The sequence below is a fragment of the Lysobacter sp. CA196 genome (assembly GCF_052078695.1).
Lineage (GTDB): Bacteria > Pseudomonadota > Gammaproteobacteria > Xanthomonadales > Xanthomonadaceae > Lysobacter.
In genome coordinates, this window is record NZ_JBQJIN010000018.1 from 57,672 (window position 1) to 100,634 (window position 42,963).

Genomic DNA, 42,963 nt, shown 5'->3' on the forward strand with positions numbered 1-42,963 from the left:
ACCGCGCCGAGGGCCACCACCAGACCGAGCAGCGCCGCCAGGTCTTCGCCGAAGATCACCACCAGTTCGGCCTGGCGGCTCTCGCGGAACCACTGCCACAACGAGCGTTGGCCGCGGGCCTTGGCGACTTCCTGCAGACAGGCGCGCATCGACACTGCTTCGGCGACGATGCCGAAGGTCAGCACGCCGGCCGCCCACCACCACTGCTTGAGCGGTTCGGGGTGCTGAAGTTTGTGGATGCCCTCGTACAGCGAGAACATGCCGCCGACGGTGAACAACATCACCGCGACCAGGAACGACCAGAAATAGATGGCCTTGCCGTAGCCGAGCGGATAGTCCGGCGACGGCGGCCGCTTGGACTGCTTCAAGCCCAGGATCAACAGCCCCTGGTTGCCGCAGTCGGCCAGGGAGTGCACGGTTTCGGCCAGCATCGCGCTGGAACCGGTGAAGTACGCCGCCACGCCCTTGGATACCGCGATGGCGAAATTGGCACCAAGTGCGAACAGAATTGCGCGGGTCGAATCGCCACCACCGGCCATGACAACGTTGCTCCTTGAGGTTTAGCGGCGAAGTCTAACATTGCCGATGCTGGCCGTTGACAGGCCTCAAGCGCCTGAATTCCGGCGCTTTTCCTGCAGGAGCGGCGCGCGCCGCCCATGCCGGGGCCGGCCTCAGAACCGGTAGATCACCGTGCCGGCGACGTTGCGGCCGTTGCCGGTGAAGCAGTCGCCGAACGCACGACAGGGCGCGTAGTACTGCTTGTCGGCCAGGTTGGTCAGGTTGAGCGTGAACGACCACTGCGGCAGCTCGAACGACACCAGCGCATCGGCCAGGGTGTAGCCCGGCGTGCGCAGGCTGCCGTTGCCGCCGGTCGACAAGGTCGAGCCGACATGGCGCACGCCGGCACCGAGGCGGATGCGGCCGCTGTCGCCCCAATCGAACTGCTTCACGCCCCACACCGAGGCGAGCTCCTTCGGCACGTCGGCGAGCTGGCGGTCGACCTCCGGGGCGAAATTGCTGCGCGTCACTTCGGCTTGGTTATAGCTGTAGCTCGCGGTGACGTAGAAATCGTTGGTCAGGGTATGGGTGGCCTCGAGCTCGATGCCCTTGGAGGCGACCTCGCCGGTCTGCACCGAATTGAGCACGTTCTCCGGGTCGTTGGTCTGGCGGTTCTTTTCGCGGATGTCGTACACCGCCAAGGTCACCAGGGTCTGCTCGCGCGGCTGCCATTTCAGGCCCAACTCGTACTGGCGCCCTTGCTGCGGCTTGAACGGCTGGCTGAAGAAATCCAGGCTGCCGATCGGCAGGAACGACTCGCTATAGCTCAGGTACGGCGAGAAGCCGCGGCCGGCATCGACGATCACGCCGGCGCGGTAGCTGGTGGCGTAGTCCTCGATGCGCGGCTGCTCGCCGACCTGGGTGCGGGCGCGATCGCGGCGCGCGCCGAGCACGGCGGTGACGCGTTCGCCCCAGCGGATCTGGTCCTGCACGTAGGCGCCGAGCTGGGTCTGGGCCTGGCGCGGCTGCGGGGCGAGTTCGGGCAGCACGTAGTCGCCGTAGACCGGTGCATAGGCGTCGATCGGCGTGGTCGCACCGAAGCCGGTCATCGCGGTCTGGCGGAAGCGCAGGTAGTCGACGCCGGCAAGCACGGTGTGACGCAACGCGCCGGTGGCGAAATCGACCTGGACGTTGTTATCGACGGTCAGCGTGTCGATGCGCGGGTTGCTGATGTAGGCCGAGCGCGGCAGCACCCGCCCTGCCGCATCGAGGAAGGGGTGGTCCGGATTGGAGTACACGTCCGGGTAGATCTCGGTGAAGTCGGTGCGCGACTTGGCGTAGCGCAGGTTGCTGTTGAAGCGCAGCGCATCGGAGAAGGCGTGCTCGAACAACACGGTGGCGCTGGCCTGGCGGCTGTGGAGGCGGTCGGCGTCGGGCTCGCCGAGCAGGCGATGGTTCGGCAGGCGTCGGCCCGGCGGCGCGCGCAGGGTCGCGACCACCGGCAGGAACTGTTGGCTCGACCCGCTCTCGTCCTGCTGCAGCAGGCCGAGGAAAGTCAGCTGGGTCGCGTCGGAAATACGCCAGGTCAGCGACGGCGCGAGCACCAGGCGGTCGTCGGGCATGCGGTCGGTCTGCTGCTGCGCGTCGCGCGCCACACCGACGATGCGGCCGGCGACGGTGCCGGCCTCGTTGAGCGGGCCGGTCAGGTCGAACTGCAGTTGCCTGCGCTGGTGGGTGCCGTAGCTCAGGCCGATTTCGCCGGCGCTGCGGAACTGCGGGCGCTTGCTGACCAGATTGAATACGCCGCCGGAACCGCCGGCGCCGTACAGCATCGACGAGGGGCCGCGCAGCAGCTCGGCGCGTTCCATCGTATAGACCTCCGGGCGCGGCACCAGGCTGGAACCGATCTGCCGGGTCATGCCATCGAGGAAGGACACCGGCGAGAAGCCGCGCACCAGCGAGCCGTCGCTGCGCGTGTCCAGGCCATAGGCCTCGCTGTAGGCACCGGCCGAATAGCGCAGGGTCTCCTGCAGGTTCTGCACGCCGCGGTCGGCGGCCTGCTCGGCGGTGATCACGCTGATCGCCTGCGGGGTTTCGATCAGACGGGTATCGGTCTTGGTCGCGGTGGTGGCGCGGTCGGCGACCACGACCACCGCGTCCAGGCGCTTGGCCTCGCGCTCGGCGTCGTCGGCGAGGGCCGCGCCAGCGGTCGTTGCGGTCAGCGCGGCCAGCAGGCCGCGGGCGAAACGATGCGGACGAGACGGAAGCGGGCGCGGCGAATGCGAAAACGTCATCAGGGTATTCCGAAGCTGGGCGAAGGGATCGGCGGCACCCCGGCCACCTGCGCATAGGCGCGACGCGGCAGCGGACACGGGCGAGGCATCGTCCGGTCGGGGCGGCGGCAGGAGGGCATCTGGCTGAGCCCGGCGGCGTGGAACGGCGCGGGCGTCTGGCTGGCCTCAGGGGCGGTTGTCAGGCCGGCGAGTCGGCGGCATGATGCGAGCAATTCTCATTTCATGCATGGACTGCGTCAAGAAAAAGTAACCTCAGGCACATTGTCGCGAGGGCCCCGCCTTTCGCCTCTCGACCGTGGAATTGCGGGCCAGGGCATGCCGCCGGTCGGACCGGCGTCAACCGAGCCTAAAGATGAAGGGCGAAGTCCGTCACAATGTGCCAATATCCGACCATGGCCACGCGTGAACGTTTGCCGCCCTGGCATGAACGCCAGCGTCTTCCTAACGGACGCGAAGTATTGATACGTCCGGTGCGTCCGGAAGACGCCGAGCCCTTGCGAGCGGGCTTCACTCTGCTGCAACCCGATGAGGTGCGGCAGCGATTCCTCTACGCGCTGAAAGAACTCACCCCGGAAATGGCCGAGCGCTTCACTCGGATCGATCCGCGCACCGAGTTCGCTTTGGTCGCGGCCGAACCCTTGCCGCCGGGCGAAGCCCTGGTCGGCGCGGTCGCCCGCGTCGCCATCGACGAGCGCAGCCACGACGCCGAGTTCGCGATCCTGGTCAGCCGCTACATCGCCAACATGGGCCTGGGCCGCTATCTGATGACGCGCCTGGTCAAGTGGGCGCGCGGCAAGAAGGTGCACCGCCTGTACGGCGAAGTGTTCGAGCACAACACCCCCATGCTGTCGCTGGCGCAGTCGCTCGGCTTCGAACGCGAGTTCCAGCAGGATTCGCCGGGCCTGATCCGGGTGGTGCTGGATCTGCGCTCGAAGGCCGCACGCGCGGCCGAGCAACAGGCCGACGTACGCAAGATCGGCGACAACCCCACCGACGACAGCAACGAACCCTGAGCGGCCCTCGCGGCCGCCAGCGCACATTGCCGAAGCACACGCCGGTTGCCGTGCGCCGGCGCCCCCCCTCGTCGTCCAGCGATCGTCCGCGCGCTATCCCTTTTCCGTTCGGCGCCCTGATCGCAGGACCGGCTGAGCCAACGACCCAAAACGGCACAGCGCGCGCCCGCCGCGGCGACGCCTGCGGCTGATGTATTCGATCGCGTGGTCGTCCGACTCATGATCGGGCTCATCGTCGGGGCCAGGCAGACGCAGCGACGCCGATCGCGCAAACGACAAGCTCGTACAGATCGCCGGCGCAAAGCGCGCAACCGCCCGCCCGGCAGCCGCGGCCGATCCACTAAACTAGCCGACTCCATGAAATCATCTCCCTCTCCCGTGTCCCTGCTGCCCAAGATCGGCCAGCAGCGCGCCTGGTGGCGTGCGCCGGCCTCGCCTTCCGCCCTGGCCTGGGCGATCGCCCGCGCCGCCGCCGAACACGACGGCCCCCTGCTTGCGATCGCGCGCGACAACCACGGCGCGCACCAACTCGAATCCGATCTGCGCACCCTGCTCGGCCGCGACGGCGCCAGCGACGGCGCGATGCCGGTGCTGCCGTTCCCGGACTGGGAAACCCTGCCCTACGATCTGTTCAGTCCGCACCCGGACATCGTGTCGCAGCGTCTGGCGGCCTTGCATCGCCTGCCGACGCTCAAGCGCGGCATCGTCGTGGTGCCGGTGCAGACGCTGTTGCAGCGGCTGGCGCCGCTGCGCCACGTGGTCGGCGGCAGCTTCGACGTCGCGGTCGGCCAACGCCTCGACCTGGACGCGGAAAAACGCCGGCTCGAATCGGCCGGTTACCGACACGTGCCACAGGTGCTGGACCCGGGCGACTTCGCCGTGCGCGGCGGCCTGCTCGACGTGTATCCGATGGGCGCCGACTCGCCGTTCCGGGTCGAACTGCTCGACGACGAGATCGAGACCATCCGCGCCTTCGATCCCGAGTCGCAGCGCTCGCTGGACAAGATCGATGCGGTGCGGCTGTTGCCGGGCCGCGAAGTGCCGCTCGACGATGCCTCGCTCAAGCGCGCGCTCGATGCGCTGCGCGAACGTTTCGACCTCGACACCCGGCGCAGCGCGCTGTACCAGGACCTCAAGTCGGGCATCGCGCCGTCGGGCATCGAGTACTATCTGCCGCTGTTCTTCGAGCAGACCGCGACTCTGTTCGACTACCTCGACGAACGCGTGCTGCCGGTGATCGCCGACGGCGCGCTCGACGCCGCCGACGCGTTCTGGGCCCAGACCGGCGAACGCTACGAGCAGCGCCGGCACGATCTCGAACGCCCCCTGCTGCCGCCCGACACGCTGTACCTGACCCCGGTCGGGCTGCGTGAAAAGCTTAACGAAGGCGCGCGCGTCGAGTTGTGCGGCGAACAGCATCCGCAACGCGCCAAGGCGCTCGCGCTCGGCGACCAGCCGGCGCCGACCCTGCCGGTCGCGGCGCGCGACGCCGCCCCGGCCGAAGCGCTGAAGTCGTTCCTGGGCAGTTATCCCGGCCGCGTGTTGATCGCCTCCGACACCGCCGGCCGCCGCGAAGCCCTGCTCGAAGTGTTGCAGGCCGCAGGCCTGAAGCCGGACGTGGTCGCCGACTGGAACGCCTTCGCCGACGGCGCCGCGCCGAGCCGCTTCGCCATCGCGGTGGCGCCGTTCGACGATGGCTTCGCCGTGGTCGACCCACCGCTCGCGATCCTGACCGAACGCCAACTGTTTCCCGAGCGTGCCGCGCAGCCGCGCCGGCGCAAGCGGGTCGGCCGCGAACCCGAAGCGATCATCCGCGACCTGGGCGAGTTGTCCGAAGGCGCACCGATCGTGCACGAGGACCACGGTGTCGGCCGTTATCGCGGCCTGATCGTGCTCGAAGCCGGCGGCCAGCCCGGCGAATACCTCGAAATCGAATACGCCAAGGGCGACCGCCTGTACGTACCGGTCGCGCAACTGCACCTGATCAGCCGTTACTCCGGCGCCTCGGTCGAAACCGCGCCGCTGCACTCGCTCGGCGGCGAGCAATGGACCAAGGCCAAGCGCAAGGCCGCCGAGAAAGTCCGCGACGTCGCCGCCGAACTGCTGGAGATCCAGGCCAAGCGCCAGGCCCGCGCCGGCCTCGCGCTCGATGTCGACCGCTCGATGTACGAACCGTTCGCGGCCGGCTTCCCGTTCGAGGAAACGCCCGACCAGCATTCGGCGATCGAAGCGGTGATCCGCGACCTCAGCAGCAGCCAGCCGATGGACCGCGTGGTCTGCGGCGACGTCGGTTTCGGCAAGACCGAGGTCGCGGTGCGCGCGGCCTTCGTCGCCGCCACCGCGGGCAAGCAGGTCGCGGTGCTGGTGCCGACCACCCTGCTCGCCGAACAGCACTACCGCACGATGCGCGACCGCTTCGCCGACTGGCCGTTGAGGGTCGAGGTGCTGTCGCGCTTCAAGAGCACCAAGGAAATCAAGGCCGAACTGGAGAAAGTCAGCGAGGGCAAGATCGACGTCGTGGTCGGCACCCATCGCCTGCTGCAGCCCGACGTGCGTTTCAAGGACCTCGGCGTGGTCATCGTCGACGAAGAGCAGCGTTTCGGCGTGCGCCAGAAGGAAGCATTGAAGGCGCTGCGCGCCAACGTGCATCTGCTGACCCTGACCGCCACGCCGATCCCGCGCACCCTCAACATGGCCATGGCCGGGCTGCGCGACCTCAGCATCATCGCGACCCCGCCGGCGCATCGCCTGGCAGTGCAGACCTTCGTCGTGCCCTGGGACGACATGCAGTTGCGCGAGGCCTTCCAGCGCGAACTCGCGCGCGGCGGCCAGGTGTATTTCCTGCACAACGACGTCGAGAGCATCGGCCGCATGAAGCGCCAGCTCGAAGAACTGGTGCCGGAAGCGCGCATCGGCGTCGCCCACGGCCAGATGGCCGAGCGCGAACTCGAAAGCGTGATGCTCGACTTCCACAAGCAGCGCTTCAATGTCCTGCTGTGCACGACCATCATCGAGTCGGGCATCGACATCCCGAACGCCAATACCATCATCATGAACCGCGCCGACAAGTTCGGCCTGGCCCAGTTGCACCAGTTGCGCGGCCGGGTCGGCCGCTCGCATCACCGCGCCTATGCCTATCTGGTGATTCCGGACAAGCGCTCGATCACCCCGGATGCGCAGAAGCGCCTGGAAGCGATCGCCTCGATGGACGAACTCGGCGCCGGCTTCACCCTGGCCACCCACGACCTGGAAATCCGCGGCGCCGGCGAATTGCTCGGCGAGGACCAGAGCGGGCAGATGGCCGAGATCGGCTTCAGCCTGTACACCGAGCTGCTGGAACGCGCGGTGCGTTCGATCCGCCAGGGCAAGCTGCCCGACGTCGACTCGACCGACGCGCGCGGCGCCGAAGTCGAGTTGCACATCCCGGCCTTGATCCCGGACGACTACCTGCCCGACGTGCACACCCGCCTGACCCTGTACAAGCGCGTCAGCGGCGCGCGCAGCGACGAGGAACTGCGCGAATTGCAGGTCGAGATGATCGACCGCTTCGGCCTGCTGCCGGAGGCGGCCAAGCATTTGTTCGCGGTCGCCGAACTCAAGCTGATCGCGACCGAGCTCGGCATCCGCAAACTCGACCTCGGCGAAAAGGGCGGCCGCGTGCAGTTCGTCGAGCGCCCGAACGTCGACCCGATGTCGATCATCAAGCTGATCCAGGGCCAGCCGAAGCTGTACCAGATGGACGGCCCGGACAAACTCAAACTCAAGCTGGATCTGCCGGATGCGCCGGCGCGGCTGGCGGCAGCGAAGGGCTTGTTGATGTTGCTCGACAAGAAGCATTGAGCCGGCAAGCGGCTCTCAGGCGTTGAGAGCTGCGCTGCTGCGGGTGCGTTGCTGGCCAGAGCAAATCCCCCCTGCCCCCCTCTTCAAAGGGGGGTGTTTTGTGGGGACGGGAACAGGCATCGGTTTTCTGGGCACGACGTTGTTCGCAGCCGCCAAATTGGGCGACCTCCCTACCCGCCCCCATGATCTCCTCATCTAGTCCCCCTTTGAAGAGGGGGGTAGGGGGGATTTGCTTCTGTTTCTGCTTCTGTTTCTGCTTCGGCTTCTGCTTCGGCTTTGCGGTTGCCCCGCCCCACTCACGCCAGTACAAACGACACTCCCGCGCTCCCCGCGCAGCTCCTAGGCTGCGTCTATCGTCCCGCCCGAGCGCCTCATGTCCCGTCTACCGCATTTGCTCGCCCCACTCCTGCTCGCTTTTGCCACCTCGGCCACTGCGGCGCCGCCGTTGAAGAGCCAACTGTCGCAGCGCACCGTGCTCAATCTCGCCGCTGCCGAGCGCATCGCCGCGACGGCCACTGCCAAGGCGCGGGCCGACGGCCACAGCGTGGCCATCGCGATCGTCGACGAAGCCGGCCGCCTGCTGCATTTCCAGCGCATGGACGGCTCCCCGAACTCCAGCGTCGAGGTCGCCATCGGCAAGGCCGTGCACGCGGCGAACTATCGCCGCGACACCGCGTTCCATCAGAAACTGCTCGGCGACGGCAACGCAGTCGTGCTCGGCCTGCCCGGCATCACCCCGATCGAAGGCGGAGTACGCTTGCGGCTCGGCGAACAGGTGATCGGCGGCATCGGCGTGTCCGGTGCGCAAGCGGTGCAGGACGGCGCGATCGCCCAGGCCGGCGCCGATCTGCTCAACGAGTGAACCCCAGAGAGGACCTGCCATGCGTTCGACAGCCTGCACCGCCGCCCTCGTCCTGAGTCTTGCGCTCGGCGGCTGCGCCACCCGTCCGGCCGAGCCGCAAGCGCCGCTCACCTACGTGATCGTGCGCCACGCCGAAAAGAGCACCGACGACCCGCGCGACCCCTCGCTCAGCGACGCCGGACAGGCACGCGCCGAACGTTTCGCGGCTTCGCTGGCTACGGCACCGGTGCGCGCGGTCTATGCCACCGAATACCGCCGCACCCAGCAGACTGGCGCACCGACCGCGCAGGCGCACGGGCTGACCGTCGTGCGCTACGAGGCCAAGCAAGCCGCGGCCGAGTTCGCCGCGACCCTGCGCCGCGATCATCGCGACGGCACGGTGCTGGTGGTCGGCCACAGCAACACCGCGCCCGCCATCGCCGCCGCCTTGTGCGCCTGCGAGGTCGCGCCGATGCCGGAAACCGAATTCGACCGCCGCATGCTCGTGCGCATCGATCCGCAAGGACAGGCGAGCTTCGAGCAAACCCGCGATCGGTGACGCCGCTCGCTTGGGCGCGCGCCGGCGGCGGCCTAGACTGGCTTGACCGCGGTTCCGCCGGACCGCCTGTGATTCAACGGAGTCGCCGATGCGCCCCTTGCTCCCCGCCCCAATCGCCGCTGCGCTGTTGAGCGGCGTGCTCGCCCTGACCGCCTGTGCCCACGCCGACCAGAACGCCGCTGCGTCGAAGACCGCGACGCCGGGCCAGGCCTTCAGCCTGGCGCGCGGCGAGTCGGCCAGCCTGCCCGACCGTTCGCAGCTGCGTTTCGTCGCGATCAGCGCCGATTCGCGCTGCCCGCCGAAGGTCCAATGCATCTGGGCCGGCGACGCCGTGCTCGAATTCGAATGGACCGGCGCCGACGGCGCGAAGTCGACGCTGAGCTTCAACACCGTCAGCGACGCGCGTAAAAGCGCCGGCGGTTGGCGCATCGAAGTGCAGGGCCTGGACTTCGCCTCGTCGCCCAATGCGACGCTCAAGGTCGACCCGGAATAGGCGCCAGACGCGTCAAGACGAGCGCATTTCCCAGCCTGTTTGCTGCAACACCGAGTTTCAGTACCGTGCGCGCCGTTGTATTGAAGACATGCGAACCTGCCGGCTTAGACCTGCAGGAGTCCGTGCCATGACCAAGATCGTTGCCCCGCGCGTCCACGACCTGGGCGGGTTCGAAGTCCGCCGCGCCGTGCCGAGCATCCAGGCACGGTCGGTCGGCCCCTTCGTGTTCGTCGACCACATCGGCCCGGCGGTGTTCGAGCCCGGCCAGGGCATCGACGTGCGCCCGCATCCGCATATCGGCCTGGCCACGGTGACCTTCCTGTGGGCCGGCTCGATCGGCCATCGCGACACCCTCGGCAGCGTCCAGGACATCCACCCCGGCGACGTCAACTGGATGACCGCCGGCCGCGGTATCGCCCACTCCGAGCGCACCCCGCAGGGGCCGCGCGCCAGCGGCCATCCGCTGCACGGCATGCAGACCTGGGTGGCGCTGCCGCGCTCGTTCGAGGAGACCGCCCCAGCCTTCCATCACCATCCCGCCGCGACCCTGCCGCAGCAGCGTCGCGACGGTGCCTGGCTGCGCGTCGTCGCCGGGCGCGGCTTCGGCGAGGAGTCGCCGGTGCGGGTGTTCGCCGACACCTTGTACGTCGCCATCGACCTCGACCCCGGCGCCGAGCTCGATATCGAGGACAGCCATGCCGAGCGCGCGCTGTACCTGCTCGAAGGCGAGGCCCAGCTCGACGGGGCCGACCTGCCGGCGCGGCACCTGGTCGTGCTAGACCCGGGCACCCGCCCGCGCCTGCGCGCCAAGACCCCGCTCAAGGCCATGCTGCTGGGCGGCGAACCGCTGGATGGGCCGCGCCACCTGTGGTGGAACTTCGTCTCAAGCTCGCGCGAGCGGATCGAGCAGGCCAAGCTGGACTGGGCCGAGGGACGATTCGGCGAGATCGCCGGCGAGCACGAATTTATTCCCCTACCTGAACAATGACGTAACGTTTGTCAACGCCTCCGAAGTGGACTATGGTCACAGGGCTGAAAGGCTCCAGCACCGTTTTGACCTAATCGGGTTCCAGGGGGACGATCGTGAAGTCAAGGGTAAAGAGCCAGCACGCATTGCCGTGGCTGGCGTTGGTGTTCGTCGTGTGTGCGTCTGCGCAAGAACCCGCCGCTCCAGGCGCGTGTCCTTTTCTACCGGCCGATTCGGGTCTGCACTGGGAACACCGTGCCGGCGCCGATTCCGACTTCTGTCGCGCACTGCGCGCCGACCAGTCGGAAGCCTTCGGCCTCTATATAGCCTCCAAGTCGCCGTTCGAGCCCAAGCGCAGCGATCGCGCCGAAGCCAGCACGATCGACGGCAAGGCCATGCATTGGTACCGCGGCGAACTCGCCGGCAAGCCCAACATCCAGGTGCGCGAAACCTTGCTCGATATCGGCAACGGCAAGCATGCGCATATCTGGATGCAGGCGACGTCGCCCGAGCAACTGCGGGAGGTCATCGGCCAGACCGAGGGCCTGCGATTTCCCTCGACGCGACTGAGCAGCAAGTAACACGTCGCGGGGTCTCCGAGCCGATTTGACTGCGGTCGCGGTTTGCTGGCCCTGCGGCTGTTTTGTGACGGGTTGCGCATTTTTGAGTTGTCAGCCAGCATGAGAATCGGCCTGGCTGAATGGGGTCGTGACGTATCGTTCCCTGGCTGAACAGGGCGTTCGTCCGACCCTGGGCCGTATGCAAGCCCATAACTCAAAAGGAAGACGATCATGATCAAGCGACTCGGTGCGGAGTTCATCGGTACGTTCTGGCTGGTGCTCGGCGGTTGCGGCAGCGCCGTGCTCGCAGCGAATTTCGGCGGCGACGGCAATCCGCTCGGCATCGGCCTGCTCGGCGTCTCGCTGGCGTTCGGCCTGACGGTGCTGACCGGCGCCTACGCCCTCGGCCATATTTCCGGCGGTCACTTCAATCCGGCGGTGAGCTTCGGCCTGTGGGCCGGCGGCCGTTTCGCGGCCAAGGACCTGATCCCCTACATCGTCGCGCAGGTGCTCGGCGGCCTGCTCGCCGGCTTCATCCTGTGGCAGATCGCCAGCGGCAGCCCCCACTTCGTCCACGACCCCAACGCGGCCGGCACCTTCGCCAGCAACGGCTTCGACCTGATGTCGCCGGGCGGTTACTCGATGCATGCGGCCCTGCTGACCGAAGTGATCATGACCGCGATGTTCCTGATCATCATCCTCGGCGCCACCCACAAGAACGCGCCGGCCGGCTTCGCCCCGATCGCGATCGGCCTGGGCCTGACCCTGATCCACTTGATCAGCATCCCGGTCACCAACACCTCGGTGAACCCGGCGCGTTCGACCGGCGTGGCCTTGTTCGCCGGCAGCGCCGCGATCAGCCAGTTGTGGCTGTTCTGGGTCGCGCCGATCGTCGGCGGCCTGCTCGGCGGCGCGGTGTATCGCTGGCTCGGCAAAGACTGACTCGCCCGCTCATGCTCGACGAAAAGCCGCGTCTTCGGACGCGGCTTTTCTATGCGCAAACAGATTCGCCGCAGCGCTCAGCGTGCGGCCTTCTGGTTCACCGCCTGCTCGGCGACATCGATCGCGAGCTGCTGCAGCTGCGCGGCCAGGCGCGTGTTGCCGACGCCATCGGCGGCTTCGAGCATCTGGTAGACCGCCTGCAACTGCTTGATGCCGCGCGGCGGCACCTTCTTGAGTTTTCCGCCGACGATGACGAAGCCGCCCGCGCCGGCGGCGACGCCGGCGGATACGAAGGTGGCGACGATGGTGAACTGCTTGGGATCGATTCTGGTGGCCATGACTGAGCTCCTTGTCGGAACGCGTGCCGCGGCTTGCGCAGCGACGCACGTGTCTTCGCCCGTCGCCGCGGGCTTGCAGCGATGATGCGTTTCGTTGACAGACAACGCGCGCAACGTCGCGTTGCGGCCAGATCGTTCGCGATACATCGCGCGGAGCCCGGTCGCTAAAACGAAAGGCCGCGCTCGCGCGCGGCCTTTCGTTGCGATACGGCGACCGCTCCTGGTCAGAACTTGCCTTCCTGGAAATCGACGAAGGCCTGCATCACTTCCTGCTTGGTATTCATCACGAACGGGCCGTAGCGCGCGACCGGCTCGCGCAGCGGACGCCCGGCCACGACGATCAGGCGGCTGCCGCGGCCGCCGTCGCGCAGCTTGAGCCGGTTGCCGCCGGACAGCACCGCCAATTCCTGCGCATCGATCGCGCGCGCCTCATCGCCGTCGCCGACGGCGATGCCGCCTTCGTAGACATAGGCGAAGGCGTTATGGCCTTCGGGCAGTTCGTACTCCCACTGCGCACCGGCTTGCAGCGCGATGTCGAGATACACCGGATCGGTCGCCGGCTGCACGATCGGACCGCTGGCCTCGCCGACGCGGCCGGCGATCAGCTTGACCTCGACGCCGTCGGCCGGATGCAGCCGCACGATGCGGTCCGGGGCGAATTCCTGATACTTCGGCTCGGTCATCTTTTCGCGCGCCGGCAGGTTCACCCACAACTGGAACCCGCGCATGCGCCCGGCCTCCTGCTCCGGCATTTCCGAATGCACCAGGCCGCGACCGGCGGTCATCCACTGCACGCTGCCGGGCACGAGCACGCCTTCGTTGCCGTGGTTGTCGCGGTGGCGCATGCGTCCGTCGAGCATGTAGGTGACGGTCTCGAAGCCGCGGTGCGGATGCTCGGGGAAGCCGGCGAGGTAATCCTCGGGGCGGTCGGTGCCGAATTCGTCGAGCAACAGAAACGGATCCAGATCGGGGAGCTGCGGGCCGCCTATGACCCGGGTCAGACGCACGCCGGCGCCGTCGGACGTCGCCTGGCCGCGCAATGTGCGGCCGACGCGGGCATAAGCGGTAAGGGTGGCGGTGGCCATGGGTATCTCCTGACGGGGGACGCCGTATTGGCGATGGGCGCCAGGATGGCACCACAAACATGGAACAATACTTACTTAATTGCAAATATTAGTTACATTAATAGAACGATATCGAACCGAGCCCAGAGTAGGAGCGGCGCAAGCCGCGACCACGGAACGCGCAGAGATAACGAAGCCGTCGCCGTTCGTCGAAGCGGTGTGTTCTCGCAGGGTAGGAGCGGCGCAAGCCGCGACATCGCTGTGACGGTCTTGCGGCGGATCGCTCAAGCAAGACCAGGATCTAGATCAAACGCCAACAGCTTCCGCCACTAAAGCGGCGGGTTACTTTCTTTTGTCTAAAGCAACAAAAGAAAACTAACCAAAGAAGTTGCTTTGTTTTGAATCACAGGCCCGCATGAGCGATGCCGACGCAGGGATCTACATACGGGACATCCCTGTCCCGATGAAAAACGGCGTGCATCCCTGCGGGCCGCCCTTCGGGTCTTCTGTTGCCTTCGCTAGTGCGAAGCGATGCGCAGCTATAGGCATAGGCAGAGCAAAAGCTTTCGATCGAGGCGCGACTTGGAAAGATGGTCGCCGCCGGGATTCGCGGTCGCGGCTTGCGCCGCTCCTACCCAAGAGCGGCCGCGAACCGGCCGTTGCCGTTGCCGTTGCCGTTGCCGTTGCCGTTGCCGTTGCCGTGATTTTGATTTGCTTTGCCGCTTTGCCGGTCAATTGAAGACCCGTAGGGCGGCCCGCAAGGATGCGGGCCGTGCGCAAGCAGGCCATGGATGGCCTGTCTGGAGCATCCCTGCGTCGGCAGCGATCGCGCGGGCTTGTGCCCTTGCAAGGAAGGCCTTTTCTTTGGTTAGCTTTCTTTTGGGCCAGCAAAAGAAAGTAACCCGGCCGCGTCAGCGGACGGAAGCTTTAGATCTTGATGTTGTTTCAACGCTCTGCGGTAAGAAGCGCCGCAGCCGGACACAGCGCGGTCGCGGCTTGCGCCGCTCCTACCCTCGAGTCCGCGGCTCAGCGGCGGACGCGCGAATACACGAACACCGTCGCCGGCGGCACGTTGCGCAGCACGAAGTCGCCGCGGCGCACCTGCAGGGACAGTGCGCGGGCCACCGCATCGGCAACCGGGGCCGCCGGGCCGTAGGTGAACTGCACGAAGACGCCGCCTTCCTTCAAGCACGCGAACGCGGCCTTGAGGATGTCGCGCTGCAACGGGTGCGGCATGGTCAACAGGCCGAGCCCGGACACGATCGCATCGGCCGGTCCCTGATCCAGGTAACCGTGCCCGCGCGCGAGCTGCGGCAGCTCGCGCGCATCGCCCAACAGCACCGGCACGCGCGGGAAGCGCAGATGCAAATGCGCGTGCAGCTCTTCGTTGAGCTCCAGCACCAGCAGGTCTTCGTCGCGGATGCCGGCCTCGAGCAAGGCGCGGGTGATCGCGCCGGTGCCGCCGCCGAGCTCGATCACGCGAGCGACGTCGTCGGGCAGCTCGGCGATCATCGCCGCCGCGAGCTCGGCGCTGGACGGCGCCACCGCGGCGACGCGCAGCGGGTTCTTGAGCCACTGGCGGAAAAACGTCCAGGCTCCGACTTTGCGATGCGGCTTCATGGCTGGAACTCCACAGCGGAGCGTCCGCCTGTTGCGATCAGGACCACCGACAACCGCATCAACGCGGCTCCACTCGCCAGCAGCGATGAATCCGCGCATCGCGGGCGAAATCGGGCGGGATGGTCTCGGCGCTGATTTCTTCGCACTGCGCGAACTGCGCCACGGCCTCGGTGTCGAGGCGGAAGCGGCGGAAGTTGTTGGAAAAATACAGCACGCCGTTGTCGGCCAGGCGCGCGACCGCGGCGCGCAGCAGGCGCACGTGCTCGCGCTGGATATCGAAATCGTCGGCGCGCGCGGAATTGGAGAAGGTCGGCGGGTCGCAGAAGATCAGGTCGAAACGGCTGCGGTCGGCTTCCAGCCAGGCCAGCGCATCGGCCTGCACCAGGCGATGCTGAGCGCCGCCCATGCCGTTCTCGCGCAGGTTATCGGCGCACCACTGCAGATAGGTCGCCGACAGGTCGACCGTGGTGGTCTCGTTGGCGCCGCCGACCGCGGCCTGCACGGTGGCCGCGCCGGTGTAGCCGAACAGATTGAGGAAACGGCGGCCGCGGGCCTCGGCGGCGATGCGCAGGCGCATCGGACGGTGATCGAGGAACAGGCCGGTGTCGAGGTAATCGAACGGGTTCACGCGCAGGCGCGCGGCGCCTTCGCGCACGACCAGCACTTCGCCGCGCTGGTCGAGCTGACCGTATTTGCTGCCGCCCTTGCCGCGGCTGCGGGTCTTGAGGGCGACGCGCTCGCGCGGCACCGCAAACACTTCGCGCGCAGCCGCAAACAGCTCATTGCGACGGCGACGCTGGTCGGCCTCGGGGATGTCGGCGGGCGCGGCGTACTCCTGGATGTGCAGATAGGTGCGCGGTTCGGCCTCATCGCTGACGTAAACGTCGATCGCCGCCGAATACTCGGGCAGGTCGGCGTCGTAGGCGCGGAAGCAGCTGATCTGTTCGCGCTCGCGCCAGGACTTGAGCTTGCGCAGATTCTTGCGCAGCCGGTTGGCCACCATCTGCGCGCCTTCCGACAACGGCTGCGGCGCCGCGTCTTCGGCCTGGGCGCGCTGTTCGGCGTGGCCGACGCGGGCGATCGGGTCGCAGACGATCAGCGCGCATTCGATCGCGCCGTTGAAGATCTGGTACTTCTTGCCGGCACGCAGGCCGGTGGCCTGGGCCAGCGCGGCATCGCCGCACAGCAGGCTCGCGCGCCAGCTCGGCACCAGCCGCTTGAGCGCGTCGCCGAGCGCGCGATACAGCGCGGGATCGGCGGCCAGGCGCGCGTCGTAAGGCGGATTGCAGACGACCAGACCGCCAACTGGGGTAGCCGAGTTCGCAACCGCCGCGCCTGTTTCAGCGGAGTCCTGCTCCTGCCCGGCCCCGCTTTTCTCGATCCCGGAAGTCTCGTCGCGATGCAGCCCTGGATCCCCGCCTGCGCGGGGATGACGGTCGGAGAACTCCGCTGCCGCTTGCGCCAAGGGCAGCGACTGCAGGGATTCGACCGCGGACACGTTCCAGGCGATCACCCCGGCGAGTTCGGCCATGACCTCGTTGTCGCGCGCCGAACGGATCGCATGCGGGTCGACGTCGCTGCCTGCGAAGGCCGGACGCAGCGCGGCGCGGCCGGCGGCTTCGCGCGTACGCGCTTGGTCGCAGAGCGCGCGCCAGCCGGCGAAATCGAAACCGCGCCAGCGCGTCGGCGGCAAAGCGCCATGGCGCAGCAGACCCGGCGCGACGTCGGCGGCCATCAGCGCGCCTTCGATCAGCAAGGTGCCACTGCCGCACATCGGGTCGAACAGACTCCCGCCTTGGGCGTAGACCTTCGGCCAACTGCCGCGCAGCAACACCGCCGCGGCGAGATTTTCCTTGAGCGGCGCCTCGCCCTGCTTCTGGCGCCAACCGCGCCGATGCAATGAACCGCCGCCGAGATCGATCGAGAGAATGCCGCGGCCCTTGCGCAGGACGAAGTTCAGGCGCAGGTCGGGTGCGTCGGTGTCGACGTCGGGGCGCGCGCCGGTTTGCGCACGCATCACATCGACCACCGCGTCCTTGATCCGCTGCGCGGCGTAGCGCGCATGGGTGATGGCTTCGCCGGAGACGTGCGCATCGACCGCGAGCGTGTGCACGCTCTCCATGTGCTCCGGCCACGGCAAGGCGGCGACGCCGGCGTACAGCGCGTGTTCGTCGGGGCAATCGAATTCGGCGATCGGCCACAGCACCCGGCTGGCCAGGCGCGACCACAGCACCGCGCGCTGCGCATCGGCCAGCTCGCCTTCGACGTTGACGCCCGCGGTCGCGGCGGTCGCGCGCTGGCAGCCCAGCGCGATCAATTCGTCGGCGAGCAGGTATTCCAGGCCCTTGCCGCAGCTTGCGTAAAACTTACTCATGGTGGTGCTTACTCAGATTCGTTCGAGCAGACGCGCGAAGGCTTCCGCACTGCCTTCGACATGCGCCGAAAGCCGGTGGCTGTCGTCGACCAGCAGCAGGCGCGCACGGCGCGGCTGGGCCCAGGCGACGACGTCGGCGGCGGGGATCAATTCGTCGTCCCAGCCGTGGATGATGCTGATCGGTACGTCGGCGGCCTGCATCGGTTCGGCGTGTCCCATGCGGATCGGCGGCGCCATCAGGAACAGGCCGGCCGGCTTCACCTGCAGCGACACCCATCCGGAGATGTAGGCGCCGAGGCTGGAGCCGGCCAGCAGCACCGGGCCGCGCGCGGCCGCGGCGCGGGCCAGGGCGAGCAGGCGCTGCATGCGCGCCGGCACGTCGCCGAGTTCGCTGACCTCGCGGTTGGCGTCGAGGTCGGTGTAGTCCGGCCGTTCGTGGCTCCAGCCGTAGCGTGCGGCGACTTCGGCCAGGGCGGTGACCTTGGTCGCGTCGGGGCCGCTTTCGAAGCCATGGGAAAGGATGCAGTGTCCGGAAGTCGCCATGCGCTCAGATCGGGTGGTGAAAATCAAACCGCGTCGCCGTCGGCCGCGGACGCCGGCGCTGCGGCATCGACCAGCGCGATCAGCGCATCGCCGCGCCGGATCGTGCCGCCTTCGAGAATGCGCGCGCACAGGCCGCCGTGGCCGCGCATCGCATTGAAACCGCCGGCGCCGAGCGCGGCTTCCATCATCGAGCACGGATCGCAGGACTCGGTGCCTTCGAGCAAGACCCCACCGAGGCGGAAACGCCGGCCTTTGAGTGCGATCAAGGGCAGGCCGGAAACCACGATGTTGCGGCGCAGGCGCGCCGGTTCGACCGCGTCCAGCCCGGCCAGGGCCGCGATCACCGGCAGGTGCTCGGCCTGGATCAGGGTGATGCCGCGCTCGCCGCTGCTGCCTTTGTAGCGATCGCCGGCCAGACCGGCGCCCGCCTGGGCATGCACTTCGTCGAGCGCCTGCATCGCGGTGCCGCGCGCGGGACGGATCCCGATCCATTCCACGCGGCCCGGACGCGGCAGCGTAGCCATGAGTTTTCCTAGCGCGGAATCGGCGGGCGGCAGGGTCATGGGGGCTCCGTGTGAGGGCGAATGGTAGCATCCGGCCTCATGCCGCCCCTGAATCTCGCCCTCGCCCCCCTGCCCTACGAAGCGCGGTTGCAGGCGCGCGACCCGGCGACGATCGACCTGGTGGTGATCCACTGCACCGAGCTGCCCGACCTGGCCACCGCGCGCGAATACGGCGAGCGCGTGCTCTATCCGCAATCCGGCACCGGCAACAGCGGCCACTACTACGTCGACCGCGACGGCAGCGTCTCGCGCTACGTTGCGCCGGAGCGCATCGCCCACCACACCCGCGGCTACAACGAGCGTTCGATCGGCATCGAACTGGTCAACACCGGGCGTTATCCGAACTGGCTGGATTCGCGCCACCAGGCCATGGACGAGGCTTATACGCCGCAGCAGATCGACGCCTTGCAGGCCCTGCTGGCGGCATTGCGCGCGCAACTGCCGTCGCTGCGCCTGATCGCCGGCCACGAAGACCTGGACACGACCGAGGTCGAGGCCAGCGACGACCCGACGCGCCAGGTGCGCCGCAAACTCGACCCCGGCCCGCGCTTTCCGTGGCTGCGAGTGCTCGACGCCTGCGGGCTGCAGCGCCTGCCTTGAGCGCCTGAGCGCAGGCGGCATCGCAGCGTCGCCGCCGCCGATCCGACACGGGGCCCGACAGCGGCCGGCTGATCGTCGGCGTGGTTGACCCGGGGGACAGCCCCTGGCTTGCCCGCCCAAGCCGGCGCCGGCCCTCCGCTATACTGCCGGCTTCGTTTTTAGCAGGTCCGGCCGCATGAGTTCCCCCGTTTCCGAACTGATCGAACTGCTGTCGCTGGAACGGCTGGAAGACAATCTGTTCCGCGGCCAGAGCCGCGATATCGGCACCAAATACGTATTCGGCGGACAGGTGCTCGGCCAGGCCCTGTCGGCCGCGCAGGCGACCCTCGACAGCGCCCGCGATGCGCATTCGCTGCACGCCTATTTCCTCAAGGCCGGCGACATCGAAGCGCCGATCGTCTACCAGGCCGACCGTACCCGCGACGGCGGCAGTTTCTCGGTGCGGCGGGTCACCGCGATCCAGCACGGCCAGCCGATCTTCTTCCTCGCCGCTTCGTTCCAGGAAGCGCAGGAAGGCGGCGAGCACCAGCTGTCGATGCCGGAAGTGCCCAAGCCCGAAGACATCGACCCGGCACCGGCGGTGCCGGCCGAGGTCATGGCGACCTTGCCGACCAAGATCCAGCGCTGGCTGTCGCGGCAGGGGCCGTTCGAGTTCCGCCACGTCTATCCGCGCGACGAGCTCAACCCACCCAAACGCCCGCCGTACCAGCAGGTCTGGTTCCGCCTGAGCGAGCCGGTCGGCGATGCGCCGGAGCTGCATCGCGCCCTGCTCGCCTATGCCTCGGATTTCCACCTGCTCGGCACCGCCACCTTTCCGCACGGCATCAGCTATTACCAGCCGAACGTGCAGATGGCCTCGCTCGATCATGCGTTGTGGTTCCACCGCCCGTTCCGCGCAGACGACTGGCTGTTGTATTCGATCGACAGCCCCAGCGCGCAGGGTGCGCGCGGCCTGGCGCGCGGCCAGATCTTCGACCGCCACGGCCGCCTGGTCGCGAGCAGCGCGCAGGAAGGCCTGATCCGCGTGGTAGCGGATCAGAACAAGGATGCACGCGTGGTAGCGGATCAGAACAAGGATGCGCGCGTGGTAGCGGATCAAAACAAGGACGCACGCGTGATAGCGGATCAGAACAAAGATGCCAGCGCGGTGGGCGACGCCGCCGCGGCCCGTCACGTACCGGCGAAGGACTGACATGAGGCAGGTTTTCAGCAGTCCGCGTCTGGAAAACGTCGAGGGCGTGGCGCAATTGTTGCGCGACGCCGGCATCGAAGTGCGCGTCACCAACGACCGTTCGTACAAGGGCAATCGCCGCTCCAGCTTCAAGTACAGCGAACCGGGCGCCGAACGCCCCGCGGTGTGGGTGGTGCGCTCCAGCGACCAACTGCGCGCGCGCGACCTGCTGCGCGAAGCCGGGCTGATCGACAGCACCCGCGCCGAAGAGCCCAGCCACGCGCCGTTCCGGTTCCAGTCGCGCATCGACCAGACCCGCACGCCCGGGCAGAAGCGCGCCTTCCGCATCAAGATCGGCCTGCTGCTGTGCATCGCCATCGTGTTGGGCCTGGCGATGATCCATAACCTGCGCAACCGCCCGGCCGCCGCGCCGCCGGTGGATGCCGCCGAAGTCGCGCTGCAGAAACACAAGTTCGACGGCAGCGTCGCCACGGTGCCCGATGCGCTGGCCGCCGCGGTGTTCGCCCAGCAATTGGCCGAGGCCGACCAGCCGACCCAATGCCTGCGTATCGACCGCCGCGATGCCCCGCGCAAGCTGCTGACCGCCCTCGCCCGTCCCGGCCTGCGCCTGCTGCCGATGAGCCAATGCGTCGAAATCGCCGACGAGGACCAGGGCAGCCGCGCCCGCGACGGCCAGCCGGCCGAGTTGATCCAGGTCCATGCCTTCCGGCCCAAGACCCTCGACAGCGGCACCATCGAATACACCGCTTATCACCATCGTCAGGCGGCGGTCTACAAGACCCTGGAGGTCAAGCGGGTCGCCGGTAAGTGGACGGTGGTGCGGGTGATCAAGACCGTCCGCGCGATGGGCTGAGGCCGCTCCGGCCAGCCGCCCGGCCGCACCGCCCGAGACCGAATCACCGGGCCGTCGCTGGGCCCTGCGGGCGGCCGCTCGTGGATCTGCGACCGCTGCGGTCACATTTCCGCCGGCGCACCGTCATGGGGGACAGGCATCGCGCGATGCCGCTGCCCGGAGACCCCTCATGTTGGCCCGCCCGATGCCCGCCCCTCGCCCGCCGCACGCCCTGCGGGTGTCGTCCAGGGCGCCGACCTGTCCGTCTCCGCCCCGGAGCGCCGTATGAACGCCGAAGTCCTGTATTCGATCATCGACCACGACCTGCCGGCCGCGGCCGGCGGCGACCGCGCTGCCTACTCGCGCATCGTCTCGGCCTGCCAGAACTCGGTCACCTCGATCGCCCTGGCGATGGTGCGCGACGTGCACGCCAGCGAGGACATCGCCCAGGAGGCCTTCCTCAGCGCCTGGCAGAACATCCGCAAGCTGCAGAACCCGTCGAGCTTCCTGCCCTGGTTGCGCCAGATCACCCGCAACCTGGCCAACGATCATTTGCGCTCGCGCCAGCGCCTGCCGCGCGGTGTCGACGACGTCGAAGCGGCGATCGCCGCCGCGGCCGATCCCGAACCGAGCACGGTCGAACGGCTGATCGAAGCCGAGCGCACCGAAGTCGCCGCCGAACTGATCTCGGCCCTGCCCGACGAAAGCCGCGAAGTGCTGTTGCTGTATTACCGCGAAGGCCAGAGTTCGCAACAGGTCGCAGCCCTGCTGGGCCTCAGCGACGCCGCCGTGCGCAAGCGCCTGTCGCGCGCGCGCAGCACGGTGCGCAGCGAGCTGCTCGACCGTTTCGCCGTGTTCGCCCGCGCCAGCGCGCCCTCGGTCGGTTTCACCACCATGGTCGCCAGCGCGCTCGGCGTGATCGCGCCGGCCGGCACCACCACCGCGGTGGTCGCGGCCAGCTCGATCGGTTCGGGCCTGGCCGGCAAGTTCGGCGCCGGCGGTCTGGGCACCGCCAGCGCTTCCGGTGGCGTGGTCGGCAGCCTGACGATGTTCGTCGTCGAACGGGTGTTGTCTCCGGTGTCGGAAGTCGTGACCGGTGCGCCGCTCGATACGGCATCGATTTCGGCGGCGATCTCGGCCGGAGCCGGTCATTCGCTCGGTGCGTTGATCGGCGGCTTCATCGGCGGCACGGCAGCGACGGCGTTGATGGCCCGCTATCTGCTTTCGTTCGCTGCGACCGCCGAAGAGCGGCGCGGCATCGCCCGCTTGGTGCGTTTGATCTCTATCACCTGCGTCGCGCTCTCCATCCCCTTGCTGATCTCGCTGGAATTCGGCAGCGGCTGGATGCTGCCGATCGCATTGACAGCGCTCATGATCGCGGTATCGCTGTGGCAACTCCTGATCACGATGCCACGCGCGTTGGCACCGAGCTTTGAGCGCATCCGTCGCGAAACCGGTCGCGATCCGCGCCACAGTGCGATGTATCGCTGGGTACTGGGCCCGCCTGCGATCGCCTGGAGCTCCTTGTTGGCGGTGGCGGGAGTCGTGATCGTCTTGCTGGCCGGCGGGCGCTTCGGCTAAACCAACTCCGACCGGAACCGCTGATAAAACGAAAGGGCGCACCGAAGTGCGCCCTTTATTTCTGCGTCCCGCCCGAACCGAGCCGTCCGCTACGTTCAGCGATGCGGCATCGGCTTGAGATCGGCCTTGCTCAGGAAGCCGTCGCGGTCCTCGTCGAGAAAGGCGAAGTTGCGCGCCAGGCGCGGCATCTTCTCTTCGACTTCGAGCTTGCTGAGCTTGCCGTCGCGGTTGAGGTCGGCGGCGGCGAAGTGCTCGTCGAAACGCTTGGCGCGCTCGGCTTCGCGCTTCGGGCGCTCGCTCTCGTGGTAGGCGCGCAATTCGCTGCGCACCAGATAACCGTCGCGGTTGCGGTCGATCTTGGCGAAGGACTCGCCGATGCGCGGCGACTTCGCCGCTTCGGCCGCGCTGATGCGGCCGTCGCCGTCGCTGTCGAGCCCGGCGATGCCGCCGTGGCCGCCATGACCGCCGCCGTGCTCGCGGCCGCCGCGACGCTGCGGGCGTTCGCTGGCGTCGAGCTTGCCGTCGCGGTTCTTGTCGAGACTGTCGAACTTTTCGGCCAGGCGCGGGTGCTTGGCCGCTTCCTCACGCGTGATCACACCGTCCTGATTGGCGTCGATCTTGAGGTGCGCGCGCGGCGTCGCCGTGCCGTCCGGGGGCGAAGCCACGGCCGTACCGGCCAACGCGACCGCGGCGAACAAGGCGGCGTAAAGGGGGGAACGGTTCATGCGTTGACTCCTGCGGTTGGCGCCACGGTGGCGCCGATGACCGGATCAACGCCCCCGGCCCGGGGCGGTTGACAAGCCTCCGTCTCGGTTCAGTGGCAAGACAGCGACCGGACCCCATGCGCAGCACACGGATGCAGCGCTATGCTGGCCGCCATGGGCACGCAACCGCAGCCGGACAGCGACGACCTCCGCCTGTTCCACACCGGCGAGCACGCCTGCGGCTATTGGCCCGAGCGGGTCGCCCGCGACCTCGTCCTGGACCCGCGCGACCCGCGCCTGCGCGACTGGTACCCGCATGCGCTGGGCTGGGGTTTCCGCCGCTCCGGCGACATCGTCTACCGGCCGCATTGCAGCGGCTGCCGGGCCTGCGTCGCGGTGCGCATCCCGGTCGAGCAGTTCGTGCCCGACCGTAGCCAGCGCCGCTGTTTGGCGCGCAATGCGCAGGTCGAGATGCGCGTGCATCCGGCCGAACGCAACGAGGAACAGCTCGACCTCTACAAGCGCTACCTCGCCTCGCGCCACGCCGGCGGCGGCATGGACGGCCACGGCGCGATCGAGTTCGACCAATTCCTGATCGGCAGTTGGAGCGAAAACCGCTTCCTGGAGTTACGCGAGCCCGCGCCGCGCGGCCATGGGCGCCTGCTCGCGGTCGCCGTCACCGACGTGGTCGATAACGCCTTGTCGGCGGTCTACACCTTCTACGACCCCGACCTGGCCGACCGCAGCCTCGGCACCCTGGCGATCCTGCGCCAGATCGAATGGGCCCGACGCGAACGCCGCAGCCATCTCTATCTCGGTTATTGGATCGCCGGGCATCCGAAGATGGACTACAAGCGCCGTTTTCGTCCGTTGGAGGCCTTCGATGGTCGCGATTGGCGGGTTTTTACACATTTGTAACACTCGTCTCGTTCAGGTCGTGTATTTCGTAGCCCGGTCGTAACCAACGACGTGCGGGAACGGCGCCGCTCAAGGCATGGCAATGAAGCCGCCACCCATTCAACTTACCGCCACATGGAGTCCGCAATGAAATTGAACACCCTGTTCCTGGCTGCCGCGATCACCCTCGCGCTGGCCGCCTGCAACAAGCCCGCCGACAAGCCCGCCGACGCCGCTCCGGCCGCCGACGCGCCGGCCGCCACCGCGCCGGCCGATGCCGCCGCTCCGGCTGCGACCGATCCGGCTGCCGCACCGGCCGCTGCTGTCGTCGACAGCGTCGGCGTGCCCGAGTGCGACGATTACCTCAACAAGATCTCGGCCTGCTTGACCGAGAAGGTGCCGGAAGCCCAGCGCGCCGCGTTCCAGACCGGCATCGATACGAGCCGCAGCGCCTGGAAGCAGGCCGCCGGCACGCCGGAAGGCAAGGCCAGCCTGGCCACCGCGTGCAAGACCGCGCTCGACCAGAGCAAGGCTCAGTACGCCGCGTTCGGCTGCACCCTGTAACACTTAGCGAACACCTAGCGAACACCTCGCAACACGCTCTTCGTTTCGACACGACGCCCCGGTTCGCCGGGGCGTCGTTGTTTGCGCCCCTGGCCGATGCATTCGATGCGCGGATGGCGACCGCGAGGCCCCGCGATTCCGCCAGGGCCTGTCACGATGCCGCGGCGAGGCCATGCCATCATGCGCGCATGCTTCGATTCCCTGCCTCCCGACTTCCCTTCCACGCTGGCGCCGCCCTTGCCGCGCTGCTCATGACGGCCTGCACCCAGGTGAACGTACACGGCGATCCCAAGGCCTGGGTCCGCGACCAGGCAGACGCGTCGGCCGCTGCGCCCTTGCGCGTGGCGACCTACAACACCTCGCTCTACGACGACGCCGACGGCGGCCTGATCCGCCGCCTCGAAGCCGGCGACGGCAATGCGCGCAAGATCGCCGCGGTGCTGCAACGGGTGCGTCCGGACCTGGTGTTGCTCAACGAATTCGACTACGACGCGCAGCAGCGCGCGGCCGACCTGTTCCAACGCGATTACCTCGAAGTGGCGCAGGACGGCGGCGGTGCGGCGCTGCGTTATCCCTATCGCTATCTGGCCCCGGTCAACACCGGCGTGCCCAGCGGCCTGGACCTCGACGGCGACGGGCTCACAGGCGACGTCCAGCGCGGCGACCGCGCGCGCGGCAACGACGCCTGGGGCTACGGCATGCATCCCGGCCAATACGGCATGCTGGTGCTGTCGCGCTATCCGATCGACGCCGCCGCGGTGCGCAGCTTCCAGACTTTCAAGTGGAGCGCCCTGCCCGGTGCGCGCCAACCGCGTCATCCCGGCACCGGCAAGCCCTGGTATTCGGCGACGGCGTGGCCGCAGATGCGGCTGTCGTCGAAGTCGCACTGGGACGTGCCGGTCCGCACGCCGCTCGGCGTGTTGCATCTGCTCGCCGCGCATCCGACGCCGCCAGTGTTCGATGGCCCCGAGGATCGCAACGGCGCGCGCAACCACGACGAAATCAAACTGTGGGCGCGTTACCTCGACGGCGGCACGCCGGCCTGGCTGTGCGACGACCAGGGCCGTTGCGGCGGCCTCGCCGAGGATGCGCGCTTCGTCATCGTCGGCGACATGAACGCCGACCCGGTCGACGGCGACGGCGTGCCGGGCTCGATCAAGCAACTGCTGGAACATCCGCGGGTCGACGCGAGCCAGGTGCCGCGCAGCGAAGGCGCGGTCGAACGCGCGAAGTTCTACGGCTTTCCGCGCAAGGGCGACATCGCCGAACACACCGGCGACTTCGGTCCCAAGGCCGGTACCCTGCGCCTGGACTACGCCCTGCCTTCGCGCGGCTGGAGCGTGCGCGGCACCGGCGTGTTCTGGCCGAAGCCGGGCACGGCAGATGCCAAGATTTCCGAGGCCAGCGACCACCATCTGGTGTGGGTGGATCTGGCGAATTGAAGCTGGCGGATTGAAGCTGGTGGATTGAAGCCGGCGATGGAGAACGAATCGATGGACCGTCGCTATCTCAAGCGCATGGAGGCTTACTGGACTCGCGTCGGACGCCGGCTCCCTCGGTCTTTCGGCGAATTCGCCGACAGCGATTTTTTCGATTTATGGCACACCCATGCCGATTGGCGGAGCCGCGGCAACCGTTCGCTGTCAGACCGGATGCGCGTGGCCGAATTGACCTACCGCCTGCTGCTCGACCTCGAGGCGTTCGCGCGGAGTCGGCCGTTCCCTGTGCAGTGCTGGGCCACGCTATGCGGGGACACCGGCAGCAATGCGGTGTACCTGCATTCCGCCAATCCGAACGGCGTGCCGTTCCCGTATGACTTCGATGGAATCGAATGGGAGGCGCGGCCTCCGCCCGAAGCAGCGTCGATCGATTGCGCAGCGACCCACAAGATAGGCCGGCTCCGCTATCCGAACGCGACCGTGCACATCATCCAACTACGCGATTGAAGCGATAAGGCATCGTCATCCCCGCGAAGGCGGAGATGACAGCTGCAGGTGCATGAGCGGCTAGATACCCAGGCGACCGACTTCAGAGACTCAAGCCGTAGCGTGAAACTCCCGGATCACCTCGATCGTCCCGACGATGTGATCGTTCAGTTGCTCCAGTTCCTCGGCCGGCACCCACCATTCGGTGTGGTGCTCGCCGCCGACCTTCTGCAGCGGATAGCGCGCCATGAAGTCGGCGCGCACCCGGAACCGGGTCACCGCACCGTAGCCGCTGTCCTTGACGTTCCAGCGCTCGGCGATCTCGGCAGCGTAGCGCTCGTTGCTGACCGGGTAGAAGATCGGCTGCTCCGGCAACCGCGGCGGCCAACGCTTGAAGCCGCTCTTGCGCAGCAATGCGAGTTCTTCGGGCCCGACCGGACGATACAAGGTGATGGTGTCGCTCTTGCTCATGGCTGACCTCCTGTCGGCGCCATGCTCGGCACCCGATCTTGGCTGCTGTGCGAATTCACGAGCGCATGTATCCGGACGCGGCGTTCGCGCGATTACTCCGGCTTGTCCTTCGCCGTCACCGGCGGCGGCGCGTCGGGCACCGCCGGGGCGGGCTCGGGCACGGTGACCGGCACCGGGGCGACCGGCGCGGCCTCGGCCGCGATGCTCGGGGCCGGCGCGGTGCGCACCACGCGCGGGCCGAAACCGAACGCGCCTTCGCCGTGCGCGGAAACGATCATGCGCACCATGTTGCCGGGCACCATCAGCTCCAGCGACAGGTCGCGGCCGTCGGAACCGCGGCCTTCGAGAGTCATCTCGATGAACGCACCGCCGGTGTCGATTTCGCGGCACAGCACGTGCGCGCCGGCCGGGCCGTCGAGCAGGTAGGGGCGGATGGCTTCGCCGAGCGCTTCGAGCGCCTGCGGGAAGAAAAATACGGCGTAGCCCTGTGACTCGTTCATGGCGCTCCCGTGAAAACGCGGTGCTGCGGTGGTGAGATGGCGAAACCGCGCCGATCCGATCATCGTGATCGCGCGCGGCGATCAGCGCAATTCAACCTGCAGTTGCGCGGCGGCCTCGCGCGCCTTCGCGCGCGCATCGTCGACGTCCTGGCCGAGCGCGAGCGTCACCGCGACCCGGCGCTGGCCTTCGACCCGCGGCTTGCCGAACAGGCGCAACTGGGTATCGACCTGGCCCAGGGCGGCGTCGACGCCGGAGAACACCGGCACACCGTGGCCTTGCGCGAGCACCGCGCACGAGGCCGACGCGCCGAACTCGCGGATGGTCGGGATCGGCAGGCCGAGGATCGCACGCGCATGCAGGGCGAACTCGCTGAGGTCCTGCGAGATCAAGGTGACCAGCCCGGTGTCGTGCGGGCGCGGCGAGACCTCGCTGAACCATACCGCGTCGCCCTTGACGAACAACTCGACACCGAACACGCCGTAACCGCCGAGGTCGTCGGTGATGGTGCGCGCGATTTCCTGCGCGCGTGCCAGCGCCACCGGCGCCATCGCCTGCGGCTGCCAGCTTTCGCGGTAGTCGCCATCGCGCTGCAGGTGGCCGATCGGTGCGCAGAAGGTGGTGCCGGCGGCGTGGCGCACGGTCAACAAAGTGATTTCGTATTCGAAGTCGATGAAACCTTCGACGATGACGCGGCCGGCACCGGCGCGGCCGCCGGTCTGGGCGTAGTCCCAGGCGGCGTCGACGGCGTCGGCGCTGCGCACCAGGCTCTGGCCCTTGCCCGAGGACGACATCACCGGCTTGATCACGCACGGCAGGCCGAGTTCGGCGACCGCGGCGCGATAGTCCTCGACGGTGTCGACGAAACGGTAGGGCGAAGTCGACAGTTGCAGGGTCTCCGCGGCCAGGCGGCGAATGCCTTCGCGGTCCATGGTCAGGCGTGCCGCGCGTGCGGTCGGGATGATCCGGGTGTCGCTGCCGCGCGCGGCGAATTCCTGCTCCAGTTCGACCAGGGTCTGGGTATGGATGGCCTCGATTTCCGGCACGATCAGTTGCGGCCGCTCGGCCGCGATCAAGTCGCGGATGGCCTGGCCGTCGAGCATGTCGAGGACGTGGCTGCGATGGGCGACCTGCATCGCCGGCGCGTTGGCGTAACGGTCGGCCGCGATCACCTCGACCCCGAACCGCTGCAGCTCGATCGCCACTTCCTTGCCGAGCTCGCCCGAACCGAGCAGGAGCACGCGGAAAGCGTGCGGGGACAGCGGCGTGCCGAGCGTGGTCATGCGGAATCCTCGTAAAACCATGGGGTGGATGAGCCTAGTCTAACTTTCCGCGCGATAGCCGCGGCGCCGGACTATGGCGGCGCGCATCGCCCATGCGATGCTGTGGCCATGCCCTTCGCCCGTCCTCGGCCCGCGTCGCGCGCCGTCGCCCCCGCACCGCAGTCCAGCCACGCCCGCCGCCCTCGCGCGGCGCGGCGGCTGGCGCTGCTGCTTGCGGCGACGCTGCTCGCGGCCTGCTCGGGCGAGCCCGAGGCGCCCGCGCACGGCAGCAGCCAGGTGGCCGGGATGATGCTCGACCCGCAGTTGTCGGAGATCAGCGGCTTGGCGGCCTCGCGCCGCCATCCCGGCGTGCTGTGGATGCACGACGACGGCGGCAACCCCGAGCGCCTGTTCGCGGTCGCCGACAACGGCGACCGCTTGGCGACCCTACGCATCGAAGGCGTCACCAAGACCGACTGGGAAGACATCGCCGCGTTCGAACTCGACGGCCGCCAATACCTGCTGATCGCCGACACCGGCGACAACGGCGGCCTGCGCCGCAGCCTGCAACTGCATGTGATCGAAGAGCCGGCCAAGATCGAAAACGCGCGGCTCAAGCCGGCCTGGTCGATCGCCTTCCGTTGGCCCGACGGCGCCCGCGATTGCGAAGCGGTCGCGGTCGACATCGCGCGCAAGCAAGTCCTGCTGATTTCCAAGAAGCGCCAGCCGCCGGAACTGTTCTCGCTGCCGCTGATGCCGGCCGGTAACGCCCTGCAGACTGCGACCCGGCTCGGCGGCCTGGCCGGCATCCCCGAGCCCGATGCGCAGTTGCGCCGCAACAACCCGACCCGGGCCAAGCTGCAGAGCCAGGTCACCGCCGCCGACATTTCCCCCGACGGCAACACCCTGGCGGTGATGACCTACCGCTACCTGCTGCTGTACCCGCTCCAGCCGCGCCAGAGCTGGGCCCAGGCCGTCGCCGCCCAGCCCCGGGTCAGCGACCTGCCCTGGCTGCCGCAGGCCGAAGCCCTGGGCTGGTCCGCCGACGGCCGCAGCCTCTACGCCACCGGCGAATTCATCCCGGCGCCGCTGTACCGAATCACGCCCTGAGGGGGTTGGCGTTGCGCTGCCGCTGCCTGCCGGGGTGAGGCGCGACCTGTTGGCGATCGCCCCCTGGCGCAACATCGCCGGCGTCACGCTTCCCGACGATCGGTCGCCCGGATCTGATATCAATCTGATATCAATGTATTCAGACAACGACCGAGCCGACGCCATGAAAGAGAACCCCACCCAATCCCTCTCCGGCATACCGGTCCTGCTGGGCAGCCTCGGCCTCGGCGCGGTCGGCGCCTACGTCTTCCTCGGCGGCCTCACCAGCGAAAACGGGACCAGCGTAATTCTCTCGATCCTGATCGGCGCCCTCGCCTTCTTCGGCCTGTCGGGCCTGTACAAGATCGAGCCCAACCAGGCCGCGGTGCTGAGCCTGTTCGGCAAGTACATCGGCACGGTCAAGGACAACGGCTTGCGCTGGAACAACCCGCTCTACGCCAAGCGCAAGGTCAGCCAGCGCGTGCGCAACTTCGAAAGCGGCAAGCTCAAGGTCAACGAGCTCGACGGCAGCCCGATCGAAATCGCCGCGGTGATCGTCTGGCAGGTAGTGGATTCGGCCGAAGCGGTCTACAACGTCGACGACTACGAAACCTTCGTGCACATCCAGTCCGAGTCGGCGCTGCGCGCGATGGCCACCAGCTACCCCTACGACCAGCACGAAGACGGCCAGTTGTCGCTGCGCAGCCATGCCGCCGAGATATCGCTGCACCTCCAGCAAGAGTTGCAGGACCGACTCGCCGACGCCGGCGTCAACGTGATCGACGCGCGCATCAGCCACCTCGCCTACGCGCCCGAGATCGCCCACGCCATGCTGCAGCGCCAACAGGCCAACGCGGTGATCGCCGCGCGCACGCGGATCGTCGCCGGCGCCGTCGGCATGGTCGAAATGGCCCTGGCCGAGCTGCAGAAGAACGGCGTCGTGCAACTGGACGAAGAGCGCAAGGCGCACATGGTCAGCAACCTGTTGGTGGTGCTGTGCGGCGACCGCGGCGCACAGCCGATCGTCAACGCCGGCAGCTTGTACTGAGCGGGCTTCGATGACGATCCACGACTACCTCGTCCCCATCGCGATGGCGGTCAGCGCCGCGCCGATCCTGGTTTCGGCGGTGCTGGTCGCACGCGGCAACCTGCGCCTGATCAACGGCCTGGACGCCTCGCGCCTGCCCGACCCGGCCCGCACCGCGGCGAAATTGGCCCGCCTGCTGGCGACGACCGGCGTGGCCATGCTGCTCGGCGGCGCCGGCTTCTACTGGGCCGGCGCCAACGAAGGCCGCATCGCCGTGGTCGTAGTGTCCCTGCTGCTCGCGGTCAACGGCCTCGCCGTCGCCCTGATCCTGGCGATCAGCGCCGCGCGCCGCAGCTATCGCGACCGCCCCGGCGGCGATGAACGGACGCGCCGACGGTGAGCGAAAAAAAGGCCTATCCGCTGCGCATCAACGCCGAGGTGCTCGCCGCCGTGCAGCGCTGGGCCGACGACGAGTTGCGTTCGCTCAACGCCCAGATCGAATATGTCCTGCGCGACGCCTTGCGCAAGAATGGCCGGCTGGCGCGCCAGGACACCCCGACTCCCGAGGAAGACCCATGACCCAGAAGTGGAAACATCAAGTCGTCGAGCTGACCTATCAATTGTTCGAGTCGCCGATGCGGCAGCGCATCCAGGAAGAACTCGACACCCGCGGCGAACAGGGTTGGGAGCTGGTATCGGTCGAACACGACCCGAGCATTCTCGGCACCCGCCTGTATTTCAAGCAGCCGGCTTGATGCGGGCTCCGGCATGACGATGGATGCGTCCGTCGCGCCGTCCGCAAACGTGGCGCGACGCGCCCTCGCCGGCTAATCTGAGCGCATGCGCGGCCACGGCCACCTCCTGATCAATACGCCCGAGATCGAACTCTGGCCGGGCGGCCTGTTGCGCGCACGCAGCAACCACGACGCGCGCGCGCTGTCGCGTGCGCGGCACGTGCTGCGGCGCAAGCGCGACGGCCGTTTCCTCGCCGCCGACCTGCCCGAAGGCCTGTTGCCGCTGGTCCCGCGGCTGATCCACGAAGACGGCATCGACCTCGCCCTGGATGCGCTCGACACCATCGTCGAATACCGCCGCGAGGGACTGTTGCGGATCGGCGAACTGCCGCTGGACCGGATCGAAGAGCGCCTGTTCGCACTCGGGTTGGACTGCGACGGCTACGAAGCGCGCACCGGCCTGGCTCTGATCGCCGAACCTGACCGCCTCGCCTACGCCGGCGTCGACCGCTTCCGCAGGCCGCTGTGGCTGCATCCCGGCGCCGCACGCGCCTGGACTCATCTGCATCAGGCCGCCCTGCGCGACGGCGTCGTCCTCGATGCCATCTCCGGCTATCGCAGCCATCATTACCAACTCGGCATTTTCGAGCGCAAACTCGCGCGCGGCCTGCGCGTCGACGAGATCCTCACCGTCAACGCCGCGCCGGGCTACAGCGAACACCACAGCGGCCTCGCCCTCGACATCGGCACGCCCGGCGAACCGCCGGCCGAAGAATCCTTCGAACACACCCCCGCCTTCGCCTGGCTGCACGCCAACGCCGGTGGCTACGGCTATGTCATGAGCTATCCGCGCAATAACCCGCACGGCATCGTTTACGAGCCGTGGCACTGGCGTTACCAACCGCCTTCTTTCTAAGCGTCGTAGCGCCCCCGACGGCCTGAGCGCCGCTCAATCCTGCGAGCGGTTGGTCCTGGGCTTGGCGACTTCGGAAAAATCCGCGATCCGCCACAGGTACAGGCTGGCGTAACTGCGATACGGCCCCCAGCGTTCGCCGAGTTCGGCCAAGGCCTTCGGCGGCGGCATTTCGTCGAGCTTGTCGACACGCTGCGCGCCCTTGCGGATGCCCAGGTCGTCGATCGGCAGGATGTCGGGACGGCCGAGGCGGAACATCAGCATCATCTCGACCGTCCAGCGGCCGATGCCGCGGATCGGCACGAGCGCGGCGATGATCGCGTCGTTGTCCATCGTCGCCATGCGCCGCAGATCGGGGATTTCGCCGCGCGACTCGCGCGCCGACAGATCGCGCAGCGCCAGCAGCTTGTTGCCGGACACGCCGCAAGCGCGCAGCGCCGCGTCGTCGCAACGGCCGAGGGTGTCGTAATGCAAGCGGTCGCTGTCGATCGCCGCTTCGACCCGGCCGACGATGGTCGAGGCGGCCTTGCCGCTGAGCTGCTGGAACAGGATCGCCCGCGCCAGCGCATCGACCGGGTCGAAGCGCTGGCGCCAACGCGGATCGGTCGGGATCGGCCCGTTCTCCAGCCGATCGACCTTCTTCATCCATGCGCCGAGCTTGCGATCGCGCTTGCTCAGATAAGCGTGCGCGGCTTCGGCGTCGAACCCCCGGACATGTCGCGGCATCTCAACGCCTCAACGCATCGGCGGCGTAGACCAGCCACGCCAGGATCATCAGGCTGCCGCCGTAAGGCAGCAGACGGGTCGAAGCGCCGAAGAAATACGCCGCTGCCAGCCCGCCGGAAAACACCAACACACCGACCAGCAAGGCCGACAGCGCGACCCGCGCGAGCAAACCCCGAGCGAGCGGCGCCAGTGCGGCCAAGGCCACCCCATGACCGAACGCGAACACCGCCGCCGTCTGCAAGCGCGACTGCGCGGTCGGGTCGGCGACATGCGCGGCATACGCCGACAAGGCCACCGCCAAAGCGGCGAGCACCGCGCCGCCCGCGGCGAGCGCACGCGCCCCTCCGGATGCGGATGCCGATGAAGAAAGTTCGCGCGAGGAAGAATTCATGGGTTCGGGAACCTCAGTGCCGGGCGACAGACGCCAAGCCTGCGCCGCCGGACGAGCACGATAGCAGCCGAGCCTGATGGTGGCGCGGGCGTGGCTGTGCGGATGTTGCGATTGGGGTGCTGGGGTCTTAGGAGATGGGTTCGGCCGTGCTGAGTCGGCTGGGTTCGCATCCGATGCGGGGCTGTTGCTGTTGTCGTTGCTGTTGTCGTTGCTGTTGTCGTTGCTGTTGCTGTTGCTGTTGTCGTTGTCGTTGTCGTTGTCGTTGTCGTTGTCGTTGTTGAGATTTTGATCTGCTTTGTCGCTTTGCCGGTCAATTGAAGACCCGTAGGGCGGCCCGCAGGGATGCGGGCCGTGCGCAAGCAGGCCATGGATGGCCTGTATGGAGCATCCCTGCGTCGGCATCGATCGTGCGGGCTTGTGCCCTTGCAAGGAGAGCCCTTTTCTTTGGTTACCTTTGACCGAAGGAACTCCCTGTGGGACTTTTGGGCTTAGCAAAAGAAAGTAACCCGGCCGCGTCAGCGGGCGGAAGCTTTGCTCTTGCTTGAAGGCTGCGCCGCAGGCCGACAGGGCGTGGTCGCGACTTGCGTCGCTCCTACCCTGGCTCCAGCCAGAAACGACGAGGCTGAGGCGTCGTGGTCGCAGCTTCTAAGGGTAGGAGCGGCGCAAGCCGCGACCGCGCTGCGTCGGTCTCGCAGCGCCTCGCTCAAGCAAGATCTAGATCCAGATCAAACGCCAAGAGCTTCCGCCACTAAAGCGGCGGGTTACTTTCTTTTGTCTAAAGCAACAAAAGAAAGCTAACCAAAGAAGTTGCTTTGTTTTGAATCACAGGCCCGCATGAGCGGTGCACCCGCAGGGATCTACATACGGGACATCCCTGTCCCGATGAAAAACGGCGCGCATCCCTGCGCGCCGCCCTTCGGGTCTTCTATGGCCTTCGCTAGTGCGCGACGGCGCACAGCAACAGCAAAAGCAACGGCAAACGGCAGCGGCAGCGGCAGCGGCAGCGGACGATCTTGAGGCGACACGTCTACGAAAGATGCAGCGCTACCTGAGATTCGCAGTCCCGACTTGTGACAGCGGCAAACTCCCTGGGGGACGAGGCTCCTAGCCCGGCGACAATTTCCGCCTTCGATGAATGACGAAGGTGTTGCGGGCTCTGTGCGTCCCTGGGTCGCGGCTTGTGACCGGAGGAAATCCCTGTGGGACGCCGCTCCTCCCCCTAAGGCCAAGGCCCTGGCAGATAAACGCCCACAAAAAAACGCGCCGCGGAAGCCGCGGCGCGTTTTCGTCGATCGCGGGTCCGCCGCAGCGGACACCGTGCTCGGTATTACTTGATCGGCCAGTACACGTCGAACTGACCCAGGGCCGGGTCGAAGCTCTGGTCGATGCCGGCCTTCCAGGCTTCGTACGGACGCTCGGTCGTGGTGTAACCGCGGGTCAGCGCCCAGGCGCGGACGGCGTCGCGGACCGGAGCCAGCGCGGCCATGTTGTGGCCGCCGCTCGAAGCGACGACGACCTTGCTGGCCGGCAGCAGCTCGGCCTTGACCGGGTTGCCTGCGCCTTCGATCTTGACGTCGAGCTTGCTCGCTTCGGTGCTGGTGTCGCCGATCTTGCGCACCACCTGCACCACGTCGAACGAATAGGTCTCGCTGCCGAACTCGTTGGTCACCACGCGGATCGGACCGACCGCTTCGAGGCCGTTGGCGGCGATGACCTTCTTGATCCATTCCATGTTGGAGTGGATCTGCGACTTGATCTTCTCGTTGTCGCGCGCGACCGCGGCGGTCACGCTGAGCACGTTCTCGGCCGGACGGTCGAGGACCTTCGGCGCATTGGCCGGGTCGGCTTCGGACAGCTTCGAATAGTCGTAGTTCGGGACGGTCGCCAGCATGTTGCTCAGGCGCGCCAGACCCATCTTGATGTCTTCGCCGACGTTGCTGCTGACGTACATGCCGGAGTAACGGCCGAGCAGGTTCCAGCCGTAGTCGACGTCGTAGGTCTGGGTGATCTCGACGTTGCGGTTGTTCTTGCCGGTCGGACGCAGCTTGAACTCGGTGCGCTTGTTGTCGCCGCGCTCCTCGTTGACGATCTTGTAGCCGACCGACTTGCCCGGCTCGCTGCTGACGATTTCCCAGCTGCCCTTGCCCAGGCCGCGTTCCTTGGACGAGTACTCCAGGCGGGCACCCACGCCCTCATCCTTGCCGGTCAGCTTGACCTCCATGGCCGGGTCGCGCAGCACCAGCGGGTTCCAATCCTTGAAGCGACGCACGCTGTTCAACGTGTCGAACACGATGGTCAGCTTGCGGTTGGTCTCAACCGAGTGCGACAGATGGCGGCTCGACGGCAAAACCACGCCGACAACCAGAAACAGCACGGCGACGATCGCCAGTGAAATCAAAATCTCGATCAGACGGGTCATTCAGGTTCTCCAGGGCCGGGCCCGGATCGGGCCGGGGCGCAGACCCACAATCGTAGCAAGATAAATCCCGGCAAGGGCAGCCATCACAGGCAAGAAAATCGATGAGCCGCATCCTGCACCGCGCCCGGCACCGGACCGAGGCCGCGCCGCACCCGGCAATGCGCGGCGAAAAGCCTGGAAACAGTCGGCTTTTCGCCGCCAAGCCGCCACATTCGCGTGGGTATGCCCCAGCCCTCACCGGCATGCCGATGCGCAACTGCAGTCAATCGCACAGCACACCAACGCGCCGGCCGGGACCGGCACGGCGCGCGTCGATCGCGCCGAATGCCCGCGCGCGCAGTGTTCTGCGCGGGGCCTCGGCGCCGAGGCTCAGACCAACTGCAGCTCGAAGGCCTTGAGCACCGCGCGGGTGCGGTCGCGCACGCCGAGCTTCGACAGAATGTTGGAGACGTGGTTCTTGATCGTGCCTTCGGCCACGCCCAGCGAGTTGGCGATCTCCTTGTTGGAAAAGCCGCCGGCCATCAGGCGCAGGATCTCGGTCTCGCGCTCGGTCAGCGGGTCGGGCCGGTCCAGGCTGACGAAATCGTTGCGCATGTGTTCCAGGCCCGACAGCAGCCGCTGGGTTACCGCCGGCTGAACCAGCGAACCGCCGTCGGCCACGGCCTGGATCGCGCCGACCAGTTGCTCCAGCGATACGTCCTTGAGCAGATAGCCCTTGGCGCCGGCCTTGAGCCCGGCCAGGACCAGTTGGTCGTCGTCGAAGGTGGTCAGGATGATGGTCGGCGGCAGATAGCCCGAACGGGCCAAGGCCTGCAGCGCCTCCAGGCCCGACATCACCGGCATGCGCATGTCCATCAGGACCACGTCAGGGCGCACGGTCGGAATGATCTCGACGGCCTGGCGGCCGTCGCCGGCTTCGGCCACGACCTCGATGCCCTCGGCCAGGGCCAGCAGGGAGCGCACGCCCTGGCGGACCAGGGTCTGGTCGTCGACCAGCAGGACGCGGATGGGGTTGGGAATCATGTCAAAGCTCCTTCGCGGGCCATGGCGGCCGCGGTGGCGGGCAGAGTCAGTTGCAGGCAGAAGCCGGCATCCGCACGGGTTTCGATTCGAAGCTGGCCGCCGTACTGCTGCAGGCGCTCGCGCATGCCGCGCAGGCCGTTGCCGGTGACCAGGTGATCGGCGCCGCGACCGTCGTCGCGCGCGCTCATGACGATGTCGTCGCCGCTGCGGCGCACGTCGATCCACAGATGCTGTGCGCCGGCATGGCGCACGGTGTTGGTGACGATCTCCTGGGTGCAACGCAACAGCACGTGGGCGCGCTCCGGGTCGTCGAGGGTGAGCGGCGTCTCGATGTCCATGCGGATATCCAGCGCCGGTACGTTTTCGGCCAGCGGGCGCAGGGCCAGGGCCAGGTCGATGGCGCCGTTCTCGCGCAACTGGCTCACCGCTTCGCGCACGTCGGTCAGCAGCAGCCTGGCCAGAGTATGCGCCTGCTGGACGTGCTCCTTGACCCGCCCCTCGGAGAGGTGGCCGGCGACTTCCAGGTTCAGGCTCAGCGCGGTCAGGTGATGGCCGAGCAGGTCGTGCAGCTCGCGCGAGATGCGGGTGCGCTCGTTGATGCGCGCGCTCTCGGCCAGCAGGGCGCGGGTCGCGCGCAGTTCGGCGTTGAGCCGGCGCTGGTCTTCGCGCGCCTGGGTCTGCTGCTTGGCGACCAGGGCGGTCAGGAACACGAAACCGGAAAACCCGGTGTACAGCAGCGATTGCAGCACCGCGATCAACGGCGGCATCTGCACCGCCTCGATGAACACCGGGATGATGACCAGGTTGAGGACCATCAGCCCGATCACGCCGATCCGCAGCGGCACCATCCACGGCAGCAGCCCCGCCAGGACCATCAGCAGGACGCTGCCCAGGCCGGAGGCGGAGTAATAGCTGATGCCGATCGCGCAGCCGCCGAGCACCAGCAGCTGCAGGTAGTCCAGCAGGCCTGAACGACGCTCGCCCAGCGACCGGGTGATCCACCAGTACACCACCCCGAAGGTCAGGTAGACCGCCAACCAGCGCAGGACCAGCACGTAGTACGGGTGCTCGCCGCTGCCGGGCAGCGAGGTCACGGCCTCCGGTTCCAGCCACGCGGTGATCAGCCAGCAGCCGGCCATGCCCCAGGTGAACAGCCCGGCGAAACGCATTAATTGGGTATGGGTCAGGCGGGCCAGCATGAATGCATGCTAACGGTATGGGGGACCCGCCGGAGCCGTCCAGAAGTCATGCACTTGGCGTTCGCCCCGGGACCGACCGCCATGCGATAATCGGGACGCCGACACGGAACGCGTGCCGGCTTTTGAATACTTGGAGCGTGGAATGTCGATCGTTGTCCGCGACGTGCGAGAGCACGAGCTGGATTCCGTCCTTGCCCTCAACAATGCCGCCGGGCCCGCAATCCTGCCGCTGGATGCGGCCCGACTGCGTCATTTTTTCGACACCGCCGAATATTTCCGCGTCGCCGAACGTGACGGCACCCTGGCCGGATTCCTGATCGGCATTGGTGCCCGCAGCGACCACGACAGCAGCAATTTCCGCTGGTTTCGCGAGCGTTATCCGGATTTCTTCTATATCGACCGTATTGTCGTCGCCAGCAGGCGCCGTGGCGGCGGTGTCGGCCGCGCTTTCTACGCCGACGCCCAGAGCTACGCCGAACTGCGCTATCCCCAGCTGGCCTGCGAGGTCTTCCTCGAAGGCGGCAACGACCCGGCGCTGCTGTTCCACGGCAGCTTCGGCTTCCGCGAGGTCGGCCAGCACGTCATGGAAGAGGCCGGCGTGCGCGCGGCCATGCTCATGAAACCCCTGTGCAGCTATGCCTGGGTCCGCGAGACCTACGGCGACGCCCTGCCCGAGGTCAGCTGGCTGGCCCGTCCACGGGTACCGGTCCAGCACGGTCAGCTCGCCGCCCAGGCGCCGCGCCCGACCGGGACCGGCCTGTGAACGTGGCCGTGGATTACGAACAGGCCGGCGAACTCAAGATCGGCCAGGTCGGCATCGCCAACCTGCGCATCCGCACCCTCGACGTCGAACGCCTGGTCGAGGAGATGCGCAGCCGGGTCCAGCGCGCCCCGAACATGTTCGGCCGGGCCGCGGTGGTGATCGATTTCGGCGGTCTCAGCCAGACCCCGGACACCGGCACCGCCCAGGCCCTGCTCGACGGCCTGCGCGCCGCCGGCGTGCTGCCGGTGGCCCTGGCCTACGGCACCAACGAGACCGATCGCCTGGCCCAGGCCCTGGGCCTGCCGCTGCTGGCCAAGTTCCGCGCCTCCTACGAGCGCGCCGACGGCGCGGCCCCGGAAGCCGCCCCACCGCCACCGCGCCGCGAGGCCCCGGCGGCCGCTCCGGCCCCCGAACCCGCCCGCTCGCGCGCGGCCGCCACGGCGCCTGCCGCCCCGGCCGCCTCGGTGGGCATGATCCAGTCCGCCCCGGTGCGCTCGGGCCAGCAGATCTACGCCGACAACCGCGACCTGACCGTGCTGACCACGGTCGGCGCCGGTGCGGAAGTGATCGCCGACGGCTCGGTCCACATCTACGGCCCGCTGCGCGGTCGCGCGCTGGCCGGCGCACAGGGCAACGAAAAAGCCCGCATCTTCTGTCGCGAGTTCCATGCCGAACTCGTCGCGATCGCGGGCCATTACAAGGTGCTTGAAGACATCCCGAAGGAACTGCGCGGCAAGGCCGTGCAGATCTGGCTGGAAGACGAACAAATCAAAATTGCGGCTCTGGATTGAAGCCGCACCATTGGAGGAACGAGTTTTGACCGAAATCATCGTAGTCACTTCGGGCAAGGGCGGTGTCGGCAAGACCACCACCAGCGCCAGCCTTTCCTGCGGGCTCGCCCGTCGCGGCCACAAGGTCGCCGTGATCGACTTCGACGTCGGCCTGCGCAATCTCGACCTGATCATGGGCTGCGAACGCCGCGTCGTTTACGACTTCGTCAACGTCGTCAACGGCGAAGCCAACCTCAAGCAGGCGTTGATCAAGGACAAGCGTTTCGACAACCTCTACATCCTGGCCGCGTCGCAGACCCGCGACAAAGACGCGCTGACCAAGGAAGGCGTGCAGAAGGTCCTCGAGGACATCACCGCCGAAGGCTTCGACTACATCGTCTGCGACTCCCCAGCCGGTATCGAGAAGGGCGCCTTCCTGGCGATGTACTTCGCCGACCAGGCGGTGGTCGTGGTCAACCCGGAAGTCTCCTCGGTGCGCGACTCCGACCGCATCCTGGGACTGCTGTCGTCCAAGACCCGCCGCGCCGAGAACGGCGAGCGGGTCAAGGAACACCTGCTGCTGACCCGTTACAGCCCCAAGCGCGTGGAAGGCGGCGAGATGCTCAGCATCGGCGACGTCGAAGAAATCCTCGGCCTCAAGACCATCGGCGTGATCCCGGAATCCGGCGACGTGCTCAATGCCTCCAACAAGGGCGAGCCGGTGATCCTGGAAACCGAATCCGACGCCGCCCAGGCCTACGACGACGCCGTCGCCCGCCTGCTCGGCGACACCCGACCGATGCGCTTCACGCAAGTGGAAAAGAAGGGCTTCTTCAGCAAGATCTTCGGAGGCTGAGCTTATGGGTCTGTTCGACTTCCTGCTGGCCAAGAAGCAGACCGCATCGGTCGCCAAGGACCGTTTGCGGATCATCGTCGCCCACGAGCGTGCCGGCCGGGGCGGCCCCGACTATCTGCCGATGCTGCAGCGCGAATTGCTCGAGGTGATCCGCAAGTACGTCAACGTCGACGCCGAATCGGTCAAGGTCGACCTGATCGGCGATGGCGACAACAAGGTCCTCGACATCTCGGTCGCCCTGCCGGAAAACCCGGCTCAGGCCTGAGCCCACGCGACGCGGCCGGCCTCCCGGCCGCGGACTTGCCGACGCGCTCTGCAGGACGGCGCAAGCCGACCCTGCCGGGCCGCGAATCCGGCCCGCCATCGCCGCATAACCGCAGCGAGATGCATGCCCGACGGATGCCCCCGGTCGCGCCGGCACGAGCCGCGTCGCGCCCGCCCGCCGCCACTGCCCCCGCAGCTACTCGTTCCTCGCTACTCGCTGCTAGTTACTCGCCACTCGTACTGGCGGCAATCGGCAAAGTTCCGAGCGCCCCCCTCCCAAAGCGTTCCGCCCCATGCTGACCCTGTCCCATCTCGCCTTCGACGACGTCGCCACCCTGCTCGCGCGCTACGACCTGCGCCTGCAGCGCGTCGACGACGGCGAGCCGATTCCGGGCAGCTACTGGGGCGACACCGAAGCCGGCCTGATCGGCAGCACCGTGTACGCCCGCGGCGACACCCCGCTGCATTCCCTGCTGCACGAAGCCGCGCACCTGATCGTCCTGCCGCCCGAGCGCCGCGCCGAGGTCCACACCGACGCCACCGACTCGATCCAGGAAGAGGACGCCGTGTGCGTGCTGCAATGCCTGCTCGGCGACGCCATTCCCGGCGCCAGCCGCGAACGCATCTTCGAAGACATGGACGCCTGGGGCTACAGCTTCCGCCTGGGCTCGGCGCGCGCCTACGTCGAGCAGGACGCCGAAAGCTCGTGGCAATGGCTGGCCGAGCGCGGATTGGTGCGGCTGCCGGAGCGGGTGTTAGCGGTGTAACGGCCGCGGCATCGTCTAGGCGTGCCGTCGGCACGTTTTCTCGCGAGCCTTGCGGCCTCGGTATGGCCTCCGGGCGCCATATCCACAGTCCCCTGTGGGAGCGACATCAGTCGCGACCGCGCCGCCTCAATCACGCGCCGCCGACGTCCGCAGCCCAGGGTAGGAGCGACGCAAGTCGCGACCGCGCCACATCGACCTCGCGGCGTTGCCAACCGCAGCCTCCTGTAGGAGCGACGTCCCACAGGGATTTCCTGCGGTCATAAGTCGCGACCGCGCTCTCGCGGCCTCCGGCGCAGCCTTCAAGCAAGAGCAAAGCTTCCGTCCGCTGACGCGGCCGGGTTACTTTCTTTTGCTGGCCCAAAAGTCCCACAGGGAGTTCCTTCGGTCAAAGCTAACCAAAGGGAGGCCTTCCTTGACGGAGCTCCCCTGCGAGTACACAGCTTGCGCCGGGATTTTTCGATAAGACATGCCTGTCCTATCGAAAAACGGCGCACGTCCTGTGCGCCGCCCTACGGGTCTTCGGTTGCATCGCGAGTTCGGTACTTCGCCAAGCAACCGCAACGGCAATGGTCGTTGCTGCTCTTGGGTAGGAGCGGCGCAAGCCGCGACCACGCAACCCCGATCGCCCGCGCTGGTAGCCGCAGATTCGCGGTCGCGGCTTGCGCCGTTCCTACCCCAACGCCCCAAACGAGCCGACGCAGCGGTTGCTGTTGCTGTGCGCAGCCGAGCACTAGCGAAGGCAATCGAAGACCCGGAGGGCGGCGCGTAGGGATGCGCGCCGTTTTTCATCGGGACAGGGATGTCCCGTATGTAGATCCCTGCGTATGCACCGCTCGTGCGGGCTGGTGATTCAAAACAATGCAACTTCTTTGGTTAGGCGGTCTCTAAGCTTAAGTGCATCACCCACCGAAGGGTTCTGCACATGGGCCACCACTACACCCACCTGAGTCCCGAAGAGCGCGGCGCCATCATGGCCTGGGTCCGCCA

Annotated in this window: 42 protein-coding genes and 2 pseudogenes (1 of these 44 cut by a window edge); 27 read left to right on the top strand and 17 right to left on the bottom strand. The window is 67.6% G+C overall.

Annotation, left to right across the window (positions count from 1 at the left end):
• On the bottom strand, nucleotides 1-539 hold the 5' portion of the coding sequence (locus ACTOWK_RS15905) for a cation diffusion facilitator family transporter (RefSeq protein WP_031373315.1). Its footprint begins 376 nt before the window's first position; 539 of the gene's 915 nt are visible here — the first part of the coding sequence; it begins with the start codon at nucleotides 537-539; its stop codon lies off the left edge, out of view.
• A 132-nt stretch (nucleotides 540-671) separates the two neighbouring features.
• Nucleotides 672-2,792: a TonB-dependent siderophore receptor gene (locus ACTOWK_RS15910; protein ID WP_441331092.1), complete on the bottom strand. Its 2,121-nt coding sequence runs from the start codon at nucleotides 2,790-2,792 to the stop codon at nucleotides 672-674.
• 392 nt (nucleotides 2,793-3,184) lie between these two features.
• Between ACTOWK_RS15910 and ACTOWK_RS15915 the strand changes: the two genes are divergently transcribed.
• From ACTOWK_RS15915 to aqpZ, 8 genes are all read left to right on the top strand, one after another.
• Nucleotides 3,185-3,805 (top strand): GNAT family N-acetyltransferase, encoded by a 621-nt coding sequence (locus ACTOWK_RS15915; RefSeq protein ID WP_441331093.1) that lies wholly within the window; start codon nucleotides 3,185-3,187, stop codon nucleotides 3,803-3,805.
• A 357-nt stretch (nucleotides 3,806-4,162) separates the two neighbouring features.
• Nucleotides 4,163-7,645, top strand: coding sequence for a transcription-repair coupling factor (gene mfd, locus ACTOWK_RS15920; protein WP_441331094.1), 3,483 nt, complete (start codon nucleotides 4,163-4,165; stop codon nucleotides 7,643-7,645).
• A 373-nt stretch (nucleotides 7,646-8,018) separates the two neighbouring features.
• Nucleotides 8,019-8,507 (top strand): GlcG/HbpS family heme-binding protein, encoded by a 489-nt coding sequence (locus ACTOWK_RS15925; RefSeq protein WP_441331095.1) that lies wholly within the window; start codon nucleotides 8,019-8,021, stop codon nucleotides 8,505-8,507.
• 19 nt (nucleotides 8,508-8,526) lie between these two features.
• On the top strand, nucleotides 8,527-9,045 hold the full coding sequence (locus ACTOWK_RS15930) for a histidine phosphatase family protein (protein ID WP_441331096.1): 519 nt from the start codon (nucleotides 8,527-8,529) through the stop codon (nucleotides 9,043-9,045).
• Nucleotides 9,046-9,133: 88 nt separating this feature from the next.
• Nucleotides 9,134-9,538, top strand: a complete 405-nt coding sequence (locus tag ACTOWK_RS15935) for a hypothetical protein (protein WP_441331097.1) — start codon at nucleotides 9,134-9,136, stop codon at nucleotides 9,536-9,538.
• Nucleotides 9,539-9,665: 127 nt separating this feature from the next.
• Nucleotides 9,666-10,526 (top strand): pirin family protein, encoded by an 861-nt coding sequence (locus tag ACTOWK_RS15940; protein WP_441331098.1) that lies wholly within the window; start codon nucleotides 9,666-9,668, stop codon nucleotides 10,524-10,526.
• 95 nt (nucleotides 10,527-10,621) lie between these two features.
• Nucleotides 10,622-11,086, top strand: coding sequence for a hypothetical protein (locus tag ACTOWK_RS15945; RefSeq protein WP_441331099.1), 465 nt, complete (start codon nucleotides 10,622-10,624; stop codon nucleotides 11,084-11,086).
• 210 nt (nucleotides 11,087-11,296) lie between these two features.
• Nucleotides 11,297-12,007, top strand: a complete 711-nt coding sequence (gene aqpZ, locus ACTOWK_RS15950; RefSeq protein ID WP_441331100.1) for an aquaporin Z — start codon at nucleotides 11,297-11,299, stop codon at nucleotides 12,005-12,007.
• Between the two features lie 77 nt (nucleotides 12,008-12,084).
• On the opposite strand, the gene ACTOWK_RS15955 is transcribed toward aqpZ, so the two are convergent.
• From ACTOWK_RS15955 to ACTOWK_RS15980, 6 genes are all read right to left on the bottom strand, one after another.
• Nucleotides 12,085-12,345: a hypothetical protein gene (locus ACTOWK_RS15955; protein WP_441331101.1), complete on the bottom strand. Its 261-nt coding sequence runs from the start codon at nucleotides 12,343-12,345 to the stop codon at nucleotides 12,085-12,087.
• 224 nt (nucleotides 12,346-12,569) lie between these two features.
• Nucleotides 12,570-13,430, bottom strand: coding sequence for a pirin family protein (locus ACTOWK_RS15960; protein WP_441331102.1), 861 nt, complete (start codon nucleotides 13,428-13,430; stop codon nucleotides 12,570-12,572).
• Nucleotides 13,431-14,435: 1,005 nt separating this feature from the next.
• A complete protein-coding gene (locus ACTOWK_RS15965; RefSeq protein ID WP_441331103.1) occupies nucleotides 14,436-15,029 on the bottom strand; it encodes a class I SAM-dependent methyltransferase in 594 nt (197 codons plus the stop codon).
• A gap of 58 nt (nucleotides 15,030-15,087) precedes the next feature.
• Nucleotides 15,088-17,403 carry a bifunctional 23S rRNA (guanine(2069)-N(7))-methyltransferase RlmK/23S rRNA (guanine(2445)-N(2))-methyltransferase RlmL gene (gene rlmKL / locus ACTOWK_RS15970; RefSeq protein WP_441331104.1) on the bottom strand — a complete coding sequence of 772 codons (2,316 nt, stop codon included), beginning with the start codon at nucleotides 17,401-17,403 and terminating at the stop codon, nucleotides 15,088-15,090.
• A 12-nt stretch (nucleotides 17,404-17,415) separates the two neighbouring features.
• Entirely contained in the window at nucleotides 17,416-17,946 is a 531-nt protein-coding gene (locus ACTOWK_RS15975; RefSeq protein ID WP_441331105.1) for a hypothetical protein, read from the bottom strand.
• Nucleotides 17,947-17,969: 23 nt separating this feature from the next.
• Nucleotides 17,970-18,509, bottom strand: a complete 540-nt coding sequence (locus tag ACTOWK_RS15980) for an MOSC domain-containing protein (protein WP_441331106.1) — start codon at nucleotides 18,507-18,509, stop codon at nucleotides 17,970-17,972.
• Nucleotides 18,510-18,548: 39 nt separating this feature from the next.
• On the opposite strand from ACTOWK_RS15980, the gene ACTOWK_RS15985 reads away from it, so the two are divergent.
• From ACTOWK_RS15985 to ACTOWK_RS16000, 4 genes and pseudogenes are all read left to right on the top strand, one after another.
• A complete protein-coding gene (locus ACTOWK_RS15985; protein ID WP_441331107.1) occupies nucleotides 18,549-19,109 on the top strand; it encodes an N-acetylmuramoyl-L-alanine amidase in 561 nt (186 codons plus the stop codon).
• A 175-nt stretch (nucleotides 19,110-19,284) separates the two neighbouring features.
• A pseudogene (gene tesB / locus ACTOWK_RS15990) lies at nucleotides 19,285-20,172 on the top strand (acyl-CoA thioesterase II); the annotation flags it as partial.
• 130 nt (nucleotides 20,173-20,302) lie between these two features.
• Complete coding sequence (locus ACTOWK_RS15995; protein ID WP_441331108.1) at nucleotides 20,303-21,154, top strand: hypothetical protein; 852 nt, start codon at nucleotides 20,303-20,305, stop codon at nucleotides 21,152-21,154.
• 264 nt (nucleotides 21,155-21,418) lie between these two features.
• Nucleotides 21,419-22,189, top strand: a pseudogene (locus tag ACTOWK_RS16000) (RNA polymerase sigma factor); the annotation flags it as partial.
• 620 nt (nucleotides 22,190-22,809) lie between these two features.
• Here ACTOWK_RS16000 and ACTOWK_RS16005 read toward each other — a convergent pair.
• On the bottom strand, nucleotides 22,810-23,439 hold the full coding sequence (locus ACTOWK_RS16005) for an EF-hand domain-containing protein (RefSeq protein WP_441331109.1): 630 nt from the start codon (nucleotides 23,437-23,439) through the stop codon (nucleotides 22,810-22,812).
• Nucleotides 23,440-23,580: 141 nt separating this feature from the next.
• Between ACTOWK_RS16005 and ACTOWK_RS16010 the strand changes: the two genes are divergently transcribed.
• From ACTOWK_RS16010 to ACTOWK_RS16025, 4 genes are all read left to right on the top strand, one after another.
• The gene (locus ACTOWK_RS16010) at nucleotides 23,581-24,336 is read left to right on the top strand and encodes an arginyltransferase (RefSeq protein WP_441331110.1); all 756 of its coding nucleotides are present in this window, start codon (nucleotides 23,581-23,583) and stop codon (nucleotides 24,334-24,336) included.
• Nucleotides 24,337-24,462: 126 nt separating this feature from the next.
• Nucleotides 24,463-24,879, top strand: coding sequence for a hypothetical protein (locus ACTOWK_RS16015; protein WP_441331111.1), 417 nt, complete (start codon nucleotides 24,463-24,465; stop codon nucleotides 24,877-24,879).
• 188 nt (nucleotides 24,880-25,067) lie between these two features.
• Nucleotides 25,068-26,321 (top strand): endonuclease/exonuclease/phosphatase family protein, encoded by a 1,254-nt coding sequence (locus tag ACTOWK_RS16020; protein WP_441331112.1) that lies wholly within the window; start codon nucleotides 25,068-25,070, stop codon nucleotides 26,319-26,321.
• A 51-nt stretch (nucleotides 26,322-26,372) separates the two neighbouring features.
• The gene (locus ACTOWK_RS16025) at nucleotides 26,373-26,825 is read left to right on the top strand and encodes a hypothetical protein (protein WP_441331113.1); all 453 of its coding nucleotides are present in this window, start codon (nucleotides 26,373-26,375) and stop codon (nucleotides 26,823-26,825) included.
• A gap of 90 nt (nucleotides 26,826-26,915) precedes the next feature.
• Here ACTOWK_RS16025 and ACTOWK_RS16030 read toward each other — a convergent pair whose 3' ends face one another.
• From ACTOWK_RS16030 to purT, 3 genes are all read right to left on the bottom strand, one after another.
• Entirely contained in the window at nucleotides 26,916-27,275 is a 360-nt protein-coding gene (locus ACTOWK_RS16030) for an ADP-ribosylation/crystallin J1 (RefSeq protein ID WP_441331114.1), read from the bottom strand.
• 92 nt (nucleotides 27,276-27,367) lie between these two features.
• A complete protein-coding gene (locus ACTOWK_RS16035; protein WP_441331115.1) occupies nucleotides 27,368-27,775 on the bottom strand; it encodes a hypothetical protein in 408 nt (135 codons plus the stop codon).
• 81 nt (nucleotides 27,776-27,856) lie between these two features.
• Nucleotides 27,857-29,056 carry a formate-dependent phosphoribosylglycinamide formyltransferase gene (gene purT / locus ACTOWK_RS16040; RefSeq protein ID WP_441331116.1) on the bottom strand — a complete coding sequence of 400 codons (1,200 nt, stop codon included), beginning with the start codon at nucleotides 29,054-29,056 and terminating at the stop codon, nucleotides 27,857-27,859.
• A gap of 108 nt (nucleotides 29,057-29,164) precedes the next feature.
• Between purT and ACTOWK_RS16045 the strand changes: the two genes are divergently transcribed.
• The 6 genes from ACTOWK_RS16045 to ACTOWK_RS16070 all read left to right on the top strand — a co-directional run bounded on the left by ACTOWK_RS16045 (nucleotide 29,165) and on the right by ACTOWK_RS16070 (nucleotide 32,801).
• Nucleotides 29,165-30,145, top strand: a complete 981-nt coding sequence (locus ACTOWK_RS16045) for a hypothetical protein (protein WP_441331117.1) — start codon at nucleotides 29,165-29,167, stop codon at nucleotides 30,143-30,145.
• A gap of 163 nt (nucleotides 30,146-30,308) precedes the next feature.
• Nucleotides 30,309-31,172 (top strand): SPFH domain-containing protein, encoded by an 864-nt coding sequence (locus tag ACTOWK_RS16050; RefSeq protein WP_441331118.1) that lies wholly within the window; start codon nucleotides 30,309-30,311, stop codon nucleotides 31,170-31,172.
• Between the two features lie 10 nt (nucleotides 31,173-31,182).
• Nucleotides 31,183-31,551 carry a hypothetical protein gene (locus ACTOWK_RS16055; RefSeq protein ID WP_441331119.1) on the top strand — a complete coding sequence of 123 codons (369 nt, stop codon included), beginning with the start codon at nucleotides 31,183-31,185 and terminating at the stop codon, nucleotides 31,549-31,551.
• Complete coding sequence (locus ACTOWK_RS16060) at nucleotides 31,548-31,730, top strand: Arc family DNA-binding protein (protein ID WP_441331120.1); 183 nt, start codon at nucleotides 31,548-31,550, stop codon at nucleotides 31,728-31,730. Before ACTOWK_RS16055 ends, ACTOWK_RS16060 begins: the two co-directional genes overlap by 4 nt.
• The gene (locus ACTOWK_RS16065) at nucleotides 31,727-31,906 is read left to right on the top strand and encodes a hypothetical protein (protein WP_057918687.1); all 180 of its coding nucleotides are present in this window, start codon (nucleotides 31,727-31,729) and stop codon (nucleotides 31,904-31,906) included. The genes ACTOWK_RS16060 and ACTOWK_RS16065 overlap by 4 nt, the downstream gene beginning before the upstream one ends.
• 85 nt (nucleotides 31,907-31,991) lie before the next feature.
• The gene (locus ACTOWK_RS16070) at nucleotides 31,992-32,801 is read left to right on the top strand and encodes a M15 family metallopeptidase (RefSeq protein ID WP_441331121.1); all 810 of its coding nucleotides are present in this window, start codon (nucleotides 31,992-31,994) and stop codon (nucleotides 32,799-32,801) included.
• A 33-nt stretch (nucleotides 32,802-32,834) separates the two neighbouring features.
• On the opposite strand, the gene ACTOWK_RS16075 is transcribed toward ACTOWK_RS16070, so the two are convergent.
• From ACTOWK_RS16075 to ACTOWK_RS16095, 5 genes are all read right to left on the bottom strand, one after another.
• Nucleotides 32,835-33,524 carry a DNA-3-methyladenine glycosylase family protein gene (locus ACTOWK_RS16075; protein ID WP_441331122.1) on the bottom strand — a complete coding sequence of 230 codons (690 nt, stop codon included), beginning with the start codon at nucleotides 33,522-33,524 and terminating at the stop codon, nucleotides 32,835-32,837.
• Between the two features lies 1 nt (nucleotide 33,525).
• On the bottom strand, nucleotides 33,526-33,915 hold the full coding sequence (locus tag ACTOWK_RS16080; RefSeq protein ID WP_441331123.1) for a DUF423 domain-containing protein: 390 nt from the start codon (nucleotides 33,913-33,915) through the stop codon (nucleotides 33,526-33,528).
• 1,327 nt (nucleotides 33,916-35,242) lie between these two features.
• The gene (locus tag ACTOWK_RS16085; RefSeq protein ID WP_441331124.1) at nucleotides 35,243-36,334 is read right to left on the bottom strand and encodes an SRPBCC family protein; all 1,092 of its coding nucleotides are present in this window, start codon (nucleotides 36,332-36,334) and stop codon (nucleotides 35,243-35,245) included.
• Between the two features lie 369 nt (nucleotides 36,335-36,703).
• Nucleotides 36,704-37,357: a response regulator gene (locus ACTOWK_RS16090; protein ID WP_031374136.1), complete on the bottom strand. Its 654-nt coding sequence runs from the start codon at nucleotides 37,355-37,357 to the stop codon at nucleotides 36,704-36,706.
• Nucleotides 37,354-38,556, bottom strand: coding sequence for a sensor histidine kinase (locus tag ACTOWK_RS16095; protein WP_441331125.1), 1,203 nt, complete (start codon nucleotides 38,554-38,556; stop codon nucleotides 37,354-37,356). Before ACTOWK_RS16095 ends, ACTOWK_RS16090 begins: the two co-directional genes overlap by 4 nt.
• Before the next feature lie 142 nt (nucleotides 38,557-38,698).
• On the opposite strand from ACTOWK_RS16095, the gene ACTOWK_RS16100 reads away from it, so the two are divergent.
• The 5 genes from ACTOWK_RS16100 (at nucleotide 38,699) to ACTOWK_RS16120 (ending at nucleotide 41,976) form a co-directional block, all read left to right on the top strand.
• Entirely contained in the window at nucleotides 38,699-39,319 is a 621-nt protein-coding gene (locus ACTOWK_RS16100) for a GNAT family N-acetyltransferase (protein ID WP_441331126.1), read from the top strand.
• 2 nt (nucleotides 39,320-39,321) lie between these two features.
• Nucleotides 39,322-40,110, top strand: a complete 789-nt coding sequence (gene minC, locus ACTOWK_RS16105) for a septum site-determining protein MinC (RefSeq protein WP_441331133.1) — start codon at nucleotides 39,322-39,324, stop codon at nucleotides 40,108-40,110.
• 25 nt (nucleotides 40,111-40,135) lie between these two features.
• Nucleotides 40,136-40,945, top strand: coding sequence for a septum site-determining protein MinD (gene minD, locus ACTOWK_RS16110; RefSeq protein WP_441331127.1), 810 nt, complete (start codon nucleotides 40,136-40,138; stop codon nucleotides 40,943-40,945).
• A gap of 4 nt (nucleotides 40,946-40,949) precedes the next feature.
• Nucleotides 40,950-41,210, top strand: coding sequence for a cell division topological specificity factor MinE (gene minE / locus ACTOWK_RS16115; RefSeq protein WP_441331128.1), 261 nt, complete (start codon nucleotides 40,950-40,952; stop codon nucleotides 41,208-41,210).
• A gap of 292 nt (nucleotides 41,211-41,502) precedes the next feature.
• Nucleotides 41,503-41,976 carry a hypothetical protein gene (locus ACTOWK_RS16120; protein ID WP_441331129.1) on the top strand — a complete coding sequence of 158 codons (474 nt, stop codon included), beginning with the start codon at nucleotides 41,503-41,505 and terminating at the stop codon, nucleotides 41,974-41,976.
• The last annotated feature ends 987 nt before the right edge of the window (nucleotides 41,977-42,963 follow it).

Excerpts from the sequence above, each read along its gene's own strand:
- ACTOWK_RS15910 (WP_441331092.1), bottom strand. The coding sequence starts at position 2,792 with ATGACGTTTTCGCATTCGCCGCGCCCGCTTCCGTCTCGTCCGCATCGT.
- ACTOWK_RS15915 (WP_441331093.1), top strand. The coding sequence starts at position 3,185 with ATGGCCACGCGTGAACGTTTGCCGCCCTGGCATGAACGCCAGCGTCTT.
- mfd (WP_441331094.1), top strand. The coding sequence starts at position 4,163 with ATGAAATCATCTCCCTCTCCCGTGTCCCTGCTGCCCAAGATCGGCCAG.
- ACTOWK_RS15925 (WP_441331095.1), top strand. The coding sequence starts at position 8,019 with ATGTCCCGTCTACCGCATTTGCTCGCCCCACTCCTGCTCGCTTTTGCC.
- ACTOWK_RS15930 (WP_441331096.1), top strand. The coding sequence starts at position 8,527 with ATGCGTTCGACAGCCTGCACCGCCGCCCTCGTCCTGAGTCTTGCGCTC.
- ACTOWK_RS15935 (WP_441331097.1), top strand. The coding sequence starts at position 9,134 with ATGCGCCCCTTGCTCCCCGCCCCAATCGCCGCTGCGCTGTTGAGCGGC.
- ACTOWK_RS15940 (WP_441331098.1), top strand. The coding sequence starts at position 9,666 with ATGACCAAGATCGTTGCCCCGCGCGTCCACGACCTGGGCGGGTTCGAA.
- aqpZ (WP_441331100.1), top strand. The coding sequence starts at position 11,297 with ATGATCAAGCGACTCGGTGCGGAGTTCATCGGTACGTTCTGGCTGGTG.
- ACTOWK_RS15955 (WP_441331101.1), bottom strand. The coding sequence starts at position 12,345 with ATGGCCACCAGAATCGATCCCAAGCAGTTCACCATCGTCGCCACCTTC.
- ACTOWK_RS15960 (WP_441331102.1), bottom strand. The coding sequence starts at position 13,430 with ATGGCCACCGCCACCCTTACCGCTTATGCCCGCGTCGGCCGCACATTG.
- ACTOWK_RS15965 (WP_441331103.1), bottom strand. The coding sequence starts at position 15,029 with ATGAAGCCGCATCGCAAAGTCGGAGCCTGGACGTTTTTCCGCCAGTGG.
- rlmKL (WP_441331104.1), bottom strand. The coding sequence starts at position 17,403 with ATGAGTAAGTTTTACGCAAGCTGCGGCAAGGGCCTGGAATACCTGCTC.
- ACTOWK_RS15975 (WP_441331105.1), bottom strand. The coding sequence starts at position 17,946 with ATGGCGACTTCCGGACACTGCATCCTTTCCCATGGCTTCGAAAGCGGC.
- ACTOWK_RS15980 (WP_441331106.1), bottom strand. The coding sequence starts at position 18,509 with ATGACCCTGCCGCCCGCCGATTCCGCGCTAGGAAAACTCATGGCTACG.
- ACTOWK_RS15985 (WP_441331107.1), top strand. The coding sequence starts at position 18,549 with ATGCCGCCCCTGAATCTCGCCCTCGCCCCCCTGCCCTACGAAGCGCGG.
- ACTOWK_RS15995 (WP_441331108.1), top strand. The coding sequence starts at position 20,303 with ATGAGGCAGGTTTTCAGCAGTCCGCGTCTGGAAAACGTCGAGGGCGTG.
- ACTOWK_RS16005 (WP_441331109.1), bottom strand. The coding sequence starts at position 23,439 with ATGAACCGTTCCCCCCTTTACGCCGCCTTGTTCGCCGCGGTCGCGTTG.
- ACTOWK_RS16010 (WP_441331110.1), top strand. The coding sequence starts at position 23,581 with ATGCTGGCCGCCATGGGCACGCAACCGCAGCCGGACAGCGACGACCTC.
- ACTOWK_RS16015 (WP_441331111.1), top strand. The coding sequence starts at position 24,463 with ATGAAATTGAACACCCTGTTCCTGGCTGCCGCGATCACCCTCGCGCTG.
- ACTOWK_RS16020 (WP_441331112.1), top strand. The coding sequence starts at position 25,068 with ATGCTTCGATTCCCTGCCTCCCGACTTCCCTTCCACGCTGGCGCCGCC.
- ACTOWK_RS16025 (WP_441331113.1), top strand. The coding sequence starts at position 26,373 with ATGGACCGTCGCTATCTCAAGCGCATGGAGGCTTACTGGACTCGCGTC.
- ACTOWK_RS16030 (WP_441331114.1), bottom strand. The coding sequence starts at position 27,275 with ATGAGCAAGAGCGACACCATCACCTTGTATCGTCCGGTCGGGCCCGAA.
- ACTOWK_RS16035 (WP_441331115.1), bottom strand. The coding sequence starts at position 27,775 with ATGAACGAGTCACAGGGCTACGCCGTATTTTTCTTCCCGCAGGCGCTC.
- purT (WP_441331116.1), bottom strand. The coding sequence starts at position 29,056 with ATGACCACGCTCGGCACGCCGCTGTCCCCGCACGCTTTCCGCGTGCTC.
- ACTOWK_RS16045 (WP_441331117.1), top strand. The coding sequence starts at position 29,165 with ATGCCCTTCGCCCGTCCTCGGCCCGCGTCGCGCGCCGTCGCCCCCGCA.
- ACTOWK_RS16050 (WP_441331118.1), top strand. The coding sequence starts at position 30,309 with ATGAAAGAGAACCCCACCCAATCCCTCTCCGGCATACCGGTCCTGCTG.
- ACTOWK_RS16055 (WP_441331119.1), top strand. The coding sequence starts at position 31,183 with ATGACGATCCACGACTACCTCGTCCCCATCGCGATGGCGGTCAGCGCC.
- ACTOWK_RS16065 (WP_057918687.1), top strand. The coding sequence starts at position 31,727 with ATGACCCAGAAGTGGAAACATCAAGTCGTCGAGCTGACCTATCAATTG.
- ACTOWK_RS16070 (WP_441331121.1), top strand. The coding sequence starts at position 31,992 with ATGCGCGGCCACGGCCACCTCCTGATCAATACGCCCGAGATCGAACTC.
- ACTOWK_RS16075 (WP_441331122.1), bottom strand. The coding sequence starts at position 33,524 with ATGCCGCGACATGTCCGGGGGTTCGACGCCGAAGCCGCGCACGCTTAT.
- ACTOWK_RS16080 (WP_441331123.1), bottom strand. The coding sequence starts at position 33,915 with ATGAATTCTTCCTCGCGCGAACTTTCTTCATCGGCATCCGCATCCGGA.
- ACTOWK_RS16085 (WP_441331124.1), bottom strand. The coding sequence starts at position 36,334 with ATGACCCGTCTGATCGAGATTTTGATTTCACTGGCGATCGTCGCCGTG.
- ACTOWK_RS16090 (WP_031374136.1), bottom strand. The coding sequence starts at position 37,357 with ATGATTCCCAACCCCATCCGCGTCCTGCTGGTCGACGACCAGACCCTG.
- ACTOWK_RS16095 (WP_441331125.1), bottom strand. The coding sequence starts at position 38,556 with ATGCTGGCCCGCCTGACCCATACCCAATTAATGCGTTTCGCCGGGCTG.
- ACTOWK_RS16100 (WP_441331126.1), top strand. The coding sequence starts at position 38,699 with ATGTCGATCGTTGTCCGCGACGTGCGAGAGCACGAGCTGGATTCCGTC.
- minE (WP_441331128.1), top strand. The coding sequence starts at position 40,950 with ATGGGTCTGTTCGACTTCCTGCTGGCCAAGAAGCAGACCGCATCGGTC.
- ACTOWK_RS16120 (WP_441331129.1), top strand. The coding sequence starts at position 41,503 with ATGCTGACCCTGTCCCATCTCGCCTTCGACGACGTCGCCACCCTGCTC.